44 protein-coding genes, 1 pseudogene and 1 CRISPR repeat array are annotated in these 48,253 nt (G+C 41.4%); of the genes and pseudogenes, 31 read left to right on the top strand and 14 right to left on the bottom strand.

Going from position 1 to position 48,253, the window contains the following annotated elements; translation table 11 throughout:
- The 8 genes and pseudogenes from PWP39_RS02210 to PWP39_RS02175 all read left to right on the top strand — a co-directional run.
- Nucleotides 1–91 (top strand): annotated as a pseudogene (locus PWP39_RS02210) (IS6 family transposase); the annotation flags it as partial.
- A 23-nt stretch (nt 92–114) separates the two neighbouring features.
- Nucleotides 115–342 (top strand): transcriptional regulator, encoded by a 228-nt coding sequence (locus PWP39_RS02205; RefSeq protein WP_288072303.1) that lies wholly within the window; start codon nt 115–117, stop codon nt 340–342.
- An 8-nt stretch (nt 343–350) separates the two neighbouring features.
- Nucleotides 351–818 carry an Lrp/AsnC family transcriptional regulator gene (locus PWP39_RS02200; RefSeq protein WP_011011166.1) on the top strand — a complete coding sequence of 156 codons (468 nt, stop codon included), beginning with the start codon at nt 351–353 and terminating at the stop codon, nt 816–818.
- Nucleotides 819–826: 8 nt separating this feature from the next.
- Nucleotides 827–3,337 carry a DEAD/DEAH box helicase gene (locus tag PWP39_RS02195; protein WP_288072297.1) on the top strand — a complete coding sequence of 837 codons (2,511 nt, stop codon included), beginning with the start codon at nt 827–829 and terminating at the stop codon, nt 3,335–3,337.
- Complete coding sequence (locus tag PWP39_RS02190; RefSeq protein WP_011011164.1) at nt 3,334–3,927, top strand: exosome complex RNA-binding protein Csl4; 594 nt, start codon at nt 3,334–3,336, stop codon at nt 3,925–3,927. Before PWP39_RS02195 ends, PWP39_RS02190 begins: the two co-directional genes overlap by 4 nt.
- Nucleotides 3,924–4,583: a DUF2067 family protein gene (locus PWP39_RS02185; RefSeq protein WP_288072294.1), complete on the top strand. Its 660-nt coding sequence runs from the start codon at nt 3,924–3,926 to the stop codon at nt 4,581–4,583. Before PWP39_RS02190 ends, PWP39_RS02185 begins: the two co-directional genes overlap by 4 nt.
- Nucleotides 4,543–4,830, top strand: coding sequence for a DNA-directed RNA polymerase subunit L (locus PWP39_RS02180; protein ID WP_011011162.1), 288 nt, complete (start codon nt 4,543–4,545; stop codon nt 4,828–4,830). The genes PWP39_RS02185 and PWP39_RS02180 overlap by 41 nt, the downstream gene beginning before the upstream one ends.
- Nucleotides 4,831–5,736 (top strand): DNA cytosine methyltransferase, encoded by a 906-nt coding sequence (locus PWP39_RS02175; RefSeq protein ID WP_011011161.1) that lies wholly within the window; start codon nt 4,831–4,833, stop codon nt 5,734–5,736.
- On the opposite strand, the gene queC is transcribed toward PWP39_RS02175, so the two are convergent.
- Complete coding sequence (gene queC / locus PWP39_RS02170; RefSeq protein WP_011011160.1) at nt 5,720–6,442, bottom strand: 7-cyano-7-deazaguanine synthase QueC; 723 nt, start codon at nt 6,440–6,442, stop codon at nt 5,720–5,722. The genes PWP39_RS02175 and queC overlap by 17 nt on opposite strands.
- A 55-nt stretch (nt 6,443–6,497) precedes the next feature.
- Between queC and PWP39_RS02165 the strand changes: the two genes are divergently transcribed.
- The 11 genes from PWP39_RS02165 (at nt 6,498) to PWP39_RS02115 (ending at nt 19,062) form a co-directional block, all read left to right on the top strand.
- Nucleotides 6,498–7,166, top strand: coding sequence for a hypothetical protein (locus tag PWP39_RS02165; RefSeq protein WP_011011159.1), 669 nt, complete (start codon nt 6,498–6,500; stop codon nt 7,164–7,166).
- Nucleotides 7,166–8,134, top strand: a complete 969-nt coding sequence (locus PWP39_RS02160; RefSeq protein WP_011011158.1) for an oligosaccharide repeat unit polymerase family protein — start codon at nt 7,166–7,168, stop codon at nt 8,132–8,134. Before PWP39_RS02165 ends, PWP39_RS02160 begins: the two co-directional genes overlap by 1 nt.
- Nucleotides 8,121–9,155: a hypothetical protein gene (locus PWP39_RS02155; protein ID WP_011011157.1), complete on the top strand. Its 1,035-nt coding sequence runs from the start codon at nt 8,121–8,123 to the stop codon at nt 9,153–9,155. Before PWP39_RS02160 ends, PWP39_RS02155 begins: the two co-directional genes overlap by 14 nt.
- Entirely contained in the window at nt 9,145–10,530 is a 1,386-nt protein-coding gene (locus PWP39_RS02150; RefSeq protein WP_011011156.1) for an ArnT family glycosyltransferase, read from the top strand. Before PWP39_RS02155 ends, PWP39_RS02150 begins: the two co-directional genes overlap by 11 nt.
- A gap of 123 nt (nt 10,531–10,653) precedes the next feature.
- Nucleotides 10,654–13,107, top strand: coding sequence for a phosphoenolpyruvate synthase (gene ppsA, locus PWP39_RS02145; protein WP_288072287.1), 2,454 nt, complete (start codon nt 10,654–10,656; stop codon nt 13,105–13,107).
- Between the two features lie 64 nt (nt 13,108–13,171).
- Entirely contained in the window at nt 13,172–13,915 is a 744-nt protein-coding gene (locus PWP39_RS02140; protein ID WP_288072284.1) for an amidohydrolase family protein, read from the top strand.
- Nucleotides 13,912–15,654, top strand: a complete 1,743-nt coding sequence (locus tag PWP39_RS02135) for a radical SAM protein (RefSeq protein ID WP_288072282.1) — start codon at nt 13,912–13,914, stop codon at nt 15,652–15,654. Before PWP39_RS02140 ends, PWP39_RS02135 begins: the two co-directional genes overlap by 4 nt.
- A 22-nt stretch (nt 15,655–15,676) precedes the next feature.
- Nucleotides 15,677–16,252, top strand: coding sequence for a phosphatase PAP2 family protein (locus PWP39_RS02130; protein WP_011011152.1), 576 nt, complete (start codon nt 15,677–15,679; stop codon nt 16,250–16,252).
- A gap of 24 nt (nt 16,253–16,276) precedes the next feature.
- Complete coding sequence (locus PWP39_RS02125; RefSeq protein WP_011011151.1) at nt 16,277–16,738, top strand: phosphoribosyltransferase; 462 nt, start codon at nt 16,277–16,279, stop codon at nt 16,736–16,738.
- A gap of 42 nt (nt 16,739–16,780) precedes the next feature.
- The gene (locus tag PWP39_RS02120) at nt 16,781–17,371 is read left to right on the top strand and encodes an MBL fold metallo-hydrolase (protein ID WP_011011150.1); all 591 of its coding nucleotides are present in this window, start codon (nt 16,781–16,783) and stop codon (nt 17,369–17,371) included.
- The gene (locus PWP39_RS02115; protein ID WP_011011149.1) at nt 17,368–19,062 is read left to right on the top strand and encodes a hypothetical protein; all 1,695 of its coding nucleotides are present in this window, start codon (nt 17,368–17,370) and stop codon (nt 19,060–19,062) included. Before PWP39_RS02120 ends, PWP39_RS02115 begins: the two co-directional genes overlap by 4 nt.
- 372 nt (nt 19,063–19,434) lie before the next feature.
- On the opposite strand, the gene PWP39_RS02110 is transcribed toward PWP39_RS02115, so the two are convergent.
- Both PWP39_RS02110 and PWP39_RS02105 read right to left on the bottom strand, forming a co-directional pair.
- Nucleotides 19,435–20,226 (bottom strand): ABC transporter permease, encoded by a 792-nt coding sequence (locus PWP39_RS02110; RefSeq protein ID WP_014835489.1) that lies wholly within the window; start codon nt 20,224–20,226, stop codon nt 19,435–19,437.
- Entirely contained in the window at nt 20,213–21,181 is a 969-nt protein-coding gene (locus PWP39_RS02105; RefSeq protein ID WP_011011147.1) for an ABC transporter ATP-binding protein, read from the bottom strand. Before PWP39_RS02105 ends, PWP39_RS02110 begins: the two co-directional genes overlap by 14 nt.
- Before the next feature lie 125 nt (nt 21,182–21,306).
- Here PWP39_RS02105 and PWP39_RS02100 point away from each other — a divergent pair, with 125 nt between their 5' ends.
- Nucleotides 21,307–21,885, top strand: coding sequence for a hypothetical protein (locus tag PWP39_RS02100; protein WP_011011146.1), 579 nt, complete (start codon nt 21,307–21,309; stop codon nt 21,883–21,885).
- A 134-nt stretch (nt 21,886–22,019) separates the two neighbouring features.
- Here PWP39_RS02100 and PWP39_RS02095 read toward each other — a convergent pair whose 3' ends face one another.
- Genes PWP39_RS02095 through PWP39_RS02085 form a run of 3 tightly spaced genes read right to left on the bottom strand, consistent with a single transcriptional unit; the run spans nt 22,020 to nt 22,774 of the window.
- Nucleotides 22,020–22,316 (bottom strand): permease, encoded by a 297-nt coding sequence (locus PWP39_RS02095; RefSeq protein ID WP_014835490.1) that lies wholly within the window; start codon nt 22,314–22,316, stop codon nt 22,020–22,022.
- On the bottom strand, nt 22,271–22,555 hold the full coding sequence (locus tag PWP39_RS02090) for a hypothetical protein (protein WP_011011144.1): 285 nt from the start codon (nt 22,553–22,555) through the stop codon (nt 22,271–22,273). The genes PWP39_RS02095 and PWP39_RS02090 overlap by 46 nt, the downstream gene beginning before the upstream one ends.
- 45 nt (nt 22,556–22,600) lie before the next feature.
- Nucleotides 22,601–22,774, bottom strand: a complete 174-nt coding sequence (locus PWP39_RS02085; RefSeq protein WP_014835491.1) for a hypothetical protein — start codon at nt 22,772–22,774, stop codon at nt 22,601–22,603.
- Nucleotides 22,775–23,054: 280 nt separating this feature from the next.
- Between PWP39_RS02085 and PWP39_RS02080 the strand changes: the two genes are divergently transcribed.
- The 6 genes from PWP39_RS02080 (at nt 23,055) to cca (ending at nt 29,311) form a co-directional block, all read left to right on the top strand.
- Nucleotides 23,055–23,957 (top strand): pyridoxal-phosphate dependent enzyme, encoded by a 903-nt coding sequence (locus PWP39_RS02080; protein WP_014835492.1) that lies wholly within the window; start codon nt 23,055–23,057, stop codon nt 23,955–23,957.
- A 2-nt stretch (nt 23,958–23,959) separates the two neighbouring features.
- Nucleotides 23,960–25,057, top strand: a complete 1,098-nt coding sequence (locus PWP39_RS02075; RefSeq protein WP_011011142.1) for an N-acetyltransferase DgcN family protein — start codon at nt 23,960–23,962, stop codon at nt 25,055–25,057.
- Nucleotides 25,038–26,471: a hypothetical protein gene (locus tag PWP39_RS02070; RefSeq protein ID WP_288072269.1), complete on the top strand. Its 1,434-nt coding sequence runs from the start codon at nt 25,038–25,040 to the stop codon at nt 26,469–26,471. Before PWP39_RS02075 ends, PWP39_RS02070 begins: the two co-directional genes overlap by 20 nt.
- Complete coding sequence (locus tag PWP39_RS02065) at nt 26,452–26,904, top strand: GNAT family N-acetyltransferase (RefSeq protein WP_011011140.1); 453 nt, start codon at nt 26,452–26,454, stop codon at nt 26,902–26,904. The genes PWP39_RS02070 and PWP39_RS02065 overlap by 20 nt, the downstream gene beginning before the upstream one ends.
- Nucleotides 26,905–27,190: 286 nt before the next feature.
- On the top strand, nt 27,191–27,745 hold the full coding sequence (thpR, locus tag PWP39_RS02060) for an RNA 2',3'-cyclic phosphodiesterase (RefSeq protein ID WP_011011139.1): 555 nt from the start codon (nt 27,191–27,193) through the stop codon (nt 27,743–27,745).
- A gap of 204 nt (nt 27,746–27,949) precedes the next feature.
- On the top strand, nt 27,950–29,311 hold the full coding sequence (cca, locus tag PWP39_RS02055) for a CCA tRNA nucleotidyltransferase (protein WP_011011138.1): 1,362 nt from the start codon (nt 27,950–27,952) through the stop codon (nt 29,309–29,311).
- Here cca and PWP39_RS02050 read toward each other — a convergent pair.
- Nucleotides 29,292–30,083 (bottom strand): class II glutamine amidotransferase, encoded by a 792-nt coding sequence (locus PWP39_RS02050; RefSeq protein ID WP_011011137.1) that lies wholly within the window; start codon nt 30,081–30,083, stop codon nt 29,292–29,294. The genes cca and PWP39_RS02050 overlap by 20 nt on opposite strands.
- A 54-nt stretch (nt 30,084–30,137) precedes the next feature.
- On the opposite strand from PWP39_RS02050, the gene PWP39_RS02045 reads away from it, so the two are divergent.
- The 3 genes from PWP39_RS02045 to PWP39_RS02035 all read left to right on the top strand — a co-directional run bounded on the left by PWP39_RS02045 (nt 30,138) and on the right by PWP39_RS02035 (nt 36,244).
- A complete protein-coding gene (locus PWP39_RS02045; RefSeq protein ID WP_288072264.1) occupies nt 30,138–31,475 on the top strand; it encodes a glycerate kinase type-2 family protein in 1,338 nt (445 codons plus the stop codon).
- Nucleotides 31,476–31,917: 442 nt separating this feature from the next.
- Nucleotides 31,918–33,652: a CRISPR direct-repeat array (repeat unit 30 nt; unit sequence CTTTCAATTCTATTTTAGTCTTATTGGAAC).
- Nucleotides 33,653–34,173: 521 nt separating this feature from the next.
- On the top strand, nt 34,174–34,881 hold the full coding sequence (locus tag PWP39_RS02040) for a hypothetical protein (protein WP_014835495.1): 708 nt from the start codon (nt 34,174–34,176) through the stop codon (nt 34,879–34,881).
- Nucleotides 34,835–36,244 (top strand): ribonuclease FAU-1 family protein, encoded by a 1,410-nt coding sequence (locus PWP39_RS02035; protein ID WP_011011134.1) that lies wholly within the window; start codon nt 34,835–34,837, stop codon nt 36,242–36,244. The genes PWP39_RS02040 and PWP39_RS02035 overlap by 47 nt, the downstream gene beginning before the upstream one ends.
- Here PWP39_RS02035 and radB read toward each other — a convergent pair.
- From radB to PWP39_RS02005, 6 genes are all read right to left on the bottom strand, one after another.
- Nucleotides 36,241–36,918, bottom strand: a complete 678-nt coding sequence (gene radB / locus PWP39_RS02030; protein WP_014835496.1) for a DNA repair and recombination protein RadB — start codon at nt 36,916–36,918, stop codon at nt 36,241–36,243. The genes PWP39_RS02035 and radB overlap by 4 nt on opposite strands.
- Before the next feature lie 10 nt (nt 36,919–36,928).
- Entirely contained in the window at nt 36,929–37,561 is a 633-nt protein-coding gene (locus PWP39_RS02025; protein ID WP_011011132.1) for an MBL fold metallo-hydrolase, read from the bottom strand.
- 51 nt (nt 37,562–37,612) lie between these two features.
- Complete coding sequence (locus tag PWP39_RS02020; protein WP_014835497.1) at nt 37,613–41,404, bottom strand: DNA polymerase II large subunit; 3,792 nt, start codon at nt 41,402–41,404, stop codon at nt 37,613–37,615.
- Nucleotides 41,404–43,245 (bottom strand): DNA-directed DNA polymerase II small subunit, encoded by a 1,842-nt coding sequence (locus PWP39_RS02015; protein ID WP_011011130.1) that lies wholly within the window; start codon nt 43,243–43,245, stop codon nt 41,404–41,406. Before PWP39_RS02015 ends, PWP39_RS02020 begins: the two co-directional genes overlap by 1 nt.
- The gene (locus PWP39_RS02010; RefSeq protein WP_011011129.1) at nt 43,245–44,507 is read right to left on the bottom strand and encodes an ORC1-type DNA replication protein; all 1,263 of its coding nucleotides are present in this window, start codon (nt 44,505–44,507) and stop codon (nt 43,245–43,247) included. The genes PWP39_RS02015 and PWP39_RS02010 overlap by 1 nt, the downstream gene beginning before the upstream one ends.
- Before the next feature lie 882 nt (nt 44,508–45,389).
- Nucleotides 45,390–46,163, bottom strand: a complete 774-nt coding sequence (locus PWP39_RS02005; RefSeq protein WP_011011128.1) for an S-methyl-5'-thioadenosine phosphorylase — start codon at nt 46,161–46,163, stop codon at nt 45,390–45,392.
- A 101-nt stretch (nt 46,164–46,264) separates the two neighbouring features.
- Between PWP39_RS02005 and PWP39_RS02000 the strand changes: the two genes are divergently transcribed.
- Nucleotides 46,265–46,993 (top strand): proteasome assembly chaperone family protein, encoded by a 729-nt coding sequence (locus PWP39_RS02000; protein WP_011011127.1) that lies wholly within the window; start codon nt 46,265–46,267, stop codon nt 46,991–46,993.
- A gap of 14 nt (nt 46,994–47,007) precedes the next feature.
- On the top strand, nt 47,008–47,394 hold the full coding sequence (locus tag PWP39_RS01995) for a DUF473 domain-containing protein (protein ID WP_011011126.1): 387 nt from the start codon (nt 47,008–47,010) through the stop codon (nt 47,392–47,394).
- Here the strand turns inward: PWP39_RS01995 and nucS are convergent.
- The gene (gene nucS, locus PWP39_RS01990) at nt 47,381–48,139 is read right to left on the bottom strand and encodes an endonuclease NucS (protein ID WP_502941319.1); all 759 of its coding nucleotides are present in this window, start codon (nt 48,137–48,139) and stop codon (nt 47,381–47,383) included. The genes PWP39_RS01995 and nucS overlap by 14 nt on opposite strands.
- Nucleotides 48,140–48,253: the final 114 nt, after the last annotated feature.

Genomic DNA, 48,253 nt, shown 5'->3' with positions numbered 1-48,253 from the left:
GTATAATTTTGTTAGGTTTCATTCTCGGTTTGGTTGTCCGCCTGGTGATGTGACTGAGTGGCTTCAAGAGGTGATGCCCCAGTTATCCTGACAGTATCCGAAAAGAAAAAGAATATGATGATTAAAGAGATACAAAAAGAGCTAGGAATAAGTGAGAGAAGTGTAAGGGCCCATGTACTAAGTCTCTACAAAAAGGGATTGCTCAAGAGAACACTAGTCCAAAGAGGGTGGCTAGGTTATGCATATACCGCAGTTTCTCCATCCGAACTTCTCAAAAAGATTAAGGAAACGATACTCAGAAACATAGAGGAGATAGAAAAGGAGTTAAAAGACGATGAATAATTAAGACCATGCCAAGCATTGACGAAGTTGATGAGATAATCCTAAGAGAGCTAAGTAAAAATGGAAGAGCTACGCTTACAGAGCTCAGTAGAAAAGTTGGATTAACGCCTGCTGCAATAAAAAATAGAGTAGAGAAGTTAGAGAAGCTTGGTGTAATTAAGGGGTATTCTGCAATAATTGATCACTCCTTTCTAGGCGAGTTCCTAACAGCTCTAATTGAGATTGAGCTAGCAGATCCAGAGAGTGATGAGTTATCAAAGCTTATAAGGCCTATTTTAAAGCTTGAAAACATTAAGGATGTGTATAAGAAAACTGGAGAGTTTCAGCTGACAATTAGAGCAACATTTAGAGATGTCGATAGCTTAAATGAGTTCCTTAAAAAAATTAGGAGAGATTATTTAAAGAACATGGCAAGGAGGATTAAGGTTTCAATAATACTAGAGAACTTTAAAGAAGGTGGGGTAACTCTCCTATAGGTGGTGAGATGTTAATAGTTGTAAGACCAGGAAGAAAAAAGAATGAGCTCGAGGCTTTTATAATTGAAAACCCTCCAGAAAAGCTCTCTCAAATAAGAAATTTAAAAGCTGATAGGGTAGTTAGGCTCATAATGAGAGATAATAGACTTTTTAAAGCTCTTGAAGGAAGTCAGTATTTAAATCCAAAGGAAGTGGAGAGAGCCCTTAGAAATTCAAGGATAGTTCTGGTGAATGCCAACGAGTGGGAAGAGTACTTTAAGAAGAGGTTAATGAACAAAAGAGTTGAAAAAGCTGACATCTGTAGGCTCTGCCTTCTCAATGGGAAGATTACAGTACTCACTGAGGGAAACAGGATAAGATACAGAGATGAATACATATGTGAAAGTTGTGCCGAGGAGGAGTTGAAGAGAGAGTTAAGATTTCGATTTAATTCCATAGGAATGCTTGAACAGGCAAAGAAGCTTTTAGAGAGATTCAGAGATTTAGACAAGGTGATTTCAATTTTTGATCCATCCTTTGACCCCACTAAGCATCCAGAGATAACAAAATGGGATGAGCTAAAGGCCAAGCATATAAGGGTCGAGAAGATGCATATAGATGAGCTCAACATCCCCGAAGAATTCAAAAAAGTTCTAAAGGCCGAAGGAATAAACGAACTACTCCCCGTTCAGGTGCTAGCGATTAAAAACGGCCTCCTAGAGGGGGAGAATTTATTGGTGGTTTCAGCAACTGCGAGTGGAAAAACTCTAATCGGAGAGCTTGCAGGTATTCCTAAGGCTCTAAAGGGAAAGAAAATGCTGTTCCTAGTTCCTCTAGTAGCTTTAGCAAACCAAAAGTACGAGGACTTCAAGAGAAGATACTCAAAGCTTGGATTAAAAGTAGCCATTAGAGTCGGAATGAGCAGGATAAAGACCAAGGAAGAGCCAATAGTTCTGGATACTGGAACAGATGCACACATAATAGTGGGGACTTACGAAGGAATAGACTACCTTCTCAGAGCTGGTAAAAAGATAGGAAACGTTGGAACGGTTGTAATAGATGAAATACACATGCTCGATGATGAGGAGAGAGGAGCTAGGCTAGATGGGCTCATTGCAAGGTTAAGGAAGCTCTATTCAAATGCCCAATTTATTGGGCTTTCAGCAACCGTAGGAAACCCTCAGGAGTTAGCCAGGAAGCTAGGGATGAAACTAGTGCTTTACGATGAAAGGCCCGTTGACTTAGAGAGGCATTTAATAATTGCGAGAAATGAGAGTGAGAAGTGGAGGTATATAGCTAAGCTGTGCAAAGCCGAGGCCATGAGAAAGAGCGAGAAGGGATTCAAGGGGCAGACGATAGTATTTACATTTTCAAGGAGAAGATGCCATGAGCTTGCCTCATTCCTAACGGGGCAGGGATTGAAGGCTAAGGCCTACCACTCGGGCCTCCCCTATGTTCAGAGAAAGCTTACCGAAATGGAGTTTCAAGCTCAAATGATTGATGTAGTTGTAACAACAGCTGCTTTAGGAGCGGGAGTTGATTTTCCAGCATCCCAAGTCATCTTCGAAAGCTTGGCCATGGGAAACAAGTGGATAACAGTTAGGGAGTTTCACCAAATGCTTGGCAGGGCTGGAAGGCCACAGTACCATGAGAAAGGCAAAGTTTACATAATAGTCGAGCCTGGGAAAAAGTACTCAGCTCAGATGGAGGGAACTGAAGATGAAGTCGCCCTCAAGCTCTTGACTTCACCCATAGAACCAGTAATTGTTGAGTGGAGCGATGAATTTGAAGAGGATAATGTCTTAGCTCATGCCTGTGTGTTTAATAGACTTAAAGTTATTGAAGAAGTTCAATCCCTCTGCCTGGGAGCAAACCAAAGTGCTAAAAATGTTTTGGAAAAACTTATGGAAAAGGGGCTCGTCAAAATATATGGAGATAAAGTTGAAGCAACCCCATATGGAAGGGCGGTGAGCATGAGTTTCCTACTTCCTAGGGAGGCAGAGTTCATCAGAGATAACTTGGAGAGCACTGATCCAATTGAGATAGCAATTAAACTGCTACCGTTCGAAAACGTTTACCTCCCAGGATCGCTCCAGAGGGAAATAGAGTCAGCTGTTAGAGGAAAGATAAGCTCAAACATCTTTTCAAGCTCCTTTGCATCAGTGCTAGAAGAGCTTGACAAGATTATACCCGAAATAAGCCCAAATGCTGCAGAAAGGCTATTCCTAATATACCAAGATTTCTTCAACTGCCCAGAGCAAGACTGTACGGAGTTTGCAATGGAGAGAATTGGGAGAAAGATCATTGACTTAAGAAGAGAGGGATACGAGCCCTCAAAAATCTCTGAGCACTTTAGGAAGGTCTATGCATTAATATTATACCCTGGAGATGTTTTTACATGGTTAGACGGAATTGTGAGAAAACTCGAGGCAATTGAAAGAATAGCCCGAGTGTTCAATAAGAGAAGAGTGGTAGAAGACACAATCAGGGTTAGAAGGGAAATTGAAGAAGGAAAAATTTTGAAGGGTGAGAGACGATGATAGAAGAAAAGAAGAAAACAGTCAAAGACGGAGATTTTGTACTTCCAGGGGATTATCTCGGAGTAATTGAAGAGTATCTCCCAGGAGAAGGAGTCATAGTTGAGGACGGCAATCTTTACTCTACAAGAGCGGGATGGGTCAGAATTAATAAAGATAAAGTTGAGATAAGCCTAGAACCAGCCTCCAGTACTCCACCAATCCCAAAAGTGGGGGACATCGTGTATGCAAGGGTAATAGACATTAAGCAACAAGCAGTCCTCTTGAAGATGATAAAAATTGAGGGAAAGGGAGACAGGGAAATAGCAATGTCAAAGCTGGCTGGGATACATATCTCTCAAGTAAAAGATGGCTTTGTGGAAGACTTAAGAAATGAATTTAGGATTGGTGATATAGTGAGGGCAAGAGTAATTACAGACGAAAAGAGTCCAATTCAGTTGACCACAAAAGATCCAGATCTTGGAGTAGTGTATGCGTTCTGTTCAAAATGCAAAACTCCCTTAGTGAGGAGAGGAAACCAGTTGGTATGTCCTAAGTGTGGAAACGTGGAGACCAGAAAGTTATCGAGCCTATATAGGAAGGTGAAGCTATGAGGGCCAAGAAAGTTATAGTGCTTCACGTGAGAGATGATATAGAGAAAGAAGAATTCATGAAAGAAGTTCAGAGGCTCAATCTCTCGGCATTCATTTACATACATGGAAAGTTAGACTCTCTAAAGGTTAATGTCCAAGGAACAAAAGAAGAAATTAGAGAGGCAATAAGGGCCATAAGAGATGCCCACAAGAGGGTTCGAGGGAGATTATACCCAGACAGGAAAGGATTGTACACATATTATCCCGAAGATATCTTCAGGGAAGCAAACGCGAATATTTCACTCCCAATCCTAATCAAAACTCTTGAGCTTCTAGGGGAGAGAGTGGAAGTAAAAGAAGATTACATAAAATCCTCAATGCCTTGGAGGGAGATAGTTGAGCTTGTAAGGAGATTGAATGAAGTGTTATCTCAAATAGCCCTACAGACAACTAGACAGATAAGAGAAGTTGTTGTTCCAGTTTCTGTTGTATATAACATTGACCCAGAAGAGCTCCTAGACCTCCTCGTTGACTTGGGAATAGCAGAGTACAAGGAAGATAAGTTTAAATATGAACTTGTAAAGAACAAAGAGCAGGCGCTAAAGGAGTTGTTAGAGTATTTAGAGGGTGAGAAGGATGAAGATAGAAGTGATAAAGAAGGAAGAGAACTTGCTTGAATTTTATCTCGAAGGAGAAGACCATACATTTGCAAACTTATTGGTCGAGACCCTAAGAGAAAATCCACACGTAAAGTTCACAGCATACACAATAGAACACCCAATAACAATGGCAAGAAAGCCCAGGTTTAGGGTAGTTACCGATGGGGAAATAACGCCAGAAGAAGCCCTAGAAGAGGCAGCAAAGAAGATTTTTGAAAGAGCAAAAGAAGTTCTAGAGGCATGGGAGAAGGCGGTGAAGAGCTGAATGCCTTCTGTTATTGATCTTTTTGCTGGAGCTGGAGGCTTTTCTCTTGGATTTAAACTTGCTGGATTCAAAATTATCTCTGCAGTTGAAAATTTTAAGCCAAAAGCCAAGACTTACTCCTTTAATTTTCCCGAGGTTAAAGTGTACGTTTCCGATATAAAGGCTCTAAACCCCAAAGATTTTCCAAAAGCTGATGTTATAATTGGAGGGCCCCCTTGTGAGCCATTTACAGCTATAAATTCCAGAAGAATGGAGAATCCAAAGGATAGGCTGTACAGAGATCCAATAGGCAGGTTAGTTTTAGAATTCATACGGTTTGTAAAGGAAATAAAGCCAAAGGTCTTTGTGATGGAGAATGTCCCCCAGATTATGGAACTCGAAGATTACCTCATAAGAGAGTTCGACAAGGCCGGATATCCCATAGAATTTAACATTTTAAATGCCTTAGACTACGGAGTTCCACAAATTAGAAGAAGAGTCTTCATTTCTAACGTTAAGATAAGGCCAGATAAAGTTAAAGGGCCTAAGAAAGTGTGGGATGTACTTAAAGATGTTCCCTTTGATGCCCCCAACAACGAGCTATTCAATCCCCCCTCCAAAGTGGCAAGAAAAATTCCTTACCTAAAGTGGGGAGAAGGAGCACAGAGATTTGGAAGATTCATGAACTGGGTGAGGCTCCATCCCTACAAGTCAGCCCCGACGGTGAGAGGGAGTAGTAGATTCGTTCATCCGTTTGAAAATAGACCACTAACAGTCAGAGAACAGGCGAGGATAATGGGATTTCCAGACGATTTTGTATTCCTCGGTGGTAGGAACATACAGTTCGATAGCGTAGGAGAAGCTGTCCCACCACCACTGGCAAGGAGTATTGCAGAATTCTTGCTTAGGACTATATCCTGGGAGTAATTGCATAAACTGTTTTATCTTCTCCAATCCCCTCAATAAGACCCTTATGCCTTCTCACACAACTCTCACATTCTCCACAGTGAATTGGCCTTCCATCTTCAGTGAAACCCTTTGGGTTATAACAGGAGTTTGAGTACTCATACTTCGCATTTAGCTCTTTAAGCAACTTTGCAATTCCCCTCTTGTCCAAATCTATTAGAGGGGCAACAACTTTTACCGGATTTAGGGTTGCAAACCTTAGAGCCTCGTTTAACTTTTCCACGAATTCTCTCGAGTTGTCTGGAAATGTTGTAGCTTCCTCAGCATTGAACCCTACAATTATATCTCCCCCACCCAAGGCATCCAGGAGAGATGCAGCAACACTTATTAAAACAAGATTTCTTGCTGGAATCCAGACACTTCTTGCCGTTTCGCTCGCTTTCTCAATGTCTTCCAGCTCTTCTGCAGTTACTCTTGGAACTTCTCCACCCACAAGAGAGCTACCCCTTATTTCCGAGAATTCCTTCAAAAAATCCAGCTTAACAATTTTTAACCTTACGTCTAACTCTTTTGAGAAGTACTCCGCTACCTTGTTTGTAACTCTTTCCTCGTTGCTTCCATAGTTTACGGTGAGCATAATGACCTCATCATACTGCTTTTTAGCCCAGTACAGGCATGCTGTACTATCCAATCCTCCAGAAAACAGAACAACTGCTCTTCGTTTCATGGCAATGATTAAGTTTTAATATCTTTTTATGCTTTTTCCATATAGGGGGTAGTAAATGGACAAGCTAACGAAAGTAGTTCTTATTGCCATAGTTATTATTGGAATAGTAGGAGTTGCCATAACGCTCTCGGTAAAGCACTATCAGGGTGGAGAGATTTACGAGGCTTCAAATGACGCTATGAATTATCTCGTGAGAGGATTTAACGTCACTATTAAAGTTGAAACTGTTGATGGAAAGATTATCTCAGGAGAATTATTTTCCGCTCAGGGATCAACGATCACGATTATTGTAAATGGAACTAGAGTAACAGTCGGGGGGCCAGCCGCCACAAAAGAAAATTTCAGGGCAAAGCATATAGAGGTAATAAAGAGGGGAAAAGTTTACGTCTATGAAGTCCCAGGAACTGAGGGAGAGGGATATGAGGAGTTCTCTAAATATATAAAGGAAGAAACGTACTCAGAGAGGTTCAGCGGAACTATATACGTTGAGAACATAAGCATAATAGAAATTGGGAAGCTAAAATACCTTGCCGATTACACAACTTATGGCTCAATAACAATAAATAAAATTTCTGGAAACAATGCAATTTTAACTGCCAGCATGGTTCCTGTAGAGATACTTAGAGACAACTTGAAAGGAAAGAGGGTATTTTTCTATGGGATCTTGCTTGTAAACTCCGAAAACAGGACACATAAGCTTACTTTAATAGAGGTGAGAAGCTAATGAGAGGACTGCCTCTAGCGATTCCAATTTTCCTCACGGCCTTTGTTTCCCTGGGATTGGCTAGGATTAAGACCATAGGGGTAGTTAGTTTATTTTCAATTCTGTTTGTCTATGGATATAACCTCGGAAGCAAGAAGGGTGGAAAACTTAAGCTGAATCCCATTAAGGAAGAAGTTTGGTGGGGATACATAGGATTAATCCTCTCCCTCCTGGCAATAGTTGCAAATCTCGTTAAAGTTGGAGACATACCAGTTTTCCATCCATATTTGAGAACCTCACTAAATCCAAAGCTAACAGCACTTACCTATCTCTTTGGAGTTCCCTCCTCAGTATACTTAGTTTTAAAGGGAAAAAAGATTGGATTCTCATTTCCTTTTCTAGTTGCTCTTTACGGATATAGAACTCCTATACTAACTTCAGCAATAGCCTTAGCCCTCCCATACTTGTATGAGATGAAAGAAGGAACTATAAAGAAAGGTCTCCTAGTGGGAGTTATAGGAGGCATAGTTGCGCTACTTCTCTCAATACTTAGGGGAAGCACAGAATTCCTAGTTCGAATTCAAGGGACAACTTCTGTTCTCGACGTTATAGTGAAAAGGTGTAGCCTAGTAGGGTTTTATCATGGAGAGCTACAATTTTCTGGAATAACCTCTTACTTAACTGGAGGACTAGGGCCCAGGATGCTGATCTCTAGATATTTAGGTGTTTCTGGAGTTACAACAACGGCAACTCTCATAGGAGGAATGTATCTAGATTTCGGAATCCTTTCGGGAATTGAAATGTTTTTCCTGGGAATGTATTATGGAGCCATGGAAAATTTGAAGTCAAATGTGGGGAGGGCCCTCTACTATTCTACCTTAGCCTACGGGATAGTTGGAGTTGAAACTGGAATTTTGGATCTTCCCGTTTATCTGATGTTTATTTTAGCCCTCATAGTTTTCTGGAGGGAAAGTCATGCTAAAGCTTGAGAAAACATTCATATTTTTTAACCTCCTATTTCTTCTTTCAGCTGTTATTGGGGAAGTTCTTTGTTTTCATGCCGTACCAAAAATCTTTCCACTTTTGTATGCCCTAGCGTTTATAGGAGCAATAATCTTGGGAATTAAGTCTAACTTTAATTTTCCCAGGTATGGATGGATAATTCTGAGTATTTTGGTTGGTATAAAGATAGGGCTTGAATGGATAGCTTTCATAGCTTTTGGAGCAATCTGTCTTCTCCTATTCTCAAAGAAAAAAATTCAAGAAAAAGACAAAATGCTCTTCACATTGTCTGTTCTCATTGCGATTATTCTCCCACTAATTCCAGCTTTCTATGGGATAGTCCCAATACTAGAGCCTCAAAAAAGGTTTGAGCCCCTTGCAATCTCTTACGTTCTCTCAGGCTATTCCTTAGCTCTCGCAATTTCAATTTACCCCTCTCTAACTTTACTAGTCCTAGGCATAATTATCTCGGCAATCTCAACCTTTAGAATCGTGGCCCTCTTAGTTTTATTGGCGTATGTCTATTCTACATATCCAAAGCTTAACAAAAAAGCATTGGTAATCGGGGGGATAGGTGTCATTGTAGCGTTTTTACTCAGGGGAATGGCCGAACCGAGTTACAACTTTATTCAAGGAGCTCTCTGCAGACCTGCCTTTACTTATCTCGTCTATGAAAGAATTTTCCACATAACGATGCCCTGGGGGAAGTTGCTTATCCTCCCCACACTAATCCCCGGATACAAGGTAGCCTCATTCTTTGGTACAAACGTTAGGTATACATACACAATTTATGGCCAGCCTGCATTTGATTTTGGAGTGCTTGGACTGCTAGAAGGTTTAATCTTGGGAGTTGCAATCAGGGAAGCTCGAGGAGTAAAGTGGGCTCATGCATTTTTACTCTCGATTTTAACAGTATTCATTGAGATAGGATTAGATGTACCTAAATTGACCACAATATTTTTATTGGCATTCATTAGTAAAGCTTTTGTGATGAAGAATGAAAGATAAGATAAGATTACTAGCGGTAGTAATCCCCCTGATAATAGGAATTTTAACGTTTCCCCCAAACTCAACGCTCACATATGATGGAGCCCTCTATATAAATATTGCAAGGAGCATTGCTCGGGGTGAGGGGTTTACTTATCAGGGCGTTTATATGATGTATAGGCCACCTCTGTATCCATATACTCTAAGTTTATTTTTCAAATTCCTTCCCTATGACTTCCACCTGCCTGCAAGTAGGATTATCTCCCTTCTGTTTTACACCCTAACAGCACTATTAACCTATGAAATTGGAAAGATGTTATTGGGAAGTAGAAAGTTTGGAATAATTGCATCACTTCTCTATGTCTTCAACCCTTTGGCATTTACAATGGCTAAGAGAACCCTCGTTCATTCTGAATTCACTTTCTTCTTTACGCTTTCCATGTACCTCTTTTATTTGGGGGAAAGAGAGAATAGGGAACTTTATACTGTTTTATCGTTTTTCTTCGCTGGACTGACAATATTAGCGAGATATACTGGACTAGTGATCCTGGGAGTTTTTGTTGTGTACCTATACCTAACAAGGGAGTGGAATTGGATAAAAGAGAGAAGGTATATAATCGGCCTCCTAATACTACTTCTTACTCTCTCTCCCTGGCTCTATCTTGGCCATCTCCACTATGGAGGAGCATTTAGGCCCTTTAAGATAGCCTCTAGAGTAGTGACACTTGACAAGCCAGTTTCGACTTTTGAATTCTTTGAACTACTTGTAAAGGACATAGGTTATATCCCCCTTTTCCTTTTGGCCCTGGGAATATTCTTCACAAAAAGAAATGAAAAAGGGTTGCTAGTTCTTTCCTGGTTTTTTGTGGGCTTAATGGGAATACTCACCGTGACACATAAAGAGACGAGATTTATAACATTTACAACCCCTGCTATGGCCCTAATAATGGCAAAAGGTATCCAAGGAGTTGTGGAAAAAACAAAGAACATTCCCCATAAGGCAATTTTTGAGGGTATTGGGGTAGGTGTCATTTTAATACTCTTATTCAATGCCTCATATAACTTGCAAGAATTTTGGAACAAAACTGGTAGAGGAGAGACAGAAGTTCTCTCCTGGGCTTCCAAGAATTATAACGCGAGAACGGTTCTAGTAACACCTTACCTATATACATATGCTGGCTATTTCTTCCCTGAGTCCAAAGTAGAAATGATAACGGAGAGAAACTACAACGAAGTTGTCGAAAAAATTAAACAAGGCTATTATGACCTCGTGATCATTAAGGGCGGGACTATAATTTTAGAAGGAGAGAGACTTAAAGGAGACGTCAACAATAGATATACATTAGTCAAAACATTTTACGATGGCTTGTACAAAATTTTTGAAAGGAATAGATAGTCAAATGCTCATCATTTAGTTTTATGACAATAATGAACATCAAACCCCTTCTTGATTCACGTTAATTTTAAATATAGCTCACCTTTATCACTCACGGTTATTTTAAGGCGGAGGTGAACTGAAATGGCATACAGATTCATAAAGTGGTTTGAGGAGCTAAGCAAAAATGATGTCCCACTTGTTGGTGGAAAGGGCGCAAACCTTGGTGAAATGACAAATGCTGGTATTCCAGTCCCACCAGGATTCTGTGTTACCGCTGAAGCCTACAAGTACTTCGTTGAAACCGTAAAGGTAAGTAAGGAAGACGTTAAGAGAATTCTCGGTGAAAAGGTCAATAAGGGAACAATTTCTGAGGTTCTTGCCCAGGCTCCTGACGAGCCAAGACCTCTTCAGGAGTGGATTATGGACATAATCAGCAAGACTGATGTTGATGACTCAAAGATGCTCCAAGAGAACACTGAAGCGATAAGAACCCTCATAAAGAGCCTTGACATGCCAGCAGAGATCGCAGATGAGATTAAGCAGGCTTACAAGGAGCTTAGCCAGAGATTCGGGCAGGAAGAGGTTTACGTTGCAGTCAGATCCTCAGCTACAGCAGAGGATCTACCAGAGGCTTCATTCGCTGGCCAGCAGGAGACCTACTTGGACGTTCTCGGCGCTGACGATGTTATAGACAAAGTAAAGAGATGTTGGGCATCACTCTGGACCGCAAGAGCTACATTCTACAGAGCCAAGCAAGGATTTGACCACAGCAAGGTCTACCTCTCAGCTGTCGTCCAGAAGATGGTTAACAGCGAGAAGAGCGGTGTTATGTTCACAGCTAATCCAGTTACAAACAACAGGAATGAGATCATGATCAACGCCTCCTGGGGTCTCGGAGAGGCTGTAGTTAGCGGTGCAGTTACTCCAGATGAATACATCGTCGAGAAGGGAACCTGGAAGATCAAGGAGAAGGTCATAGCAAAGAAGGAAGTTATGGTCATAAGGAATCCAGAGACAGGTAAAGGAACCGTCATGGTTAAGGTTGCAGAGCACCTTGGTCCAGAGTGGGTTGAGAAGCAGGTATTAACCGATGAGCAGATAATTGAAGTCGCAAAGATGGGGCAAAAGATTGAGGAGCACTACGGCTGGCCACAGGACATCGAGTGGGCTTACGATAAGGATGACGGCAAGCTTTACATTGTCCAGAGCAGGCCAGTAACAACCCTCAAAGAGGAAGCAACTGCTGAAGGTGCTGAGGAAGTTGAAGAGGCTGAGGTTATCCTCAAGGGTCTCGGTGCTTCACCTGGAATCGGTGCAGGTAGAGTTGTTGTAATATTTGACGCAAGTGAGATCGACAAGGTCAAGGAAGGAGACATCTTAGTTACAACAATGACCAACCCAGATATGGTTCCAGCAATGAAGAGGGCCTCCGCTATCGTTACTGATGAAGGTGGAAGAACCAGCCACGCGGCAATCGTTTCAAGAGAGCTTGGAATTCCATGTGTAGTTGGTACCAAGGAGGCCACAAAGAAGCTCAAGACAGGAATGTACGTTACAGTTGACGGTACAAGAGGTTTAGTTTACAAGGGAATTGTCAAAAGCTTAGTCAAGAAGAAGGAAGAGGCTAAGGCTGAAGAGGGACAAGTAGTTGTCGCAGGAGCACCACTAGTTACAGGAACAATGGTCAAGGTTAACGTATCAATGCCAGAGGTAGCCGAGAGGGCAGCTGCCACTGGAGCAGATGGTGTTGGACTACTAAGGGCTGAGCACATGATCCTAAGCATCGGTCAACACCCAGTCAAGTTCATCAAAGAAGGAAAGGAGAAGGAGCTAGTAGAGAAGCTTGCAGAGGGTATTGAGAGGGTTGCAGCAGCATTCTATCCAAGGCCAGTCTGGTACAGAACCCTAGACGCCCCAACCAACGAGTTCAGAGAGATGCCCGGAGGAGAGGACGAACCAGAAGAGAGGAATCCAATGCTTGGATGGAGAGGAATTAGAAGAGGCCTTGACCAGCCAGAGTTACTGAGGGCCGAGTTCAAGGCCATCAAGAAGGTAGTGGAGAAGGGATACAACAACATTGGTGTAATGCTACCACTAGTCAGCCACCCAGAGCAGATAAGAGAGGCTAAGAGAATCGCAAGAGAGGTCGGCCTCGAGCCACACAAGGACGTTGCATGGGGTATCATGATTGAGGTCCCAGCAGCAGCTATTATAATTGAGGACCTAATCAAGGAAGGAATTGACTTTGTCAGCTTTGGAACAAATGACCTAACCCAATACACACTTGCAATTGACAGAGACAACGAGAGAGTTGCCAAGCTCTACGACGAGACCCACCCAGCTGTTCTTAAGCTCATTAAGCACGTCATTAAGGTTTGTAAGAAGTACGGAGTCGAGACCAGCATCTGTGGACAGGCCGGAAGTGATCCAAAGATGGCAAGAATCTTGGTAAGACTTGGAATCGACAGCATCTCAGCCAACCCAGATGCAGTACAGCTAATCAGACAAGTAGTTGCACAAGAAGAGAGGAAACTCATGCTAGAAGCAGCAAGAAAGCAACTCTTCGAGGAAGAGGAAGAAGAGGAGCTCTTCTGAAGTCTTTCCCCCTTTTCTTTAAAGTTTATATTACTCCTTTCGGATATTTCTCTGGTGTCAGCTAATGTGGAAGACTGATGTTAAGTTAAACGCAGATAAGTTTAGAAAGATAGATGCCCACTCTCACATTCAAGTTCTTGGATATCCTTTCAACGTTTCCATAACCCCCGAGGAGTTCCTCTCGCTTATGGAAGCTTACAATATAGAGGTAGCAATAGTTAGCGACGTGGATAATGAGAACATAGCCAAAATCACCAAGGAATATCCAGACAAGCTTGTTGGAATTTACTGGGCCAATCCCAAGGATAAGAACTCCATAAAAGAGGCAAGAAAATTTCTCGAAAAGTTTGAATTTAGAGGAATAAAGCTCCATCCCCTCCTTAACATGTTCTCTCCCGCAGATCCCAGGGTTGAAGAAATTATGAGAATAGCGGAGGAGTTCAATGTTCATGTTCAGGTTCACTCAGGTCACCCCCCAACGTCCCTTCCGTGGCAGATTGAAGAGCTAGCCAGGAAGTTCCCTGAGGTTAAGATAGTGATGGTGCACATGGGGCATGGGAACGCCTATTACATCCAAGGAGCAATAGAGATAGCTAAGAGACATGAAAACGTATATTTGGAAACTTCCGGAATGCCAATGCCAAGCAAGATAGCTGAAGCTTACAAAGTAGCACCTAGAAGAGTTGTTTTTGGAATAGACTTACCCTGTCACCATCCAGTTGTCGAGATTGCTAAGGTTTTAACCTCAGGTTTAGATGAAAAGGGAATGCAGAGAGTGTTCTATGAAAATGCAAAGGTGTTGCTATGATAGTTGCAATAATTGACGGATACACAGATGAGCCTGCAGGTTTAGGCGTTCCCCCCTATTTAGGGCTTTATCCAAGATACGCTTATGGGGCGATAAAAAAAGCCAGGAAAGATGCTAATGTATTTTACCTTACAATCGATGATTTAAGGGCAACCTTTGAGGGAGAACAAGGAATAAAGACAAAGAACAAAACACCAAACTTTCCCAACGTTAAGAAGATCTTAGAGAAGGCAGAGGTTATTGTGTTTATAGGAGGACTCCACACTCCTGGGAAATATCTTTCCGCCGTCCCAGGAAGCGTTGAAGAGGTAAGCAAGTTTATCTCCTCATACAAAGCTGTGAAGATACTTGGCGGGCCTGCTTTTATGGGCTCCGCAAAGATGGGTGGGGTAAAGATAACAACGAAAGAACTAAGATTCGCAGAGGAAGTTTTTGATCACATCGTCTATGGGGATCTCGAGGCATTTCTATTTGACTACTTCTCTGGAAAAGATCTAAACCCCTTTAGGTTTAGGGACTATGAGGAACTTCAGCCATATGCATTGTTGGGAGCTGAAGTGGTTAAACAATTCCCAGGATATCCGGAGTTTGTTCTGGTGGAGATTGAAACTCAGAGAGGTTGCCCAAAAGCCATGGGAATTGGAGGCTGTTCATTCTGTACCGAACCTGTGAGATATAGGGCCGTAGAAAACAGGCCCCAAGAATATGTCGCCCAGGAAGTTGAGGCATTTTACAATCTAGGAATTAGGCATTTTAGAATAGGACGGCAGAGTTGTATATTCTCCTATAAGGCCACTCCTAATGGTAGGGTTCCAATTCCAAACCCAGAGGAAGTGGAAAAACTCTTCAGAGCTGTAAGGTTAGTAGCCCCAAATGTAAAAACCCTCCACGTAGATAATGCAAACCCGGCAGTTATAGCAAATTATCCGGAAGAATCGAGGAGAATTGCAAAGGCGATAGTTAAGTATGGAACTCCAGGGAACGTAGTTGCCTTTGGACTAGAAACTGCAGATCCCAAAGTTGCAAGGATAAACAATCTAAACGCCACACCTGAAGAAACGTATGAAGCCGTTAAGATAATTAATGAAGTTGGGGGTAAAAGAGGATATAACGGACTACCATGGCTTCTCCCTGGGATAAACATCATTTTCGGACTTCCAGGGGAGACAAAAAAGACTTATGAGCTAACCTATGAATTTCTAAAAAAGATCCTTGATGATGGGTTGATGGTGAGGAGAATAAATATAAGACAGGTAGTAGTCTTCCCAGGAACGCCACTATGGAATATGAGAGATAAGGTGAAAACAGAGAAGCACAAGGCTTTGATAGAGCATTATAGGCACAAGATAAGGCATGAAATAGATTTACCTATGCTTAAAAGAGTAGTCCCAGTGGGAACAATCTTAAGGGATGTCAGAGCCGAGATTTATAGTGGAGAGCTTACGTTTGGGAGGCAATTTGGAAGCTATCCATTAATAGTAGGAATTCCGAAGAAAGTCGAGCTTAACAAATACTACGATGTTATGATAGTTGATCACGGGCTTAGAAGCGTTACTGGGATACCAGTCCCAATAGATATCAATAGGGAAAGCTCGAAAGTTTTGAAATGGCTTCCAGGAATCGGGAAGAAGACCCTAATAAAAATATTAGCAAAAAGGCCATTCAAAAGCGAGCAGGAGTTTCTGTCGCTTCTCCCAGAGAACGCTAGAGAAATGTACAGAGGAAAAGTAAAGCTTTAAATTCCTATGGAGAAATACAAACATGCTGGCAATACTTACGGCAATACTTTTGACAATTTTCGCGTTACAAGTCTTAGGAGCATTTAACGGAATAAATTCTCTAATAGACAGTTCAATTAATCTTCCAACGTACTTTCCCTCACTCCTAACGAGAACGGCTGATTCATTAAGCATCGCTGTCCTTGCAGGAATTATCGTGACCTATGAAATGAAAAAGCACAGGAAAATTTCGCTTGAGACCAAAACTCTTATCTTATCTCTAATCTTGGGAACGGTGATAGTTGGGGGATTAAAGGCAACCCTCCAAGTTCCAAGGCCTGGAAATCCTGGAACAAAGGTTCCACTTATAAAGGCAATCCTCCAAGCAGATAAATTCGCTTTTCCTTCGGGCCACACAGCTAGAGCTTCCATCCTTGCAATGTACCTTTCTAGGGAATTTCCTAGATATAGAATACTCTGGTGGGCTTGGGCTGTTGGAATTGCCCTAACTAGACTCATACTTCACGTTCACTGGTTCAGCGATGTATTGTTTAGCCTTTTCCTCGGCCCCTGGGTATATCTCCTAACACAGCGCATCTTTTTTAAAGTGGATAAGTGAAGGGCTAAGCAAGAGGTGAGAGAAATGGACAAGGTCTATCTTACCTGGTGGCAGGTTGATAGAGCAATCTTCGCACTCGCCGAAAAGCTGAGAGAGTACAAGCCAGACGTCATCGTGGGAATTGCAAGAGGAGGACTAATTCCAGCGGTCAGGCTTAGCCACATCCTAGGAGATATTCCCCTCAAGGTAATAGACGTGAAGTTCTACAAGGGGATTGAGGAGAGAGGAGAAAAACCAGTAATAACGATACCGATTCATGGAGACTTAAAAGACAAGAAAGTCGTTATCGTTGATGACGTAAGTGATACGGGGAAAACCCTCGAGGTTGTCATAGAGGAAGTTAAGAAGTTAGGAGCGAAAGAAGTTAAAGTTGCCTGCCTTGCAATGAAACCTTGGACGTCTGTAGTTCCAGATTACTACGTGTTTAGAACTGAAAAGTGGATAGTCTTCCCCTGGGAAGAGTTCCCAGTAATTGAAAGAGAGTAACTTTTTTGTTCTTTCCCTTCATATTAATGTTGGTGAAACTTAATGATCTACAGGATTAAAGATGGTTTTGTTAACGTGTACATTATTGACAGGGGAGACCATCTCGTTCTTATAGACACAGGAATAGAGGGAACATGCGAGAAAATACTAAGTAAAATTAAGGAACTTAAAAAGCCCCTGAAAACAATTATTATTACCCACCACCACTTAGATCACACTGGCTCCTTAAAGTGCGTGAAAGATGCGACGGGAGCAAAGGTTGTGGCTCATGAGGAGGAAGTGGAGGTTATAGAGGAGAGGACAAGAGTTAAGGTTGACGTTCCAGTTAAAGATGGAGACGTTATTGAAGGACTTAAGGTATTCCACATGCCTGGGCACACAAAGGGGAGCATATGCCTACTTGACGAGGAAAGTGGTGCTCTTTTTGTGGGGGACATAATGATTGAAAGGGATGGAAAACTTTACGAAGTTCCACACCGATATTCAGAGGATCCCATGATGAACAGAGAAAGAATCAAGGATATTTTAAACATCGAATTTAAGTCAATCTACCCAGCCCACGGAGAACCAGTTCTAGAAAATGCAAGGAAGAAGGTTAAAGAATTGGTAGAGGCTTTGGAGAGAGAAAAATGACACTTCTGGAATATCTCAAATTTTGGGAGCTAAAAAAGGCTGAAGAGGAAGTAAAAGGTTCAGAGGAAAAGCTAAACGAACTCCTTTCAATAATTTCCCAAGCTAAGGATAGGGAAATAGTTTACAGGGGGCTTATTGTCCTCGAGAATGTCCTCAAGCAGATGAACGATATTGAAAGATTAAGGAGTATTGAGAAGATTCTCCCAACCCTAGTGAAGATTCTCGAAAAAGAGAAGGACGAGAGAATAATCTTAAGGGCTACAAAATGCCTGAACACTTTAATTGCAGGAATCCCTATAACTCCCAAGTGCTTTGTCAGATTGGGACATGCAATTAAGGATATTATAAAGTCCAAGCCAAACGAGTTAATCCTCTTTGAGCTGGCTGAAGTAGTAAAGTCTCTTAGGGTGTTGTCAAAGAGCCCTTCAGTTCATGATATACTATCCAGGCTTCTAAAGTCTAGAAACATCCAGCTTAAAACCATTGGTCTTAGACTCTTCCTCAACATCTCTCATGAAGTAAAAGACGTTTTAAGGGAACTTACGTTTATAATTCCAAGCAAAGATAAGTTTGTTCTTGAATTGGGTTTGGATATTTTGGAAGAGATATCAAACGTCAAAATAACTCAAGAGACTTTGGATGATTTCATAGCAATATTAACTAGGGTAAAAAACATAGCCCTCTACGGTCCTCCTGAATTTCGCGAAAGGGCTAAAGTCATAGCAGAAAAGATAGAAGAAAACCTCAGAGAATTCTACAAGAACAACTTGGAAGAAGCTAAGAGAAAAATAAATGAGCTTTTGAAAGAGGAAAAATTCTATGAGGCAATAGACCTTGCTCTTGCAATAGGAGACACGTACATTCTGAAGTGGTTAGCTGATGTTCTCGAAAAGCTTGAGAAAAAGACCATTGAAATAAATGAAAGGGTGATTCCAAGGCCAAAAGTTGTAGGGCAAAAAGTTAGAACTGGAGAAATGAAAACCTTAAAGCCAATGACATTAAAGGATCTAAAACCCCCAAAAGAGGTGTACAGCGAGACCTTAAAAAAGGCCATAGAAAGTGAGGATATAGACGAAGTTACCTCACTGCTTACGAAAAACCCAGAGCTCGTATTTGACCTTATCAAGAAGCTGAAAAGTGAAGATAAATTTGAGAGAATGGACGCACTTTGGGCAATTTTGAAGGCCATAGAATCCCTGGATGGGAAAAGATTGGAGATATTTCAACTGGCAGTACAACCTTTGTTTGAAATAGCACAGTGTGAAAGAAATAGATGGGCAAGGCTCAGAGCTATAAAGGCTTTGGCAAAGTTAGCGGCAAAGGCAGATTTTGGAAAAGACATAGTTGAGCACTTCATAAAATATTTACACTCACAAAACTTCGAAGTGGCCCTTACGTTCTTCAGCTATTACTTTCTTGAGAAGTATGATGAGCAGGTTGCGGATATTGTGCTGAGAAGAATAGAAGAACTCATAGAGAAAGGTCATATAACAGTTGAAATAGTACTAACACTACAATCCCTTGCAGAAACTATGGCTAAGAAGGATCTTCCAAAGCTAAAAAGTTTAGTGGAGAAATTGATAATGCTAAAGAAATCTGAAGAAGTTCCTCAAGAGCTTCAAAAGGCAATACTTCATCTTTTAGATTTGTTGGCTGAAAGAATGAGGGATATTGTAATCTTGCCAAAGTAGTAATTTTGAAAGTGCATTAGGCCTCTCCACAAGAAATAAGCATTGGGATTCTAAGGAAAGAGTGCAGTTCTATTTTCAGTACAAGGATAGGAGGAATCCTTAAATATGTTTCAGCAATTACCGAAAGGTGATCACTATGGGAAAAATATAGAGGCTTATTTATACTGGAAAATAAAGAAAGAAGCTGCGGAAGAAAAAAGAGACATAAGCAAATATGCAATTTAAATTGAATCTGTAAAGCGAATAAATGCCTCTGAATTCTATACTGCTGACAAGAGATTACATCAGAATGCGAGTATGCAATTCGCATATGATAGAGAGTTACAAAGACTTTACAGTTGCACTAAAAACATGGGGATAGGGAAAATGAAATCACCTCTCTAAGGCCCTGGTAAATCCTCTTAATCCCAGGACGAAGCCTAAGAAGGCTAAAGCAGCAAGATATGCTAAGGATATGCCAACTTCCGATAGTGGAAGGGAAATTCCATATAGGAAGCTCCTAGTGAGTGTTGAAGCGTGGGTCATTGGATTCAACGATACTACTAAGCTCATCACTCTACTACCCTCAAACACTTCCTTTGGATAGAAGATTGTCGAAAGGAACATCATTGGGAGCATTATTATTCCAGATATTGCCACTGGAAGATTCGGATTTTCTCCCTTAGAGAGTAGCCAAATCATTAAGCTTGAGAGCATCACGACAAGTGTAGAGTTGACAAGAAAGCTCTGAATAAAGCTCAGTGGAGTTAGTGAAACATCCTCAACTATAATGACCAAAACCGACAATGTCGCCATAGCTACAAAAGCCCTTATGCACGCCCCTAGTATCTTGGCCATGAACAAAACTGACCTTGATACTGGGAGAGTGAAGAGGGTCTCTAGCCCTCCATAAAATCTGTCTCTAATGAAGGTTGTCGCCCCCCTAAATCCTTGATTTATGCCAACTAAGGTCAGCACTCCTGGGAACATGAAAGCTAAATAGGAAATTTCCTCTCCTCCAACGTTTACTCCCCCAACGAGCTTTTCCATTAGAGGGCCGAAAAGCAGGACATAAATTAACGGCTCAAACATTGTCCCCAGCCAGAATTCCAAATCTATCCCAACTTTCGTCTCCCTAGACATTGCAACATAGAAGGATGAGAGGAACTCTTTACCTCTTCCCATTGATTTCACCTCCAACGTCCACTATGCTCAGGTATACATCCTCAAAAGTTAGAGTGGCCGTGAATGCATCAACTATTTCCAAACCTAAGGACATCGTAGCTTGAAGAACATCATTTATAGGAGCGTCTAAAGAGTTCAATTTAACTTCAAAGGAATTTTTTGTTATTGCCCGAACATTTTCTACCATCTCAATGCTCGTGAGAGTATCTCTCAACTTTTCAAAATCAAGTATTGGGTTCTTTGTTACAATTCTAAGAGTTTTTCCAAATCTCCTTTTTAGCTCTGAAGGCCTTCCTTGAGCAACAGCCTTCCCATAGTTTATAATCAGCACCTCATCTGCCAAATACTCAACTTCGTATAGGTCATGACTGCTCAAGATAATCGTCATGTCCTTCTCTCTAACCATCTCTCCAATTAACTCCCATGCATCTCTCTTGCTTTTCGGGTCAACTCCCGCCGTAGGTTCGTCAAGGAACACGAGCGGAGCATCACTTGAAAGCACACAGGCAAGCTGTACTCTCCTCTTTAATCCTGTACTTAATTGAAATGGCTTTTTGTTCGCATGCTCTTCCAGGTTGAAAGTTTTAAGGGCATAACTGCACCTTTCTCTAGCCTCTCGCTTACTAAGGCCTCTAAATCTAAAGTAATAGGTGATGTAATCCCGAACAGAGAGAGTGGGAGAAAGGTCTGGCTCCTGTGTCATGTAAGCCATTCTCTTTCTGGCCTCATTTGGGTTCTCAACAACATCTATTCCGTCGATAAGTATTCTTCCACTGTCTGGGCGATATATGGTCGCCATCATCCTTAACGTAGTTGTCTTTCCAGCCCCATTGGGCCCAAGTATTCCAAATACTTGTCCCCTCTTAACTTTGAAGCTTAGATTATCAACTGCCACAACTTTACCCTTTGGGGTTGAGAACGTCTTTGTGACGCTTATTACATCCACCATTGTCATGATTGTTCCCCATCTAGATACATCCCACCATTTTAAAACTCTTTTGTATAGTTGTATTAGTTTTATTTATTAGAAAAATTTTAAATAACAAAGACTCAATAAAAAATACTTATGGTGACTTCGTAATGCTAAGGAGAATTGCAGCAATAATACTTGGAATACTTATTACAGTAGGTATGGCAAAGGCTGATACAAAAGCCACACCTACACCTCCCAATATCTCACAAGATTTCTTTCTCCGCCAACTAAGAGAAGAGGGATACTTGATTTTTAAAGGAAATGAATCAATTAAACTTGCTCAAGAAGTTTTAGAGAAGTTAGAAAAAGACGTGACTATCTCTCTTAATCTCTCAGATCTCAAAAGGAATATATCTTTTGTAGGAATTGCAGTAAGACCTTTTGGGAGGAGATATATAACGATGCTATACATAGTAGAGGGAAGATATAATATTAACGACATTAGAGAATTCTTAGTGGAAAGAAGTGCATTTCTTAAGGAACCTCTTGAAATAAAGGGAGTAAATAGAGGCTGGAAATTCATAGGGAGCACTACTTGGAAAGTCAGGTACGCCTCCCAATATGGAGGCCAGGTGTATCATGCAATAAGGATCAAGTACTATTACACAGCTTCCACTCTGGACAATACGCATACCTCGCTGAGATTTCCCATATTGGGGACATGGATAGGAAATACTTCGCCCTAAAAGAGCTCTACACACAAGTAAATGTGCCCATTCAAGATGCATGGTTTGAGGACTTTTTGCCCTTCGGTCATGGAGGCCCTCAAACACAGTATTATGAGGAGAAAAGCTTTAGCTACGACACATTCAGTGGTGATTTAACTTATTATGCCTCCGCCGGATACTCCATCTCCACAAATGACGTCCAGCAACCCACCCCATCCACCTATCTCGTTAAATTTTGCAATCCCATAATCTAGTTGATTTCTCTTCAAGATCCTAGCGATGAGTATGACTGGAATTGAAATGGTTGTCGCAACGAATAAAAAGTTAAGGATAACTACCTGGTGGACACTCCTCGAAAAAGCCATTAAGAAAGCGAAAATCGACGTTCCAAGGAACCCTAATATTAGGAAAGGTTTCCTCTTAAGCAACTTGTCGGAGAGTTTTCCCAAAATATGCCCCCGATCATGGAAGCTAAGCTTCCAACAGCATTTACTATGCTCACTTCCTGGGAGGAACCTCCGTTTTCTAATGTTAGAAGGGGGATTAAAGTAGAAGTTCGTCCAGTTGAAATCTTGAAAGGAACAAATGCATAGAACCACTTGATCTTCGACTTTTTGAGATGAGCGAATAAAGCAGAATCTTCAAGTGTTCTTAGGGATATGTCTTCCCTTTTGTGAGAAATCTTCATTTTAATCCCCTATAAGGGGGAGAAGAAAGGAAAGGAGAAGAGAGATCACCAATCGTCTTCTTCCTCGTCCCAATCTTCCTCTTCTTCGTCCCAATCTTCGTACTCCTCTTCTTCCTCATCTTCTTCCTCAAATTCAAATTCTTCGTCCCAATCTTCCTCTTGGATTTCTTTTTCTTCTTCATAGTCTTCAACTTTCTTCTTTTTCTTTGGGGGTTGCATACTTCACACCTCCCGCCCCTATTGGGGCACTACATAAAGAAACCACGAATTTATAAACTTTTCGATGCGATCTTTCCCATCTCGTCAAAAATCTAAAATTATTAGGCCAGAATAACAATGTTAATCGAGAATAACAGTTATACCTAAGGAGAAAAGTTTATATACCCATATTCAACCTTACAATGCTCTACCTCAATAATACAGAAAAGAAACCATTGTAAGGCTTAAAAAAAGAAAAATAAGCACTCAAATTTAAAAATAGAGAAATATTGTGTCATATATGGATAACGAGACAGATCCCGAAGGATCCCCATTATTGAGGGCTATGAAGTTAGAGGAGAAACTGAACATCTCCAAGATATACTTAAAACTTGAAATGCACAATCCTACGAGAACTCACAAAGATAGAATAGCTAAAGCTCACGTTAAGCAGGCGAAAGATCTTGGCTTTTCTGGAATTACTGTAGGAACTTGTGGTAATTACGGAGTAGCTATAGCATACTTTGCTAAGAAGGAAGGGATAAAAGCGGTAATTTTTGTTCCAAGGCAGTATAGGAATTCAAGGGTAGAAGAAATGAAGGAGTATGGAGCAGATGTCATATTTGTAGATGGAGCGTACGAAGAGGCAGTTCTCATGAGCAAAATATTTGCAAAAACTATGAACTATTACGATGCAAACCCAGGAACACAGCCTGCAGTTGATTATGAAGCTTATTCCTTAATTTCAAAGGAAATCCTGGAAGAAATAGAGCCATATGCGGTATTTGTTCCCGTAGGAAACGGCTCCACACTAGCTGGAATTTATTATGGATTCAAAAAATATGGAGTTATGCCTAGGATAATTGGGGTCACAACTAGCTATGGAAACCAAGTGCTCAACGCTTTCTATACAGGAAGAGTTGAAGAAGTAAAAGACTTCGTTGAGACTGATTTTAATGAGCCCCTCGTTTCCTCGATATCCTTCGATTTGCAGAATGCGCTCGAAGCCATAAAAGATTCTAACGGCTATATTTTTGGTTTTGGTGATGATACAGCATTAAAATATGCAAAGATTTTGGAGATGAGTGAGGGGATAAAAGCACTTCCAGCTTCCACTCTAACTTTAGTTGGACTTGTTAAATTTGTGAGAAAATTTGGCGTGAATAATGAGAATTTTGTGTTGCTCCTAACTGGAGGGATTTGAAAATGGAAAAGGCCCTAATCCTAGCCGAGGGAAGGTACAAAACTACGGATGGAAAAACTGCCCACGGCCTCGTTAGGTACTCCAAGAGATTTGAAATTGTTGGGGTGATAGACTCTACCTTAGCTGGAAGGGATGCTGGAGAAATTCTTGATGGAATATACAGAGGAATCCCCATATATGGAAGTCTTGAAGAAGCCCTTGCAGAGCATCCAGATGTTAAGTACCTCATAATTGGAGTGGCAACTCCTGGGGGATACCTACCTCCTCTTTATAGGGAGATCATAAAGAAGGCGATAAAGAAAAGAATAAATATAGTTAACGGTCTCCACAACTTCCTCAGCGATGATCCTGAGTTCTCCCGGCTAGCAAAGAGGTACAAGGTTCAGTTAATTGACGTTAGGAAAATGTACAGGGATTTAAAGATCCCATTTACCGGAAAGATCAAGGAGGTTAGGGCCATAAAAATAGCCGTGCTGGGAACTGATGCAGCTATTGGAAAGAGAACTACCGCAATAATGCTTCACGAAGCCTTTGAGCGCTTTGGAAAGAAGAGCGTTTTCGTGGCTATGGGACAAACTGGATGGATGCAAGGAGCAAAATACTGCATAGTTATGGATTCCATAATCAACGACTTCGTTGTAGGAGCAATTGAAGACGTCATCTGGAGAGCATGGAAGGAGGAGAATCCAGACGTCATCGTTACCCACGGTGAGGGTTCACTACTCCATCCAGCGTATCCTGGGGGATTTGAGCTAATCGCCGCAGGTAGGCCTGACTATATAATCCTCCAACACGCCCCGGCTAGAAAGTTCTTTGATGATTTTCCACAATATGAAATTCCTCCATTGGAAAAGTACATACAGCTAATAGAGCTTTTATCAGGGAAAAAGCCGATAGCAATTACGATAAACTCAGAAGGACTTACAAAAGAGGAAGCCCTGCAAAAAGCCAGAGAGATAGAAGAAACTTATGGAATTCTCACGAGAGTACCTCTGTATGAAGGTGTGGATGATATAGTTAAGGCTATTTTAGAGGAGGTAGAGCGCATAAAAGTTACAGTACCACAAGAGGGGGCCGTAAATGCTTCTCAAGTGCTTTGACTACATAGTTATTGAGAAACCAAAGATCTCCTCCAGGAGAATCTCTTCTCTTTATACCATATCCATTGATGGGGAAGAGAAGAAGTTCAAGCTAATTCACACCTACAAAGAAAAGATACCTAAAAATGAAGTTTTCGCCAAGCTAATGGTTATAACCCCTGCAATAAATTATGGGCTCTTCACGCCAGAGATACTCTTTAACTTTCCACTCGATCCCAGAGATCTGAAATTTTTTACAGAGATGATGGAGCTCACAGCTAACGATATCCTGGTGAATAGGATATACAAGAGAACAGGATATGTGAAGGAGGAATTTATTCCAAAGGAGATAAGGCCTCAACCTCTTGCAAAGGTCACTCCAGAAGGAATTGAAATGGAAGACATCGAGTTGAATCCAGACTATAATAAATGTGCAGTAATGCTCAGCGGTGGGAAAGAGAGTCTTCTTACCTATGGAATACTAAAGGAGATAGGATGTAATGTTTATCCCTTCTTCTTCAACGAGTCCGGAGGCCACTGGAAAGTGGCACTAACTGCCTATAAATGGTTCAAAGAGAACGAATCCAACACTAAAAAAGTATGGAGCAACGTTGACAGGCTTTACACCTTTATAGAAAGGAACATGAAGATACTCCAAAATGTTGGGAAACCAAGGGCAGAGATCTACCCAATTAGATTATTCTTCTTCGAGCATTACGTCTTTTCTTTCCTCCCATTAATCGAGAAGTACAACATAGGAAATGTTTTGCTTGGAAATGAATACGATGACCCTAGGGGACTCACCTATGAGTTTCACGGGATACCTCACTTCTACGCCGTTCTAGACCAGAGCCAATTCTTCGATAAATATATGACGAGATGGTTCGCTGAGAGAGGGTTAAACATAAGACAGTGGTCCGCTGTGAGACCAATAACTGGACTCATAGTTGAGAGGATCCTCTACAATCGCTATCCAGAGCTATTCAAGCTTCAAAGGAGCTGTCACTCGGTGCACAAAGAGGGAGATGATTACGTGCCATGCGGAACCTGCTTCAAATGCAATGGAATACTAACTTTTTTGTTAGCTAATGGAATAGATCCAACGCTGATTAAATATAAAAGGGAACATATAGAAACCTTACCCAAGAGGATAGCTAAGGGAAAAGTTAGACTCGATAAGGATGAGCTCAAGCATTCCCTTTATTTAATAAAACAGAGAAATCCGGATTTTCCGCTTAGGGGAGAAAGAAGGGATCACGTTGAGATGATTCACTTTGACGACAGAAACTCGCACTTCGACAACATACCTTCAGAGTTCAGGGAAAAGATATACTCAATCTTCGAGCAGTATACAAAGGGATACGTGTACTTAAGGGGAGATGAGTGGGTCGAAATAACTAAGGAGGAAGCCCTCCATGGAATACACAATAGTTGACGGTGAGGAGTATATAGAAGAGATTAAGAAACTCGATAGGGAGATAAGCTATTCCTTTGTTCGTTTTCCTATTTCTTACGAGGAATACGAGGAGAGGCATGAAGAGCTATTTGAAAGTTTACTTTCACAAGGAGAGCACAAGTTCTTCGTTGCCCTTAACGAAAGGAGTGAGCTTCTAGGACATGTATGGATCTGCATAACCCTCGACACAGTGGATTACGTTAAGATAGCATACATATATGATATCGAGGTGGTTAAATGGGCTAGGGGATTGGGAATAGGTTCCGCTCTTTTAAGAAAAGCTGAAGAATGGGCAAAAGAGAGAGGAGCAAAAAAGATTGTTCTAAGGGTTGAGATTGACAATCCAGCTGTTAAATGGTATGAGGAGAGAGGGTACAAAGCGAGAGCACTGATAATGGAAAAGCCTATCTAAGACGATTTTCCTCTATTACTAGCTCAAATGGTGATGAATCATCAATCGAGGGTGTAGGATGCATGATTTAAGGATCTATACCGTTTTCGCTACCAGTTGTGATCAATGCAGTTGGTTTCACACTCCCGTTCACATTCGATATCTCTAAAAAAGAAACCAGCAAAAGAACAACCTTTGACCACGAAAAGGGAAGTTTTAGCTATGAGATAACTCATTATGCCTTCCCCCCACTATCACAGGAGTAGAAAGTGAAAAGAATTATAACTCCCCAAGACTACTCACAAACATGAGGGCGTTTATAGCTATAGACGTTAGTGAGAGCGTTAGGGATGCACTTGTTAGGGCTCAAGACTACATAGGATCAAAGGAAGCCAAGATAAAGTTCGTCGAGAGGGAAAACTTTCACATAACTCTAAAGTTTCTGGGAGAAATCACAGAAGAGCAGGCAGAAGAAATCAAGAAAATCCTTGAGAAAATTGCCAAAAAGTACAAGAAGCACGAAGTCAATGTTAGGGGAATAGGAGTCTTTCCAAATCCCAATTATGTGAGAGTTATCTGGGCTGGAGTTGAAAATGATGAAATAATAAAGAAGATCGCCAAGGAAATAGATGATGAGCTAGCAAAACTCGGCTTTAAAAAGGAGGGCAACTTTGTGGCCCACATAACCCTTGGAAGGGTAAAGTTTGTTAAAGACAAGCTCGGCCTTGCCATGAAGCTTAAGGAACTCGCAAATGAAGACTTCGGTTCCTTCATAGTTGAGGCAATTGAACTAAAAAAGAGCACTCTAACCCCCAAGGGCCCAATATATGAAACACTAGCAAGATTCGAATTAAGCGAATAGGGAAATTTTTGAATTATTTTCGAACATTAACGTGATGGCACCACTCCATCGTTAAGTTAGATCATATTGCTTTCCTCCAACATAAGGATTGCTCATGGGGATCTCTCGGGAGATGAAAGTTCTCAGTGCACCCTATAGCATACCTTCTATTTTTTGTGAGACAAAAGCAAAAGGGTAAAATACTTCCTAAGGGCATGTGCAAACATGGATATTGAAGAAGTCATTGAAGAAGCTCTCCAGAAAATAGTCCCAAAGGAAGAAGAAGAGAGGTTTGTCAAAACACTTATGAGTGAAATTGAGGAAAAGGCCAGAGAGACAATTGAGGAGCTCAACCTCAACGCTAAGCCATACTTCGTTGGTTCTCTGGCAAAGAACACTTATCTCGCTGGAGACCACGATTTAGATCTCTTCATTGCATTTCCCCTGGATACAAGCTTAGAAAAGCTTAGGGAGAAAGGATTAGAAGCAGGAAAGGTTTTAGGGAAAAAGCTTGGAAGGTATGAATTAGCCTATGCCGAGCATCCCTACGTTAGAGCCGAATATAAGGGAGTTAAGGTGGACATAGTTCCATGCTATGACGTTAAAAGCTGGAAGGATGTAAGGACGGCAGTTGACAGGTCGATACTCCATACGAAATGGGTTATTGAAAATTTAAAGGGGAAGAACAATGAGGTAAGGCTTTTCAAACGCTTTTTAAAGGGAATAAAAGCCTATGGAAGCGAAATATATGTGAGGGGATTCTCGGGCTATCTTGCCGAAATACTTGTCATAGAATTTGGGTCATTTCTAAGCGTGCTGGAGAAGGCAGATTTTATGCTTAAAAAGAAGATAATTGACACTGGAAAGTGGATGAAGAAGGAAAGCGAAATAACTATGAAAACAATAAAGAGGGAAGCCGAAGAGGATAAACCCTTGATAGTTATAGATCCAGTTGACCCAAGGAGAAACGTTGCGGCCAACTTAAGCTGGGAGAGATTTGGCCTCTTCTACTTCTCATCAATGCAGTTCTTAGAGAAACCTTCCCTAGAATTTTTCTTCCCAGGGGAGAAGAGGGGAAATTACAGGGAAGAACTCAAGAGAAAGGGAACACACTTAGTTACCTTACTCTTCACACCCCCGAAGTTAGTGGATGATCTCCTACTCCCCCAAGTTGAGAAAACAGCTAAAGGCCTAGCAAAGGCCCTGGAGATTGAAGGCTTCAAAGTATTTGGCATTGATTACGGAAGGAACTTCATATTTCTAGAAGTTGATAGAGTAGAAAAACCCAGGATTGAGATAAAGAGAGGGCCCCTCTACTTTACTTCTCACGGAAGGAGATTTTACGAGAAGAATGAGAAGGTGTGGATAGAGGGGAAGGATTTAATGGCTGAAAAGAAGGTTGGTGGGTTTATAGTGGAAGTTCTCGAAGAGATATTCAAAAAGGGTCAGTTTTCAGCTGGGAAGAACGTAAAAGAGGTAATAAAAAGTTCTGATATTCTAATAGATTTTGTACCAAAGCCCCTTGCAAATGAGGCCTATCTATTCCTCTCTAGGGAAAAGTTCAACGTTAAAAGGAGTACTTCCTAACCTCAAACTCCTTCTCTTTTAAATTAACATCCAGAGCAAAGAGGGTGGCATTGGGAACATCGTCCACTGGGAAGTAGGTGTACAGCTCCAGTGTCGAGGAGGCCAAGACGAAGAGATCAGAGTCTGGAAAGCTTATCAACCTCATATAATCCCTCTCCGCCTTTCTCTCCAGGAATTCTTCCCTCATGTACGCTACTCCAACAACCTTTAACTTCCCAGGGGAGGCCAAGATCATTCCAACGTTGAGGGAGGTATTAACAACTTCCTTTAAAGCCGAGATAGCTTTAACTATTTCCTCATCTTCCTGGGAAGTTATGAAAAGAGATGCATACATCCCTGCAACGTAGGAATCGGAAACGTTCAAAAACTTCTCTGCTGGAAGCTTCAGGGCCTCTAAAAGCATTGACTTGTTTAAGTCGCCATTGTGCATGAAGTAAAGCTGATAGCCGTGAGGACTTCCAAATGAGAAGGGCTGAGCGTTGAATGTTTCCACACTTCCCTGACTAGCTGCCCTAGAGTGAGCCATTAAAACTGAGAAATTAGAGATACTCCCCTTCAGCTCATCAACTTCTTCATCCTCAAATACTGGCCTTCTTGACTTGTAGTGCTTAACGTAATCCTCAGTTATTAAAACATAACCCCAGCCATCCTTGTGGCTCCTTCCCTTTCCCCTAGCCTCTTTATAAGGATCATTTTCAGAGGCTTTAACAAAGGCTTCAATCCAGGGGACAATCCTTTGACCCTCACCAACCGCAAGAAGAATTCTGCACATTGAATCCACCTTAATTTAATATTCTCCAAACCTTATATCTTTATGGTGAGTGAAATGAACAGGGAGGACCTACTCTCCCAGGGAGATGTTAGGACAAAAGAAATAGCACTTGCAATGATGGAAGAAGCAATAAAGAGCGCGGATCCTTATGAGGCCGTAAAGAGAGTACTCAGAATTGAGGGGGATAAGCTCATAGTTAACGGAAAAGAGTTTCAAATAAAAGGAGATATTTACGTGTTGGCCTTTGGGAAGGCCGCATGTTCAATGGCAAAGGCCGTGGAAGAGATTTTAGGAGATAGGATAAGGGAAGGAATAGCGGTAACAAAGTACGGCTACTCCCTACCTCTAAAGAAGATAAGGGTCATTGAAGCAGGACACCCAATTCCAGATGAAAACTCAGTGAAAGGGGCTAAGCTTGGAGTTGAACTCGCGAAAAAGGTGAAAGAAAACGATATTCTATTGGTTCTGATTTCTGGAGGAGGGTCGGCCTTGTTCACACTCCCCGAAGATGGAATAAGCCTCGAGGACAAGATCAAGACAAATGAGCTCCTCCTCAAGAGTGGGGCGAAGATATATGAAATAAACACAGTTAGAAAGCACATCTCAAAGGTTAAAGGAGGAAAACTGGCAAAGCTCGTCAAAGGAACACTGATAAGCTTGATTGTTTCAGATGTTGTAGGTGATCCCCTGGAAGCAATAGCCTCTGGGCCAACGGTGAAAGACCCAACAACGTTTAGGGATGCATATAGGATCCTCAAGCTCTACAACCTTTGGGATAAGATTCCAGAGAGCGTGAGGAGATATATAGAGCTTGGTCTTGAGGGGAAGGTTGAAGAGACATTAAAGGAGGATTTGCCAAATGTTCACAACTTTCTCATTGCCAGTAACGCGTTGGCCTGCGAAGCCGTTGAAAGAAAGGCTAAAGAGCTTGGCTTAAATGCTTATATACTAACAACAACACTTGAGGGGGAGGCCAGAGAAGTGGGGATTGCTCTTGGTTCTATAATCGAAGAGGTTTACCACAGAAACAGACCCTTCAAGAGGCCATGTGTTCTAATTGCTGGAGGTGAAACTACAGTTACAATACAGGGGGAAGCTGGGCTTGGTGGGCCTAACCAGGAGCTTGCCCTAAGTATAGCGAGGAAGATAGCAGGGCTTAGAGGAGTTGCCGTGCTGGTCATAGATACCGACGGAACTGACGGGCCCACAGATGCTGCTGGAGGATTGGTAGATAGCTACACATTGGAGGTTCTTAAAAAAGAGAACATTGACGTTGAGGAATACTTAAAGAGACACAACGCCTATGAGGCGCTGAAGAGGGCGAAGGCTCTTGTTATAACTGGGCCCACGAGAACGAACGTTAATTCCATGATGATTGCCGTGATTCTTTAGATCTTTAGAATTTTTCTAATTTCTAGTTTAAAAATTTTTATTAGAAACAATTTTAAACTAGTTTAAAAATTTTTATTAGAAACAATTTTAAACAAAGAATAGAAAAATATCTCGTATTTTCATTAATTTAAAAACTCGTGTTAAAAACATCGAACACATATCTTATCAGACCTCACATTCAAATATCCGAGCATGTGTCTCTTCCACCTTTGAAAAATAAATGTGCTTTTTCAATTTTATTTTTGGTCTTATTGGAACCGTAGATTTCTTTTGGCCAGTGTATCAAGGCCAACCGTCTTTCAATTCTATTTTAGTCTTATTGGAACAATTGTGGAAGTTCCATCTCAGATTAAATCAGATGTGGGGGCCTCTCTTTCAATTCTATTTTAGTTCTTATTGGAACATTGCATGATCAGTTTACTGTCTCCTTACCAGATTCTCTCTTTCAATTCTATTTTAGTCTTATTGGAACATGGTATTCTCACCTGGAAGAACGACGTAACTGCTGACTTTCAATTCTATTTTAGTCTTATTGGAACGAGCAACGCTGAGAACCAAAATAATCGCCGCACTCTACTTTCAATTCTATTTTAGTCTTATTGGAACAGACATGAAAAACTGTTTGGAGGAGGGGACAATGTTCCTTTCAATTCTATTTTAGTCTTATTGGAACGAAAGAGCTCCAAGAGAAACAAGGAAGGGCCAAGTTATCTTTCAATTCTATTTTAGTCTTATTGGAACCTGAACCTTACGCTTGAATATCCCATAGGACGCTAGTACTTTCAATTCTATTTTAGTCTTATTGGAACTGACCAGCAAGCTCTTCGTTGCAAAGAACACTATCACAAACTTTCAATTCTATTTTAGTCTTATTGGAACATGAAAACAACACATGTGGGGTGGTTGGAATGGCTTGGAAACCTTTCAATTCTATTTTAGTCTTATTGGAACATATTTACAGTCATAACAGCTGGCTCACTATAGTCCTCTTTCAATTCTATTTTAGTCTTATTGGAACAAAACCGTGTCTCCCTCTCTTATAGTGACCCCCGAACTTTCAATTCTATTTTAGTCTTATTGGAACAGCCAGCCTGTACATTGTTGAGACGTCATCAGTGTCGCTTTCAATTCTATTTTAGTCTTATTGGAACTGGACACCTTGCCTTATACCTATATAATAACCTAGCATTATCCTTTCAATTCTATTTTAGTCTTATTGGAACTCAATGACGAGCTTGACGACATAATTCGACAAGTTGCTCTCAATCCAGTCTTTCAATTCTATTTTAGTCTTATTGGAACTTGTCGGATGAGGAGGTGAGGGAGTTGGAGAGGAAGTTCTTTCAATTCTATTTTAGTCTTATTGGAACCCAGTTGAGGCAACCCTTGCAAGGTTTGGGGTTGATTCTTTCAATTCTATTTTAGTCTTATTGGAACTGAAGTAGACGTTGAGAACGGTACCTTCATCGTGGTGGTGCTTTCAATTCTATTTTAGTCTTATTGGAACCATCTTGTCCCTAAGGGGAATTTGGGCATTTCTACTCCCTTTCAATTCTATTTTAGTCTTATTGGAACATAGAGTACAGAGGATTGTATGCTCTTAGGGAGACAGCTTTCAATTCTATTTTAGTCTTATTGGAACGTGGGTTGAGGGAAGAAAGGCTGCAGGAGATGAGACCCTTTCAATTCTATTTTAGTCTTATTGGAACTAAGAAACGCTCCATACACCATTGAGAACCCAACCCTCTTTCAATTCTATTTTAGTCTTATTGGAACTTGAACTCATTGAAAACTTTGTAAGAGAAGAAGACACTTTCAATTCTATTTTAGTCTTATTGGAACACCTTGCCTTATACTTATACAATGACTTCACGTCACTCTTTCAATTCTATTTTAGTCTTATTGGAACATTAGCTTCTTCTAAGTGGTTTATTGCCCTTTGAAGCTTTCAATTCTATTTTAGTCTTATTGGAACTGAAATTCATTATCAGCACCAACATCCATATATCCGAACTTTCAATTCTATTTTAGTCTTATTGGAACGGTACAGCGGTCGGCGATAACGTCACGTATTGGTTAGCTTTCAATTCTATTTTAGTCTTATTGGAACCGATAAGTTCGGGCGGAGTTTGGGGGCGAGAAATGATCTTTCAATTCTATTTTAGTCTTATTGGAACAGGGGGCTTTTTCGCCCCAATACTCCTACGGAGTAACTATATCACTCGAATTTATAACCTTTACGGGGCATCCAACTTACCCAGCAACCCCCCATTTATAAACAAACCAACGCCCCCTGAGACCCTAAATCAAAAATACTCCCAGGGTAACCCTGGGAAAAATCAACCCTTTTCACACCCTATCCCAGAGGAATACCTAACTAACTCAACCAAGCAAACTCCTACCTAATTATAATAATCCAACAGAATCTCTCAAACTTCTTACAAAAATCTATATTTAGCATGCTATTCAAAAAATTTCGAAAAACTTTCGTAACAAATAAGTAGCAAAACTGTAACATGCTGCAAATAATAACTTCAAGTTACTAAATTAAATCCTAACCCCTTAAAAACCTTTATTTCAAGAATAAAGCTCAAAGAAAACCAAGAATCAAAAAATAAGCCCAAACATCGTGTACCGAAAAATCTTCAATATAACTATCCTTAAATATTCCCTGGAAGATATATTATGGGGATATAAAATGCTATCTGAGAAGGTCAAAGAACTCCAAAGTCTCCATAGGGACTTTGAAGATTTAATCCCCCGACTTCTTCTCGAAAAGGACATAAAAGACATCTGCAGATCAGCTTATGAAATTGAAAACAAGAAAATTAGGATTCTTTTTGACCTCTTGAGTGAGAGCCCAAAAATCGGAAGAGAGTTTGAAAATCTCGTCAAGGAGATGCTTAGATTAGAATCCAGGATGAAGGGAATAATAGAAGACATAATAAGGAACATGGAAGATCCCGATGTTTACATCAAAACTCTTGCAAACTTCAACAGAAACTATGACTACCTCGTAACAGAAAATCTCAGTTCTCTCCTTCTCTATGCAGAATTTTCAGATCTTCTCCAAAAAGAGGGGGGAATCCCAGAACCGATTCTTAACAGGATAATGAAAGCCGAGGAAGTAAGTGAAAAAATTGGAGTTTTGGTAAAATTCTTAAGCATACTCTACAATAAGCCATCGGCACTTTTCAAGGTGGAAACCTCCTTAAGGAGTCTTAATCAGCTTGGGCTTAGATGGGTTGAAATAAGGCATTTGGAGAGAGAAACTGGTATCAAGAGAGAAGAACTGGAAGAGATCCTAGAGGGACTCACGCTCATTGGAGTCGTGGAAAAGATGAATAGGGGTGGTGAAAGTGTCTACAGAATCAGAAATAGCGGTGAGGATAAGGGGAATATATAGCACGGCCCTAACAAAGCTCCTAATGGACAGGGGTTTCAAGATAGTACAGCCAAGCGACGTGATAGCTGAGAGGTTTGGAATTGAGAAGAGCTATGAGGACTTTGACGTCGACATCTACGACAAAAACCACGGTGTGACAATCGTTGGAACCAAAGTGGAGGCGGTGAAGAAGGTCTTTGAGGAGGAGTTTATTGACGTCTTTTTTAGAAAGCTCCCCTATAAGCTCCATGGAATTTACAAGGGGCTTGTGGTGAAAAGAGATGACAGGTTTGTTTATGTAGATATTGGGAATGTTATTGGAACGGTTCTCATAGAGGAGCTTCCAGATGCTGCCGAAGGGGATGAAGTTGTTGTTCAAGTGAAGAAGCACAACGTCCTCCCACACCTAAGCACCTTAATAACAATCCCGGGTGACTATGCAGTGCTGATTCCAAAGCCCATAGGAGTTCAGAGACACGTGAAGATTTCCAGAAAGATAAAGGATCCCGAGGAAAGGGAAAGGTTGAGAATCCTGGGACTAAGTGTTGATCTTGGAGAGTGGGGTGTTCTCTGGAGAACTGCTGCCGCTTACAAGGATTGGAACACGTTAAGGGATGAACTAGTGAGGCTTTCAAAAATTGCAGATAAGCTGAAGGAGGCAGAGAAGTTCTCAGCTCCAGCAGAGATAATAGAGGGGAGGGAAATTTACGAGATTGAATTCGGTGGTGGAGTCAAGAAAAAGCTTGATGAGATTAGGAATGAAGTTGTTCCCACAATTGAAGGGCACCACCAGTTCAAGTCCTACGACCCAGAGTTTACATTAGCTGTAGATGTCGCAGAGGGGATTCTGGCAAAACTCCCGTCCCAGAGGCAGAAGATAAGTAAAGGATTTCTAGAAGCTATAATTACCAGTAAAGGACCAAAGGTTGGTTGGATATTCACGCTGAACCACGTGAAACCTGATGGGCAGATAATAAAGATTGGCCCAGGGGAAGTAATAGAGGTATCCACGGATCCTTTAAAAGTGACAATAAAGAGATATCTAAGGCCAGGAAAGTTCTATGATGGACTGGAAGTGCCAATAGAGAGTGGAGATTACGCAATAACTGAAATAGAGGCTGGAAAGTGGTGGTTTGTTCACAGATACTATGATAAAGATGGCAACCTTAAGGGAGAGTTCTACAACATCAACACCCCTGTGGAGATCTATCCAGATAAGGCAAGATATGTGGATCTAGAGGTCGACATAGTGAGGTGGCCAGACGGAAAGAAGGAGATCATAGATAAGGAGAAGCTAAAGGAACACTACGAGGAGGGAATTATTAGTGAGAAGCTCTATAAGGCAACGCTGAGGATTGCCCAGGAGGTCTACGACAGGCTCTAATCTTCGTTTTTTACATCCTCCAATCCTTTATCTGTTATTTTGAAGTATACCATCCCACCCTCTGGCCTAAACCTATGCCTTTCCAGAACTGCAATTCTCACTCCAACCCTAAGCCTTTCAAAGCGGAGGATGTCCTTTGTTTTGTACCCCAGGGTGTGCTCAGCTATTGGTTTAAGAATTCCTGAGTTTGAATCGTAATAAACTTGATTGACAACTATAACGGCAACGTTTTTTCTTCTGGCAATCCACTGAAGAACTTGGAGTTGCTTGGAAAGTTCTCCATACTCTCTACTCCCCTCCGCTCTATAATGGGCCGTAAAGGAGTCGACCACAACTAAAGAAAACTTTTCATTCACGATATTTTTCAACCTCGCAATTACCTGTCTTTGCTCGTTTAAATCCATAGGTTCGAATATCACGAACTTTTCAAGTGCTTTCTCCACATCCAAGTTCCTTGATTCTGCCATTTGAGCTAACCTTTCGGGGGAGAATCCCCCCTCAGTATCAACATAAGCCACTTTTCCCTCATTCAATAATCCAACCTGCATTGCAAAAGTTGTCTTCCCGGTGGCAAATGGCCCGTAAACTTGGAGTATTACTCCCTTAGCAACTCCACCACCTAAAAGCTCATCTAACCCCTTGACTCCAGTGGTTAAGAGCTCAGTATTTAGCATTGAAACACCTTCAGATTTCAAAACCCTCATAGGGCTTAAGATCCTTTACTAAAACCCATATGCGCCTTTTTTGGAGCTCCTTCTTGAACTCTTCAGGATCGGCCTCGCTGTACGTTCCATAGTGCATTGGAACTGCTATCCTGGGCCTTATCATCTCCACTATATCCGCAGCCTCCCTTACACTAGCGGTGGACTTCCCACCTATTGGAACCAAAAGAACATCAACCTTTCCCCTCAACTCTGTAAAAGCTGGACTGTAGTATGTATCTCCCAAGTGAGCCACTCTTTTGCTTCCTTCAATTAGATATCCCAGGGGATACTGGCTTGTTGGATGCTCTGTGAAAAATGCCCTAACCCTAATATCTCCCAGCTCGATTTCCTGTCCCACCTCTATCTCTCTGACCTTTGTTAGCCCATCACTTATTGCCATGAGATAAACTGTTTTCGGCCCTATAACCTCGGCATCACTGAGCTTTGCTATTAGTGGGGTCTTACCGTAGTGATCCATGTGCTCGTGGGTAACTAGAATGTAATCGACCTTGCCTATTCTGTCTTCATCAACGTCTGGGTATGGATCGATTAGTATCTTAGTCCCCCTATCCTCCACCAAGAAGCAGGCATGACCACACCACACAATCTTCATTCTCTAAGCCACCTGGGAATTTATTCTCAAGAAAGAACTTAAAAGTTGTGGTCAGCGTTTGGAGAAGAAGTCGTCCAAGCTTATAACTTTCTTCTTTTTAGGCTTTTCCTTTGCCTTTTTCTCCTTCTTCTCTATTTTCTTCCCATTATTTCCAGAGGAATTAAAGTTCTCAAGCAGGCCTCCTTGAACTGTTTCCCCCGTTCTTTCCTTGATCATTTTCATACAGATGTCGTTTGGATCTACAATGAGCGTTAACTGGGCTTCTGGGAATAAGTACTCAAAGAGTGAATCAATATCCTTCTCCGTCAAGCATATTCTCTGCCTTGTATATGGCTTTACGTTGTAGTTAGCTACGAGCATCTTGGCAGTCCCCAAGTACTTTTCAATGGCTCCTTTGCTAACTGTCAGCACTATCTTTCCTCCACAGACTGGGCATTTTCCATCCAAGGGCGGCCTTCTGTACTTTGTGTTACACTTCACACAGCGAAATTCTTGTCTAGTAAAGCTCCTTAGGTTACCCCTCAAGTCGGGAATTAAGTGGGAGTTGAGGATTGTTTCAGCAACATAGTGTTGATCCACAGCTCTAATTCTCTCTGCCAATGTCAATTGCCTCTTCACTTTCTCCTCCATATCTCCCAACTGCTTGTAGAGGCTCATCTTTGGTCCTAGAGCTATGTCGTCGGTATCGTGGGTGAACTTTATTCCGTAATACATTTCAGGCTTTCCTAATCTATCTTCAACTCTCTCTATAACTCCCACAAGTTCCTTTGGTGATTTAAGCTCGTAAGTTGCTTCATAGAACTCTAATGGATAGTATCTAACGACATCCATGTTGTGCACTTCACTGTCCACCTCTCTTGGATCAAGCCTCGTGGTTATGACAAGAGGAGCGTCCATTTTTCCTCCTCTTTTTTCGGGGAGGTAGTATCTGGAGAAGTTCAATAGGGCATCAAGGAGTAGCATTACACTATCCTCATCTCCATCACAGTTCCTTCTCTTGGCCGCATGGAAGTAGGGGTGAGCGTAGCCAACCAGAGCATCTACAAAGCCTATTATCCTCCCCACGATTCCGGCTGAAGTGTGAGGGGCCAATCCTATCACTAGGTGACCAATTAAATCCTCCATTTTTTCGGCGTTGTAGAACCTGGGAAGTCCGTAGAACTTCTCAAGAAGATCATCAACAAACCTGGCCACTCTTAAGAGGTACTTGCCAGCCTCCTTTGAGAGGATTACATCTTGGGGCTTAAGCTCAACTATCTGGTCTTCACTCACCAGAGGTTTCCCTTCGAAGTCATGGGTGTAGCCAAGCTCTCTCAGCTTTTCCACTGAAACTCCTATCTCCCTAGGCCTAAAGTGAGTTATTGGAGCATCTGTGGCATCAAATCTTATGGTTCCATCCTTAAAGACGTAAACTTCATTTTTTGCTCTCAAAAGACCTTTCTCCAGCGGCTCTGCAATCTTCCAGCCAGAAGTCATTCCCATTACGCCCTTAAGCTTGTCAACTCCATAAACCTTCACGTTTTCCATGGCCCTGTTTAAGAGCTCTGAGGGCTTTATCTTCCTCTTTGTGAATGGCTTTAGCTTCACATTGCACTTTGGACATGAATACGAGTACCCCTCAGCCTGGGAATTGGTGTATTCAGCCCCACACTTGGGACATGTCCATATCAACTCTTTCCTAATCCCACACTCGGGACAGAGAGTTTCAGGCCCTACATGGCCACACTTCGGACACTTGAAGAAAGCAATCTCAACTTCAGCTATTTTTCCCTCTTCAGCAGCCTTCTTTATATCTCTGCTAGAACCCCCTGCCAAGCCAATTGGGAAGAGGACTTGAACAGGTGGCTTCATTTTTCTTTCTTTTGCCTTCTCTGGCCTTCCCATTCTTGCCCCTATCCAGCTTATTCCCCTGTCCCTGAGCTTTATCTGATTGTTCTCGTTAATGATGTCTATTACAGTGTAGAAGGGCTTGGCCTTAAACTCCCATTCAAGATTGCCCAATGGAGTGAGAAGAGCTGCACTCCACGGATAATCAACCACTACAATCCCTTCTCTTACCGTATGAGGAAGTCCCAGGAGCTCTAGGGTTCTCTTAAGACTTCCCAGGTCGTCCAGGCTAATTTCAATTTTCTTTGCAAACTTTATACCTCTGAAAGTGCCCCATTCTATGGTGGCCTTGTCTTTTAATACTCCCCAAAGTCTTTCAACATCTTTAGGATTTACAGTATTCCAATAAAGGGTGTAGTATGGGTGGAGAGGAATTTCCAGGATTTCCGAGAAGTGTATGGCTAGCTCCACGGGAGGCTTAACCCTTAGAGGATCGTAAAGCATCTTAGCCAAGAATTCTGGGTCAACTTCAAGGTACTCTGCTGCTTCCTCAACGCTCTCCCTGGGATTTTCCTCAAAGGGTCTAAGCTCAACTTCATATGCCTCATTAACGGCCTTTACGAACTCTTGGATCCACCACTCCTCTACATAGTTTGCAGGAAGGAGAGTTTGATTGTTCTCCACAAAGTCTCCAAAGGCTATGATTGCATCTCCCAAATAAAGTATCTCTTCGACTTCATCCCTTATTTTGAGGGCCAAGTTGTAATCATCAACCCTAACAACACTCCCATCCTTTAGCTTAACAATCGGCCCTTCAGCGGTTGTTGCTGGAGTCACTACTGCACCTTTCCCAGGCCTCTCGGTTTTCATTTGAGTTCCAATGGCCAAGAACTCGTCAACCAAAACCATTGTTGCTGGATTTATGCTCCATGTTGCAAATCCACTCACCCTACTTCTACCATATCTAAGCCTAAATCCCCCATTTTCCGAGGGTCCAGCGAATAACGGCCTCCCACCAATTATTTCCTTTGCATACTTTTCGCTTGGGGCAATCTCAGCCCTAAATTTCTCATAGAGCTTGTAGTAGAATCCCTTCTCTACCTCCACCCTTGTTTCAACTTTTGACTCCTCGGCTTTACTTTCACTCTCTTCGATTTCTTCACCTTTTTCTTTAGCCTCTACAAACTCTTTAAGCCACTCCCATCCATCAATCCCCATCTTGTCAATGTATTTCACGAGCTTTTTAGCCTTCTGGAGAACACCCTCCGCCAAAACTAGGATCGCTCCTCCTCTCAGCTGATTTGTCTCAACTCCCTCTACATCTCTATGGGAAACCTCCACATCGTCAGTGGCTTCACCAGTGATTTCTATGGGAATATTCCTCATTGCTAATCTCACTTCATCAGGTGAGGGATGATATTGAAGCCTTGAAACAGCTCTATGATAGAGGTCAACTTCCTCAACCATTCTCTCTATATGCTTCCCACTTGGCTTAAACCTATCAAGGCCAAGCTTTCGCCTAACGTAATCACCAACAAGTACACTGAGAGCTTGAGCAGTTCCACCAGAACTCCTAATTGGCCCAGCATAGTAAAGGGCGAGGTATTCAGAGTTATCAGCCCAGGTGTTTCGCTTGATTTTAACATCAGCTATACCCTCAAGTGGAGCAGAAACAATACCCTCAGTTAATATTGCCAAGGCTGTCCTTACAGCCTGTTCAGCGTACTTCTCTTTACTTCCAAAATCACCAAATTTGCCCTCAATTATCTCATCAACTATCTTTAAAGCAACAATTTCCTTATCATACTCTTTTAAAAGCTCCCTAATTCTCTGAGCAACTCCGGGAGGGCCAACTAAGCTCTCAACTCTTCCAGCCATGTCTGTAGCCTGGGGAATCTCAACATCGGTTGAGGGGTCTTTACCCTGACTCCTAGCCTTCTTAGCAATCTCGTAAGCTTTGTCAATTTCCCTTTGAAGCATCTCAAAATACTCCTCAATTTCCTTTGGAAGCTCCATCAGCACCACCCACTAAAGTCCAAAACCTTGACAACTTTTGCAGTATCAATATCAACAACGGGAACCTTTGCAGGCGTTGGAACTATGTTCACCATCTTCTGGAACTCGGTCTGAGCCTGCCAGGTGGCGGAGTTAACCAGCTGAACTCCCCTATAAACTACCGCATCGTAAACGTGAACGTGACCCATGTGAACTACATCAGGAACTTCTTCTATAACAAGCAAATCTTCTGGATCAGGAGCTATTGGAACCTTTCCTCCAAACATTGGAGCTACATGCCTCATCTTCAATAGTTCAACCATTGGGAGGCCGGGCTTGTGATGGGTCAACCCAGGAACACTTCCAACGACATCCTCTATCCCCCTACCATGAGCTATCAGAAAGTCCCTACCATGTAGTCTTATTACAGCAGGATTGCTTATTATCACGGCGTTCTTGAGCTTGTATATAGGTTTTGCATACTCTTTGTAGAATTCTGGTTGGGGAATAGCTTGCCTAGCAGCATCGTGGTTTCCTGGGGCAATGAACATTGTTATGTGCTTAGGAACGTGAGAGAGAAGGTTTGCGAGGGCCTCATACTGGTCGAATATATCTGGAATCGTCAAGTCGGCATACTGGCCCGGATAAACGCCAACACCATCAACAACATCTCCTGCAATGATTAGATACTTAACCCTACTCACGATTTCTTCCTCTTCCTTAGTTTCAACGTTTCCATTGAGCCACTCTAAGAACTTTATGAAGGCATTTTCGCAGAACTCTTTACTTCCGACGTGTATATCACTTATGAGAATAGCATAAACTTTCTCTTCCAGTGGAGGCTTTTGTCTCCTATAGAGGGGAACGTCTGGAAGGTAAAACTTGTTGGCGTACAAAATTCCCCTCTTTGAATACACCCCCTTAAAAGCGACGACGGCATCTGGAAGAACCTTAAATGCCTCCCTATAATCTTCCGAATCTTTCGGCAAGAAAACTTTAACCTTTCCTGTGAGATCTTCTATTTCAAATATCAATCCTTTATTCACTTCCCTCTTGGAATTGACAAGCCCTATTATTGTCACGGTTTCATCTTCCTTCACATACTTCAGCTTCCCAATATCAACAACATTGTCCAATTCAGGATTTTCCCTTAGTATTTTCCTTAACTTCTTCAACCTACTCCTGAAGAGAGAAGCATAAGCTTCAACAATTATTTCACCTTCCTTCCCATTACCGTTCTTTACCTTAGGAGGCTTCAGCTTTACATTCCTAACATCGAAGACAACATCATAATCTTCCTTTATTTCCACATAATTGAAGTCGGGGTTCATGGGTATTGTCAGATCTTCATACTTCGAGTACTCCTTCTCCTCAACCTCTATTTCTTCTGGAGCATATACCATTGGATAGCCATATTTGTCAAAGACAATTGCCTCTCCACCATTGTCATTTCCATTAGAAACTAACTCTTCATTTGCCCCAATTTCCTCAATTCCAATGCTATTGAGCTCCTCTTCAAGTGGTTCACTTCCAGTGGAAATAAAACTCTCTCCTTCTTTAATCTCCTGGGAAATTTCTTCTTTAGTCCCAAAAGACTCTTCATAAGACTGCTCTTTTTGGGACTCTCCAGTGGAAACAAAACCCCCCTTTGTTTCCACTGGAAGAATTGGTTCAAGGCCTTTAACTTTAAGGAATTCTGTTGCTAAAGCATCAGTAATTATGTAGCTCTCTCTTGATCTTGCAAATTTTACCAGCTCCACAATTGAGAATTCACCTTTTTCATAGTATTCTCTCAAGAGATAGTAGGCAGAGGGAGTTATTAGATAGTTAGCTTTTAGAAGTGATTTTACAAATTCATCCATTAGATCAACCTCCTCTGCTCACTCTTAAGGGAAATTGTGAGGAGGGGCTGAATAGAGTAATCATATCTCAGCACATTTCTTATCTTATATGAGGTAACGTTAAGCCTTATTTCCTTTGTCCTCCCATATCTCCCCTTACTAACAACTTTTGCATTTATTATTCCAAGCATGTCAAGCTCATTAATTAGATCACTTATCCTTCTTTGGGTGAGAGGTTCCAAGTCAATGTACTCGCACAATTCCCTATAAACAGCGTAAACATCCCCAGTATTTGCTGGTAAATCGCCGTTTTCGTCCAAAAGAACTATGGCATAGAGGAGAACTTTTGACTGAAGGGGTAGAGTTTTTATTACCTCCTCCATCATGTCCTGTTCAATCTTTTCCTGGGCTTTCCAAACATGCTTTTCAGTTACTTTACTTGCCCCTTCTCTTTCCGCTATTTCCCCTGCAACTCTTAGAAGGTCAAGTGCCTTTCTTGCATCTCCATGCTCTCTAGCAGCTAATGCTGCACAGAGGGGAATCACACCTTCGTCTAAAACCCCAGGATAAAAGGCCTCTTCAGCTCTTTGGGTCAGTATATCCCTAAGCTGATTTGCATCATAGGGTGGGAATACCACCTCTTCCTCACTCAAACTTGAGAGAACTCTTGGATCTAGATACTCTTTAAATTTAAGGTCGTTTGATATACCAATTACACTCACTTTAGCCCTTTTAAGTTCAGTATTTATTCTTGTTAATGAATAGAGAACCTCATCACCACTCTTCTTTACCAACTTGTCAATTTCATCCAACACAATTATCACAAACCTCTCCTTCATATCTATAACCTGCTTAAGCTTTGCGTAAACTTCATCGGTAGGCCAACCTACCATTGGAACTTCAATCCCAGTCTCATCTTTGAAGTAGTTAACTATGTTAGCAAGAACTCTATAGTGAGTATCGACAATCTCACAATTAATGTAGATCACATCAACTGGAATGTTGTATTTTTCAGATATTCTTTTCAGCTCTTCAGTTACAAATTTTACAGTTACAGTCTTTCCAGTTCCAGTCTTCCCATAAACGAATATGTTTGATGGAGTTTCTCCTCTGAGAACTGGTACTAAAATTTGGGCGAGAGTTTCTATTTGCTCATGTCTGTGAGGTAGATCCTTGGGAGTATAGCTATGCCTAAGGACATCTTTGTTTTTGAATATCTTCCTAGCTCGGAGCAACTTTTCGAATAGCTCGTCAAGCTTTATTTGATGTTCACCTTCGTTCATTGATGACCCTCCATTGGAAATTGTGCTCCTAGATTATTATAGATCAATTTTCCAGAGGAAACATAACACATGTTGTTAATTTTTCCCCCATCCATATAACTAAATGTAATAATTTAGTTATGATAAATGCCATAGATATATAGTATCTCCATTGGAAATAGAGGAAACATTGGAAAGGCAACTATTCCTTTAACTGTTGAGTTTTTATCCTTTGCTTGACAAAAACATGTCAATATTTTCCAGTGGAAGTTCCACACCCAGCCCAAAACTTCCACAGGAAATGAGATAAGCGAATGAACATCTTTGGACATTTGATGTTTACATATTTCTACAGGAACTTCAGATTTCCTGTGGAGACAAAATGAACATTTATGGTCATTAAAATTTGTTCATTATTGCACCTTTTAGTTCATTAGATTAATCTAATTTGTTTAACATTTTCCAATTATTAAACAGAAGTGAAGTCCCCCAGAGTTTCATTTCCACTGGAGCCGGGCGGCAAACACCAGAAAAAATAAATTTTTTCTGGTGACAAACACTCTCCCATATTAAGTAGACTGCATATTTAAATATTTTTCTTTGAACGTATTTATAACAGAAAGCAGAAAATAATGAAAGTTTTTTCATTTTTTTTACAAGTTATTATGGCTAATTACTGAATAAATGTTCATTAGATAAATGTAAAATTCTTTATAAGTTTTGCGTTGGCTTATGTAATACTCGTGAAAATTGCTTACCTTTCAAAACCTGGTTCCAGTGGAAATGAAACTCTGGGGGGTTTTTAAGATCAACATAGAAACGTTTCTATATTTTGCTGAAAAATTTAGCATCCCAGGTGGTTTGCAGCTACAAAGTTACAAAGTAAATAGGAGATAAAAAAGTTCACACAAACATCGTCTTGAGAACATCTGCACAACCACATTTTCTCTCTTCTGGAATCTTTGGAATTGCTCTTTTTAAAAGCTTTTGGACTTTCTCTTCGTTCTCCTTCATGACTCTAAGAACTTCTTGAGCATCAACTGGCTTTTCGGCCCAAACATCGTAGTCAGTTACCGTTGAAATGTTTACGTAACACATTCCCAACTCTCTAGCCAAGTTGACCTCTGGAACTAGAGTCATTCCTATAACATCTGCAAACTGTCTGAACATTCTTGACTCGGCCCTAGTTGAGAACCTCGGTCCTTCTATACAGATGTACGTTCCCTTTTCATGAACGGGCAGGTTGAGCTCCTTTGCAGTCTCGATGAAAATTCTTCTTAGCTCTGGACAGAATGGATCGGCCATACTGATGTGAGCAACTCTTGGTCCATTGTAGAATGTGTATTCCCTCTTCTTTGTGAAGTCAATGAATTGGTCGATTATAACTATGTCTCCAGGTTTGTATTCCTCCTTTAGAGAACCCACGGCGTTTACCGCTATGACCCTCTCAACTCCAAGCTCGTGAAGAGCCCATATATTGGCCCTGTAGGGGACTTCATGGGGTGGGAACTCATGGTACTTTCCGTGCCTGGGTATAAATGCAACTTCGACTCCCTCTATTTCCCCTATTTCCACTGGAGCTGAGGGTCTTCCATAGGGTGTGTGTACTTTAACTGTTTCCTTCGGTTCAAAAATTCCATAAACTCCAGAACCACCGATTATCCCTATCTTGGGCATAGTTATCACCGTCTTAATTGGTATTTAGGAGAATATAAGGGTTACTTTAAAGTCAAAAACTTTAATAACCTTTTGGAACTAAATTAACAATGGTGGGCGGTATGGAAGAGAAAAAGCCAGTTAATCTCGTTCTCCCTGAGGTCGAGAATGCGATTTTTATAGAGGGATACCCAGGGGTTGGACTAGTCGGGCATATTGCCGCTAATTTTTTAGCTAAGGAGCTCGACATGGATCTCATTGGTTACGTTGATAGCCTCTTTATCCCCCCCATGAGCCTCATCTTGGAGGGTAGGCCAACTCCTCCCCTTAGATTCTACGGAAAGAATAACATAATAATTGCAATTGCAGACATATTTCTTCCACCTACACTAGTTAACGAAATTGCAAAGGAGATCGTCAACTATCTCAAGAAGGTTAACGCAGAGAAAGTAATCTCTTTAGCAGGGATGGGAATTGGATTCTTTAAGGACACTTTTGAAGTGTGGGGCATTGGTGGAAGTGAGGAAGAAAACAAAGAATTGGAAAGCCTGGGAGTGAAGATCCTCAAGTATGGTTCAATAACTGGAATGAGTGGAAAATTGCTGTGGGAGGCCTCTAGAGCTGGACTCAAAAGCTATGTTCTACTTGGTGAGACTTTTGGGGATAGGCCTGATCCCAGGGCGGCAGCAAATGTTGTGGAGGTTTTGAATAAAATGCTTGGATTAAATGTATCAGTGGAGCCCTTACTTAAAGAGGCCGAAATGATAGAGGAGCAGCTTAGAAGGATGCACGAACAGATGGAAGAAGCTAGAAGGAAGATGGAGAGACAGTATGAGACCATGTACCTCTAGGCTGGGGTGGAAATATGGTGGTTGAAATTCCCCTATTATCGGGTATAGCGAGGAGAACTCTTGATGCCCTAATGAGAAATCCAATTAGAACAGTGGAAATTAGAAACGCTAGAAATTACATGACCCTTGAGAAAGTCAAAGAAGGGGATTTAGTTTTTCTAACCTATGAATCGTTGGAGGATGTAATGAGAGGGACTGAGGGAATAATTGCAATGGTTACAAGAATGGAAAAAAGTCACCAGAGAGTCCCCTGGGAGGAGAGCGATGAAAGGGAGATAAGTATTTGTAGGGTTCAGCTAAAGCTTGTAGGTTTGGGAAGAGTTGTGGAAGTTCAGGAAAAGAATGGGGTGGTTTTTGTTAAGGTTAGAGAAATGCTGCATCATGAAATTAGTATGGGTTGAAGAAGTCTAGAGTCCTCTGTTTTGAACTTTTCTTTTTACCTTTTTTAGGAGGTTCTAACTTTCTAAACTCTAGCCCAAGTTTCTCTAAAAGCTTTTTAGCTCCTTCCGTTAGAGAAGGTGCCACCAATATTCCTCTTACTTTATTTCCATGTTCTTCTTTTAGTGCATCTACGTACCTCTTTAACTGACTAACCGCGTGTAAATCGGCCCTCCTCCTTTTCAGTTCTAGAACTACTATATTTCCCTCTCTGTCCACGCCAAGTACATCAACTATTCCATGCTTTATTGGCTTCTCTCTAAACATTGGTTTAAATCCTTCCTCGATAACATTGGGATTTTGGAAAATGAGCTCAGCCATCTCTGCTTCACTTCCAGTTAGGGTTAGCTCCTCATAGTCCTCTGCCATGAAAAGAACTGCTGCATATGCTTCAATTATATCAACTTTGAGTGTTTCTTTTGGGTTCCTTCTAATGCTAATTAAGGAGTTTCCTTCCATTTTTACTTTACTCCCAGGGGGTTGCCAATTGACAGGCTCCCTTTTCTTCTTCTGGTGGATAAGGAAGCTTCCATCAGGCTTTATTATTATAATCCTGTCTCCTTCTCCAAGCTCACTCTTGGCCCTTCCCTCATAATAAACGGTACACCTAGCAAAAATTGTAAGTAACCCTTCCCTACTCTCTGCAACTTCCAATAACTCTTTTATCTCTTCAATCCTGGGATTTTCTTTTACTATTGCTTTCGTCATTTCCATGTTATCCTCGGACACTGTCAGGATAAGCAGTGGGACGTTAGGTTTAAGTTTCTGATACCTCTTCAGAAAAGGGGAGAGAAATGAGGACTGAAACCATTATTTACTTAC

Origin of the sequence: Pyrococcus sp. (assembly GCF_030153625.1) — an archaeon.
GTDB classification, from domain to species: domain Archaea; phylum Methanobacteriota_B; class Thermococci; order Thermococcales; family Thermococcaceae; genus Pyrococcus; species Pyrococcus furiosus.
The sequence above is the reverse complement of the archived record's forward strand: the minus strand, read 5'-3'. Positions and strand labels throughout refer to the sequence as shown.

Excerpts from the sequence above, each read along its gene's own strand:
- PWP39_RS02205 (WP_288072303.1), top strand. The coding sequence starts at position 115 with ATGATGATTAAAGAGATACAAAAAGAGCTAGGAATAAGTGAGAGAAGT.
- PWP39_RS02200 (WP_011011166.1), top strand. The coding sequence starts at position 351 with ATGCCAAGCATTGACGAAGTTGATGAGATAATCCTAAGAGAGCTAAGT.
- PWP39_RS02195 (WP_288072297.1), top strand. The coding sequence starts at position 827 with ATGTTAATAGTTGTAAGACCAGGAAGAAAAAAGAATGAGCTCGAGGCT.
- PWP39_RS02190 (WP_011011164.1), top strand. The coding sequence starts at position 3,334 with ATGATAGAAGAAAAGAAGAAAACAGTCAAAGACGGAGATTTTGTACTT.
- PWP39_RS02185 (WP_288072294.1), top strand. The coding sequence starts at position 3,924 with ATGAGGGCCAAGAAAGTTATAGTGCTTCACGTGAGAGATGATATAGAG.
- PWP39_RS02180 (WP_011011162.1), top strand. The coding sequence starts at position 4,543 with ATGAAGATAGAAGTGATAAAGAAGGAAGAGAACTTGCTTGAATTTTAT.
- PWP39_RS02175 (WP_011011161.1), top strand. The coding sequence starts at position 4,831 with ATGCCTTCTGTTATTGATCTTTTTGCTGGAGCTGGAGGCTTTTCTCTT.
- queC (WP_011011160.1), bottom strand. The coding sequence starts at position 6,442 with ATGAAACGAAGAGCAGTTGTTCTGTTTTCTGGAGGATTGGATAGTACA.
- PWP39_RS02165 (WP_011011159.1), top strand. The coding sequence starts at position 6,498 with ATGGACAAGCTAACGAAAGTAGTTCTTATTGCCATAGTTATTATTGGA.
- PWP39_RS02160 (WP_011011158.1), top strand. The coding sequence starts at position 7,166 with ATGAGAGGACTGCCTCTAGCGATTCCAATTTTCCTCACGGCCTTTGTT.
- PWP39_RS02155 (WP_011011157.1), top strand. The coding sequence starts at position 8,121 with ATGCTAAAGCTTGAGAAAACATTCATATTTTTTAACCTCCTATTTCTT.
- PWP39_RS02150 (WP_011011156.1), top strand. The coding sequence starts at position 9,145 with ATGAAAGATAAGATAAGATTACTAGCGGTAGTAATCCCCCTGATAATA.
- ppsA (WP_288072287.1), top strand. The coding sequence starts at position 10,654 with ATGGCATACAGATTCATAAAGTGGTTTGAGGAGCTAAGCAAAAATGAT.
- PWP39_RS02140 (WP_288072284.1), top strand. The coding sequence starts at position 13,172 with ATGTGGAAGACTGATGTTAAGTTAAACGCAGATAAGTTTAGAAAGATA.
- PWP39_RS02135 (WP_288072282.1), top strand. The coding sequence starts at position 13,912 with ATGATAGTTGCAATAATTGACGGATACACAGATGAGCCTGCAGGTTTA.
- PWP39_RS02130 (WP_011011152.1), top strand. The coding sequence starts at position 15,677 with ATGCTGGCAATACTTACGGCAATACTTTTGACAATTTTCGCGTTACAA.
- PWP39_RS02125 (WP_011011151.1), top strand. The coding sequence starts at position 16,277 with ATGGACAAGGTCTATCTTACCTGGTGGCAGGTTGATAGAGCAATCTTC.
- PWP39_RS02120 (WP_011011150.1), top strand. The coding sequence starts at position 16,781 with ATGATCTACAGGATTAAAGATGGTTTTGTTAACGTGTACATTATTGAC.
- PWP39_RS02115 (WP_011011149.1), top strand. The coding sequence starts at position 17,368 with ATGACACTTCTGGAATATCTCAAATTTTGGGAGCTAAAAAAGGCTGAA.
- PWP39_RS02110 (WP_014835489.1), bottom strand. The coding sequence starts at position 20,226 with ATGGGAAGAGGTAAAGAGTTCCTCTCATCCTTCTATGTTGCAATGTCT.
- PWP39_RS02105 (WP_011011147.1), bottom strand. The coding sequence starts at position 21,181 with ATGACAATGGTGGATGTAATAAGCGTCACAAAGACGTTCTCAACCCCA.
- PWP39_RS02100 (WP_011011146.1), top strand. The coding sequence starts at position 21,307 with ATGCTAAGGAGAATTGCAGCAATAATACTTGGAATACTTATTACAGTA.
- PWP39_RS02090 (WP_011011144.1), bottom strand. The coding sequence starts at position 22,555 with ATGAAGATTTCTCACAAAAGGGAAGACATATCCCTAAGAACACTTGAA.
- PWP39_RS02085 (WP_014835491.1), bottom strand. The coding sequence starts at position 22,774 with ATGCAACCCCCAAAGAAAAAGAAGAAAGTTGAAGACTATGAAGAAGAA.
- PWP39_RS02080 (WP_014835492.1), top strand. The coding sequence starts at position 23,055 with ATGGATAACGAGACAGATCCCGAAGGATCCCCATTATTGAGGGCTATG.
- PWP39_RS02075 (WP_011011142.1), top strand. The coding sequence starts at position 23,960 with ATGGAAAAGGCCCTAATCCTAGCCGAGGGAAGGTACAAAACTACGGAT.
- PWP39_RS02070 (WP_288072269.1), top strand. The coding sequence starts at position 25,038 with ATGCTTCTCAAGTGCTTTGACTACATAGTTATTGAGAAACCAAAGATC.
- PWP39_RS02065 (WP_011011140.1), top strand. The coding sequence starts at position 26,452 with ATGGAATACACAATAGTTGACGGTGAGGAGTATATAGAAGAGATTAAG.
- thpR (WP_011011139.1), top strand. The coding sequence starts at position 27,191 with ATGAGGGCGTTTATAGCTATAGACGTTAGTGAGAGCGTTAGGGATGCA.
- cca (WP_011011138.1), top strand. The coding sequence starts at position 27,950 with ATGGATATTGAAGAAGTCATTGAAGAAGCTCTCCAGAAAATAGTCCCA.
- PWP39_RS02050 (WP_011011137.1), bottom strand. The coding sequence starts at position 30,083 with ATGTGCAGAATTCTTCTTGCGGTTGGTGAGGGTCAAAGGATTGTCCCC.
- PWP39_RS02045 (WP_288072264.1), top strand. The coding sequence starts at position 30,138 with ATGAACAGGGAGGACCTACTCTCCCAGGGAGATGTTAGGACAAAAGAA.
- PWP39_RS02040 (WP_014835495.1), top strand. The coding sequence starts at position 34,174 with ATGCTATCTGAGAAGGTCAAAGAACTCCAAAGTCTCCATAGGGACTTT.
- radB (WP_014835496.1), bottom strand. The coding sequence starts at position 36,918 with ATGCTAAATACTGAGCTCTTAACCACTGGAGTCAAGGGGTTAGATGAG.
- PWP39_RS02025 (WP_011011132.1), bottom strand. The coding sequence starts at position 37,561 with ATGAAGATTGTGTGGTGTGGTCATGCCTGCTTCTTGGTGGAGGATAGG.
- PWP39_RS02020 (WP_014835497.1), bottom strand. The coding sequence starts at position 41,404 with ATGGAGCTTCCAAAGGAAATTGAGGAGTATTTTGAGATGCTTCAAAGG.
- PWP39_RS02015 (WP_011011130.1), bottom strand. The coding sequence starts at position 43,245 with ATGGATGAATTTGTAAAATCACTTCTAAAAGCTAACTATCTAATAACT.
- PWP39_RS02010 (WP_011011129.1), bottom strand. The coding sequence starts at position 44,507 with ATGAACGAAGGTGAACATCAAATAAAGCTTGACGAGCTATTCGAAAAG.
- PWP39_RS02005 (WP_011011128.1), bottom strand. The coding sequence starts at position 46,163 with ATGCCCAAGATAGGGATAATCGGTGGTTCTGGAGTTTATGGAATTTTT.
- PWP39_RS02000 (WP_011011127.1), top strand. The coding sequence starts at position 46,265 with ATGGAAGAGAAAAAGCCAGTTAATCTCGTTCTCCCTGAGGTCGAGAAT.
- PWP39_RS01995 (WP_011011126.1), top strand. The coding sequence starts at position 47,008 with ATGGTGGTTGAAATTCCCCTATTATCGGGTATAGCGAGGAGAACTCTT.
- nucS (WP_502941319.1), bottom strand. The coding sequence starts at position 48,139 with ATGACGAAAGCAATAGTAAAAGAAAATCCCAGGATTGAAGAGATAAAA.